This is a genomic window from Streptomyces sp. NPDC005761 (genome assembly GCF_040630635.1).
Classification (GTDB): domain Bacteria; phylum Actinomycetota; class Actinomycetes; order Streptomycetales; family Streptomycetaceae; genus Streptomyces.
This window is the reverse complement of sequence record NZ_JBEXXX010000007.1, coordinates 112,139-168,549: the sequence shown is the minus strand read 5'-3', so window position 1 is coordinate 168,549 and position 56,411 is coordinate 112,139. Positions and strand designations below refer to the sequence as shown.

Here is a 56,411-nt window from a genome sequence, read left to right as displayed (position 1 = left end):
GATGCTCGCCTACCGCGGCGAGGTGTCGTTCACGCCGAACATCCAGGGCGGCCAGGGCGGCGTGATGTCGATGATCGGCCGCCGGATGGCGAACGAGGCGACCCCGCTGATGACGGTCGAGGGGAGCGGCACGGTGATGTTCGGCCACGGCGGTCACCACATCCAGGTGATCAACCTGACCGGGGACACCCTGTACGTGGAGGCCGACCGGCTGCTCGCCTTCGACGGGACCCTCCAGCAGGGCACCATGTTCATGGGCTCGCAGGGCGGCGTGATGGGCATGGTGCGGGGCCAGGTGAGCGGGCAGGGCCTCTTCACCACCACGCTCAAGGGCCATGGCGCGGTGGCGGTGATGGCGCACGGCGGGGTCGTCGAGCTGCCGATCACCCCGGGCCGCGCGGTGCACGTGGACCCGCAGGCGTACGTCGCGCACCACGGCGACGTGACCAACAAGCTCTCCACCGCGCTCGGCTGGCGGGAGATGGTGGGGCGCGGTTCCGGCGAGGGGTTCCAGCTGGAGCTCAGCGGCAGTGGTGCGGTGTACGTCCAGGCGTCGGAGGAGAAGCTTTGAGCGGGCCCGTGGTCTTCGATCCGATGACGCTGCCGTCGGACGACAACGTCAACGCGTACACCTTCTGCGTGGAGCTCAAGGGGAGCCAGTGGTTCCTGCAGAAGGGCAAGATGATCGCCTACTACGGGCGGATCGACTTCAACGGCATCGGGCACGGCCGCTTCCAGGGCCTGATCCGTACGAGCTTCCACTCGCCGCTGCACGCGGCCGACTGGGTGGTGGCCGAGGGCAGCGGCAAGATGCTGCTCGCGGACCGGGCCTTCGACGTGAACTCGTACGACCTGGACGACGGCAACCTGACGATCCGGTCCGGCAACCTCCTCGCCTACCAGCCGACGCTGGCGCTGAAGCAGTCGATCGTGCCGGGGTTCCTGACGCTGATCGGCACGGGGAAGTTCGTCGCCGCGTCCAACGGTCCGGTGGTCTTCATGGAGCCGCCGCTGCGGGTCGACCCCCAGGCGCTGGTCGGCTGGGCGGACTGCCCCTCACCGTGCCACCACTACGACCACGGCTACATGGCGGGTGTGCTGGGCGGGCTGCGGGCGTTCACCGGGATCGGGGGAGCCTCGGGCGAGGAGCACCAGTTCGAGTTCGTGGGCGCCGGTACGGTGCTGCTCCAGTCCACCGAGGTACTCATGGCCGAGCGGCCGATGGGGGCCGTGGCGCAGTAGGAGGGGAGCCGGGGGTCAACCTGCGTCCGCACCCCGGATGCCAGGTCGGGCGGGGGACCTCCGGCCTCGCTCCGGTTGGTGAGCGGTAGTCTGCGGAGTGTGACGTCGAACGTCTGCGCCCAGTCTGCGAGCGCGTGCCGGGCGTCACACTCCCTCACTTCGTCCGGCTTTCAACTTCTTAGGTAGAATCCATATATGGAGACCGAGACGGCCACCCGCTGGCTGAGCGACGCGGAGCAGTGCGCCTGGCGCACCCACCTGGACGTCGGCAGGCTGCTGACGCACCAACTGGAGAAGGACCTCCAGCCGTTCGGCCTGACCATGAACGACTACGAGATCCTCGTCAATCTGTCGGAGTCGGACGACCAGCGCATGCGGATGAGCGACCTCGCCGGTGCCACGCTGCAGTCCAAGAGCAGGCTCTCGCACCAGATCACCCGCATGGAGACCGCGGGCCTGGTCCGCCGGGAGAACTGCGAGTCCGACCGCCGAGGACTGTACGCGGTCCTCACCGAGACCGGCGCCGAGACGATGCGCAAGGTCGCGCCGCACCACGTGGCATCGGTCCGCAAGCACTTCATGGACCTGCTGCCGCCGGAGGCCCTGGAGCAGCTGCACGCGGCCCTGACCCCGGTCGCCGACCACCTGCGCGGGCGGCGCGGCAAACTCTGAACCCCAGGGCCTGTCGTCACCCTGCCGGCGTCGCCCGAAGGGCGGCCGCGGCGGACGGCAATGTGCCGACAGGCCCTGGAGTTCAGCGGGCGTCCGGCAGCCACAGCGCGAACCGGGCGCCGCGCTCCCCCGCGTCCGCCACGGTCAGCCGGCCCCCGTGCCGCACGGCCACATCGCGGGCGATGGCCAGGCCCAGGCCCGCCCCGCCCTCGTCGCGGCCGCGGGCGTCGTCGAGGCGGACGAACCGTTCGAAGATCCGCTCGCGCTCCGCACCGGGCACCCCGTCCCCGTCGTCGGTGACCTCGATGGCCACGCCGCCGGACTCGGCACGTACGACGACCGTCACCGCAGCCCGCGCGTGCCGCTCCGCGTTGTCCAGCAGATTGCCGATCACCCGGGCCAGCTGCGCACGCGAACCGGTCACCTCGAAGCCACCGCCCCCTTCCGGCACGGACACCGTCACGGGGATCCGGTCACCTGTGCGCTGCGAGACCTCCTCACGGACGAGCGCGCCGGGATCCAGCACGGCCCCGCCGGGCCGCTCCCCCGCGTCCAGCCGGGCCAGCAGCAGCAGATCGGCGGTCAGCGCCTGGAGCCGTACGGTGTCGGCGACCGCCCCCGTCACGTCCAGCAGCTCCGGGTGTGCGGCGCCCACCTCCAGCTGGGTGCGCAACGAGGCGATCGGGCTGCGCAGTTCGTGCGAGGCGTCCGCGACGAAGCGCCGCTGCCGCTCGACGGAGGCCTCCAGCGCGGTGAGCGTCTCGTTGGTCGTACGGGCCAGGCGGGCGATCTCGTCGCGCGAACCGGGCTCCGGCACCCGTCGGCTCAGATCCTCGGACGCGGTGATCGCGGCCATCTCGCGCCGGATGCCCTCGACCGGCCGCAGCGCCCGCCGGGTCACCAGCCAGGTCACTCCGGCGACGACGAGGAGCACGACGGGCAGCCCGGTCAGCATCGCGCCGCGCACACTGCCGACAGCCCGCTGTTCCGCGGCGAGCGCCGCGCCCGCGTGCACGGTCAGGGTCAGGCCCGCCGGGGTCGTGGCCTCGACGGAGGCGAACCGGTAGTCGGCGCGGTCGCCGTCGACCGTGGCGGTGCCGTTGGTGAATTCCGGGTCGTCGGTGGAGACCTCACCGCGGGCGGGGCCGGCGGTCGCATCGTCGTCGTCGCGCTCCTCGTCGTCGTCGCCCGTGGCAGCGGGCGCGGGCAGGCGCTGCGGTGCGACCCGGTCCGTACCGGTGCCGGAGATCGCCTCCAGGTCCTTCGAGACGGCGGCCACCCGGCCGTCCTCGTCGGTCACCTGGACGGGGTGGTCCTCCTCGTCGCCCGTCTTCAACTCGTCGTACGCGACGCCCAGGGCCAGTTGCCCGGCCACCTCCCGGGCCGCGACCTCCGCCTGGAGACCGGCCTGGTCGGTGAGGTTGGCCCGCAGGACGAGGAGGACGGCGAGCCCGGCGACGGCGAGTGCGAGCGCGACGACGACGGTGGCACCGAGGGCCGCCCTGGCCCGTACGGACCTCACCGCGCCTCCAGGCGGTAGCCGGCCCCGCGCACCGTACGGATGGACGCCGCGCCGAGCTTGCGGCGCAGGGAGCTGACGTACACCTCGACGATGTTCGGGTCGCCGTCGTAGGCGAAGTCCCAGACGTGCTCCAGGATGTCCGCCTTGCTCACCACCTGCCCGGCCCGCAGCACCAGCTGTTCCAGGACGGCGAACTCCTTGGTGGTGAGGCGGATCTCGTTCTCGCCGAGGTGGACCCTGCGGGCCGCGGTGTCCATGCGCAGGGAGCCGACCGTGACCAACGGGGAGGCGGCCCCCGCCCGGCGGCGCAGCAGCGCCCGGACCCGGGCGACCAGCACCACGTAACTGAACGGTTTGGTCAGGTAGTCGTCGGCCCCGGTGTCGAGCCCCTCGGCCTCGTCGTACTCCCCGTCCTTCGCGGTCAGCATGAGGATGGGCACCTCGTGTCCGGCGGCCCGCAGGGCGGCACAGACCCGGTAGCCGTTCATCCCCGGCAGCATGATGTCCAGGACGACGAGGTCGTAGGCGCCTTCGCAGGCGCGGTGCAGCCCTTCGAGTCCGTCATGGACCACGTCGACGGCGAACCCCTCGGCGGTGAGCCCCCGGGCCAGGGAGATCGCCAGCCGCTTCTCGTCCTCCACGATCAACAGGCGCATGTGCACAGCGTCGCAAACCGGAGCTGAAGAAGGCTTCAGGTGGCTTCAGGCTGCCTTCAGCATCGCCCCGGCAGTGTGGACCGCATCGCAACGGACCGTCCGACCGGGGAGGAACCCCTCATGAAGCGAAAGATCGTCATCGCCGCCGTCACCGCGGCCGTACTCGTCGGTGGCGGGGCCGCGACGGCCGTGGCCTTCGCGGACGGCGACGGCCGTGAAGCGAGCGGTGGTACCGCCCGTGTCTCCGCCCAGGACGCGGCCTCGTCCGCCGTCCGGGCCGTCCCGGGCACGGTGACCGAGGCGGAGCTCGACGACGAGGACGGCGCCCTCGTCTGGGAGCTGGACGTGTACGGCTCCGACAAGGTCTGGCACGACGTGACGGTGGACGCGGCCGACGGCGAGGTGCTCGGGAAGCGCGCGTCCGACGACAACGACGACCGCGACCGCCACGCCCCGCGGCCGGCCGCCGTCACGCTCGACGCGGCGGTCGCCGCGGCGGTGGAGGCGTCCCCGGGCACGGTGACCGCGGTCGAGCTGGACGGCCACCAGGGCAAGGCGGTGCGCTGGGAGGTCGACGTCCGGGGCAAGGACGGCAGGGCGCACGAGCTGAACGTGGACGCGAAGTCGGCCGCGGTCACGGTGGACCACTCGGACGACGGGCGCGATTCCGACGACGACTGAGGCCGTGCCCCGTCCCCGGTGCGGCCGCACGCCGCGCCGGGAACGGGGTCGGTCAGGCCTCTCCCGTGAGCCCCGCCACCAGTTCGTCCGCCGCCGCGTACGGGTCGAGGCGGCCGGTCACGATGCGCTCGGCGAGGGCGTCCAGACGGCGGTCGCCGTGCAGGTCCCCGATGCGTTCGCGGAGGCGGGTGACGGCGATCGTCTCGACCTCGCGGGCGGCGCGGGCCGTGCGCCGCTCGGCCAGGACACCGTGCTCCTCCATCCACGCCCGGTGCTTCTCCAGGGCCTCGACGACCTCGTCGATGCCCTCGCCCCGGGCGGCGACCGTCTTCACGATCGGCGGCCGCCAGTCGCCGGGCCCTCGGGACTCCCCGAGGCCCAGCATGTGGTTGAGCTCGCGGGCCGTGGCGTCGGCGCCGTCCCGGTCGGCCTTGTTCACGACGTACACATCGCCGATCTCCAGGATTCCGGCCTTCGCCGCCTGGATGCCGTCGCCCATGCCCGGGGCGAGCAGGACGACGGAGGTGTCGGCCTGGGAGGCGATCTCCACCTCCGACTGGCCGACGCCGACCGTCTCCACCAGGATCACGTCGAAGCCCGCCGCGTCCAGCACCCGGATCGCCTGCGGCGCCGACCAGGCGAGACCTCCCAGATGGCCGCGGGTGGCCATGGAACGGATGTAGACGCCCGGGTCGGAGGCATGGTCCGACATCCGGACCCGGTCCCCGAGGAGCGCGCCGCCGGAGAACGGCGACGACGGGTCGACGGCGAGCACGGCGACCCGCTTGCCCTGCCGCCGGTAGGCGGAGACGAGCGCCGATGTCGATGTCGACTTGCCGACACCGGGCGATCCGGTCAGGCCGACGACGCAGGCGTTGCCCGCCAGGGGTGCCAGCGCCGCCATCACCTCGCGCAGTTGCGGCGACGCCCCCTCCACCAGGGAGATGAGCCGGGCCACGGCCCGCGGCCTGCCCTCGCGGGCCTGCTCCACCAGGGTGGGGACGTCCACCTTCACGCTCGGCCTCCTTGCTCGCTCGTACCGACTACTTGCCCGGTACGCGGATGATCAACGCGTCGCCCTGACCGCCGCCGCCGCACAGCGCCGCCGCACCGGTGCCGCCGCCGCGCCGCTTGAGCTCCAGCGCCAGGTGCAGCACCACGCGCGCGCCGGACATCCCGATGGGGTGGCCGAGCGCGATGGCACCGCCGTTGACGTTGACCTTGTCCGAGGTGACGCCGAGGTCCTTCATGGACTGGACGGCGACGGCGGCGAACGCCTCGTTGATCTCGATCAGGTCGAGGTCCTCGACGCCGATGCCCTCCTTCTTGAGGGCGTGCCGGATGGCGCTCGACGGCTGCGACTGGAGCGAGTTGTCCGGACCGGCCACGTTGCCGTGCGCGCCGATCTCGGCGATCCAGTCCAGGCCCAGCGATTCGGCCTTGGCCTTGCTCATGACGACGACGGCGGCCGCGCCGTCGGAGATCTGCGAGGAGGTGCCGGCCGTGATCGTGCCGTCCTTGGCGAAGGCGGGGCGCAGCTTGCCGAGCGACTCGACGGTCGTCTCGGCGCGGATGCCCTCGTCCTTGGAGAAGAGGACCGGGTCGCCCTTGCGCTGCGGGATCTCGACCGGGGTGATCTCGGCCTCGAAGAGACCGTTCTTCTGCGCCGCGGCGGCGCGCTGGTGGGAGAGGGCACCGATCTCGTCCTGGGCCGCACGCGCCAGGCCGAGACGGGTGTTGTGCTTCTCCGTGGACTCACCCATCGGGATGTTCTCGTAGGCGTCGGTCAGACCGTCGTACGCCATCGAGTCGAGCATCTCGATGGCACCGTACTTGTGGCCCTCGCGGGACTTCGGGAGCAGGTGCGGGGCGTTCGTCATGGACTCCTGGCCACCGGCCACGACCACGTCGAACTCGCCGGCGCGGATCAGCTGGTCGGCCAGGGCGATGGCGTCGAGCCCGGAGAGGCACACCTTGTTGACGGTGAGCGCCGGGACGCTCAGGGGGATGCCGGCCTTGACCGCTGCCTGGCGTGCCGGGATCTGCCCTGCCCCGGCCTGGAGCACCTGGCCCATGATCACGTACTCGACCTGGTCGCCGCCGATGCCGGCCCGGTCCAGCGCCGCCTTGATGGCGAAGCCGCCGAGGTCGGCTCCGGAGAAGCTCTTCAGGGAGCCGAGGAGGCGGCCCATGGGCGTACGGGCGCCCGCGACGATCACCGAAGTGGTACCGGTCGTTCCTGACATGAGGCACAGCCCCTTGGAATAGGAGTGAACGAGGGTTTACATGAATGTACTGAGCGGTACCTCGCTCGTCATCCGGCAACGGGTGTGATCGCGCGCACGTTGCGTAACCATCCGCCGAGCGCTGCACTGGTCCCATGCTGACGCGAATCGACCACATCGGGATCGCCTGTTTCGACCTCGACAAGACCGTCGAGTTCTACCGCTCGACCTACGGGTTCGAGGTGTTCCACTCCGAGATCAACGAGGAGCAGGGCGTGAGGGAGGCCATGCTCAAGATCAACGAGACGTCCGACGGCGGCGCCTCGTACCTCCAGTTGCTCGAACCGACCCGCGAGGACTCCGCCGTGGGCAAATGGCTGGCCAAGAATGGTGAGGGCGTTCACCACATCGCCTTCGGTACGGCGGACGTGGACGCGGACGCCGCGGACATCCGCGAGAAGGGCGTCAGGGTGCTGTACGACGAGCCCAGGACCGGTTCGATGGGGTCCCGGATCACGTTCCTCCACCCCAAGGACTGCCACGGTGTGCTGACCGAACTGGTCACGTCCCGGGCGGAGCACTGACCGGCTGAGCCGTGGTCCGGTCCAGCGGGAGCCGGACAACAGCTTCTCAGGGATACCCGGCCCGGTAGAGTGGGCGGTTCCGGGCCGGGGCCGGGTCGGGGCCGCGCCGCGTCCTCAGCCGTTGATCTGTCACCATTCCCCGGGGGGCCGTTCGCCGGCGAACGGTACTCGCTTGGAGTTTGCGACCAGGGTTGGGGTCTCCCCTGCTCAGTGGGGCATCCCCTGCTCGAACGAAGTCGAGAGCTTGGGGAAGACGTTGAGAGCTCGGGGAAGGATGGGACCGCGCAGTGCGGGGCTACGAACGCCAGGAGAGCCACCGAGCTGAAGTCGACCATCTCTCACGGTTCGAAGCCGAGATGGACCGGCTGAAGACCGACCGGGAGAAGGCCGTCCAGCACGCCGAGGACCTCGGTTACCAGGTCGAGGTCTTGCGCGCCAAGCTGCACGAGGCCCGGCGCAGTCTGGCGACCCGTCCCGCGTACGACAGCGCGGACATCGGTTACCAGGCGGAGCAGCTGCTCCGTAACGCCCAGATCCAGGCCGACCAGCTGCGCAACGACGCCGAGCGCGAGCTGCGCGACGCCCGTGCGCAGACGCAGCGGATCCTTCAGGAGCACGCCGAGCACCAGGCGCGACTCCAGGCCGAACTGCACAACGAGGCCGTGCAGCGCCGCCAGCAGCTCGACCAGGAGCTGGCGGAGCGCCGCCAGACCGTCGAGTCCCACGTCAACGAGAACGTGGCGTGGGCCGAGCAGCTGCGTGCCCGTACCGAGTCCCAGGCCCGCCGGCTGCTGGAGGAGTCGCGGTCCGAGGCCGAGCAGGCCCTGGCCGCCGCCCGTGCCGAGGCCTCCCGGCTGGCCGACGAGACGCGTCAGCGCCTGGGCTCCGAGGCCGAGTCCGCCCGCTCCGAGGCCGAGTCGATCCTGCTACGTGCCCGCAAGGACGCCGAGCGCCTGCTCAACGCAGCCTCCAGCCAGGCGCAGGAGGCCACCACCCACGCCGAGCAGCTGCGTTCGTCGACGACGGCGGAGACCGAGCAGACGCGGCAGCAGACCACCGAGCTGAACCGGGCCGCCGAGCAGCGCATGCAGGAGGCCGAGACTCAGCTGCGCGAGGCGCGCCTCGAGGCCGAGAAGGTGCTGTCGGAGGCGAAGGAGGCCGCGGTCAAGCGGCTGGCCGGCGCCGAGTCGCAGAACGAGCAGCGCACCCGTACCGCCAAGTCGGAGATCGCCCGGCTGGTCGGCGAGGCCACCAAGGACGCCGAGTCCCTCAAGGCGGAGGCCGAGCAGGCGCTCGCCGATGCCCGGGCCGAGGCGGACCGGCTCCGTTCCGAGGCGGCCGACACCGCGCGCACCGCCGCGGCGGAGGACGCCGCGGCCCAGCTCGCCAAGGCGGCCCGTGCCGCCGAGGAGGTACTGACCAAGGCGTCCGACGACGCGAGGTCGACCACCAGGGCGGCGAGCGAGGAGGCCGACCGGATCCGCCGTGAGGCGGAGGCCGAGGCGGACCGGCTGCGCGGCGAGGCCGCCGAGCAGGCCGATCAGCTCAAGGGTGCGGCCAAGGACGACACGAAGGAGTACCGGGCCAAGACGGTCGAGCTCCAGGAGGAGGCGCGCCGGCTGCGCGGCGAGGCCGAGCAGCTGCGTTCCGAAGCGGTCGCCGAGGGCGAGCGGATCCGCGGCGAGGCCCGCCGCGAGGCCCTCCAGCAGATCGAGGAGGGCGCGAGGACCGCCGAGGAGCTGCTGGCCAAGGCGAAGGCGGACGCGGAGGAGCTGCGCGGCGCCGCGGGCGCCGAGAGCGAGCGGGTCCGCACCGAGGCGGGCGAGCGGGCGGCCGCGCTGCGCAAGCAGGCGGAGGAGGCCCTGGAGCGGGCCCGGGCCGAGGCAGAGCAGCTGCGCACCGAGGCCGAGGAGCAGGCGGAGTCGGCGACGGCCGCGGCCGAGCAGGCGGCGGCGGAGCTGCGCGAGGAGACCGAGCGCGCGGTCGCGGCCCGGCAGGCGGAGGCGGCCGACGAGCTGACCCGGCTGCACACCGAGGCCGAGACCAGGCTCACCACGGCCGAGCAGACGCTGGGCGAGGCGCGTTCCGACGCGGAGCGCATCCGGCGCGAGACGAACGAGGAGTCCGATCGGCTTCGCGCGGAGGCCGCCGAGCGGCTGCGCACGCTCCAGGAGCAGTCGGAGGCCGAGGCCCAGCGGCTGCGCGACGAGGCCGCGGCCGATGCCGCGCAGTCCCGCGCGGAGGGCGAGACCGTCGCCGTACGGCTGCGCAGCGAGGCGGCGGCCGAGGCCGAGCGGCTGAGGACCGAGGCGCAGGAGAGCGCCGACCGGGTGCGGTCGGAGGCCGCGGCCGCCGCCGAGCGCGTGGGGGCGGAGGCCGCCGAGGCGCTCGCCGCCGCCCAGGAGGAGGCGAACCGGCGCCGCCGCGAGGCCGAGGAGACCCTCGACGCGGCACGCGCCGAGGCCAACCAGGAACGCGAGCGGGCCCGCGAGCAGAGCGAGGAGCTCCTGGCTTCCGCCCGCAAGCGGGTCGAGGAGGCGCAGGCCGAGGCCCAGCGCCTGGTCGAGGAGGCGGACGCGCGGGCGACCGAGATGGTCACCGCGGCCGAGCAGACCGCACAGCAGGTACGGGATTCGGTCAACGGGCTCCAGGAGCAGGCCGAGGCGGAGATCGCCGGGCTGCGCTCCACCGCCGAGCATGTCGCGGAGCGGACGAAGTCCGAGGCGCAGGAGGAGGCGGACCGGGTCCGCTCCGACGCCTACGCGGAGCGGGAGCGGGCCGGCGAGGACGCGGCCCGGGTCCGCCGGGTGGCGCAGGAGGAGACCGACGCCGCGAAGGCGATGGCCGAGCGGACCGTGTCCGAGGCGATCACGGAGTCGGAGCGGCTGCGCGCCGACACCGCGGAGTACAGCCAGCGGATGCGGACCGAGGCGTCCGACGCCCTGGCTTCGGCCGAGCAGGACGCCGCCCGCAGCCGGGCCGAGGCCCGCGAGGACGCCAACCGGATGCGGTCCCAGGCGGCGGAGCAGGCCGACAGCCTGATGTCCGAGGCCACGGCCGAGGCGGAGCGGATCCGCAACGAGGCGACACAGCAGGCGGCCCGGCTCGGTGACGAGGCTGCCGGTGAGGCGGAGCGGCTCCGGGCGGAGGCGGCGGCGACCGTCGGTTCGGCGCAGGAGCACGCGGTCCGGACCCGCGAGGAGGCGGAGCGGCTGCGGGCCGATGCCGAGGCGGCGGCCGAGCAGATGCGTGCCGAGGCGCGCCAGGAGGCGGACCGGCTGCTGGACGAGGCGCGCGAATCGGCCTCGAAGCGCCGTGCCGATGCCGCCGAGCAGGCGGACCAGCTCATCAACAAGGCCCAGGAGGAGGCGCTGCGCGCTGCCACCGAGGCCGAGGAGCAGGCCGACACGATGGTCGGGGCCGCCCGCAAGGAGGCCGTGCGGATCACCTCCGAGGCGACGGTGGAGGGCAACTCCCTGGTGGAGCGGGCCCGGGCGGACGCGGACGAGCTGCTGGTCGGCGCGCGGCGGGACGCCACGCAGATCCGGGAGCGGTCCGAGGAGCTCAGGACCCGGGCGGAGGCCGAGGTCCAGGAGCTGCACGACCGTGCCCGGCGGGAGACGGCCGAGCAGGTCAAGACGGTCGGCGAGCGCGTCGACAACCTGATGAAGGCGGCGACCGAGCAGCGCGAGGAGGCCGCCGCGAAGGCCAAGGAGCTGCTCGCGGACGCCAACTCGGAGGCGAGCAAGGTGCGGATCGCCGCCGTGAAGCGGGCCGAGTCGCTGCTCAAGGAGGCCGAGCAGAAGAAGGCCAGTCTGGTGCGCGAGGCCGAGAAGCTGCGGAGCGATGCCGAGGCCGAGGCCAAGCAGACGGTGGACGAGGGCCGGCGCGAGCTCGATGTCCTGGTGCGCCGGCGCGCGGACATCAACACGGAGATCTCCCGTGTCCAGGACGTCCTGGAGGCGTTGGAGTCTTTCGAGACCCCCGGGGCGGGCGGTAAGGGCGCGGGTGCCGGTCCGCCCGGCGTCAAGGCCACGGCAGCGGCGGGCACTCGTGCGGGTGGCAAGCAGTCGGATGGGTAGTCACCCGGTGCTTTTCCACGGCCCGGCAGGGATGTTCGACCCCTCGGGTGGCAAGGGTTACGGGGGTCAGCCACTCAAAAGGGGTGTCATTCTCCAGATCAAACGGGCATCTGCTCGATGACACGCCGTTCTGGCGCCTAGGATTCCCTCTATCACCTCACCGGTCTCACTTCGACAGGAACCCCATGAGTGACCCTTCCTCCCCCTTCGGCTTCGAGCTCGTGCGGCGTGGTTACGACCGCGGTCAGGTGGATGACCGCATTACCAAGATCGTCGCCGACCGTGATAGTGCTCTCTCCCGCATCACATCTCTGGAAAAGCGCATCGAGGAGCTCCACCTCGAAACGCAGAACGCCCAGGCACAGGTGAGCGACGCCGAGCCGTCGTACGCCGGTCTCGGCGCGCGTGTGGAGAAGATTCTCCGCCTTGCCGAGGAGGAGGCCAAGGACCTGCGTGAGGAGGCCCGTCGCGCCGCCGAGCAGCACCGCGAGCTCGCCGAGTCCGCCGCCCAGCAGGTGCGCAACGACGCCGAGACCTTCGCCGCCGAACGCAAGGCCAAGGCCGAGGACGACGGTGTCCGCATCGTCGAGAAGGCCCAGGGTGAGGCCACCACCCTGCGCTCGGACGCACAGAAGGACGCGGCCCAGAAGCGCGAGGAGGCCGACGCCCTCTTCGAGGAGACCCGCGCCAAGGCCGCCCAGGCCGCCGCGGACTTCGAGACCAACCTGGCCAAGCGCCGCGACCAGTCGGAGCGCGACCTCGCGTCCCGTCAGGCCAAGGCCGAGAAGCGTCTGGCCGAGATCGAGCACCGCGCCGAGCAGCTCCGCCTGGAGGCCGAGAAGCTCCGCACCGACGCCGAACGCCGCGCCCGTCAGACGGTGGAGACCGCTCAGCGCCAGGCCGAGGACATCGTGGCCGACGCCAACGCGAAGGCCGACCGGATCCGCAGCGAATCGGAGCGCGAGCTGGCGGCGCTCACCAACCGCCGCGACTCGATCAACGCGCAGCTGACCAACGTCCGCGAGATGCTGGCGACGCTGACGGGTGCCGCGGTGGCCGCCGCCGGCTCCCCCGCCGACGAGGAGCCCGCCTCCCGCGGCGTCCCGGCGCAGCAGACCCGCTGAATCACTCGAACGGTCCAACCCCCGTGCGCCCGGTTCCGCCCTTGTGGTGGCGCCGGGCGCGCGGCCGTTCTAGCGTGAACGCATGATCGAGCTTGATGGCCTCACCAAGCGCTTCGGCAACAAGGTTGCCGTCGACCAGTTGTCGTGCCGGATCAGACCGGGGATGGTGACGGGTTTTCTGGGACCCAACGGGGCGGGCAAGTCCACCACCATGCGGATGATGCTCGATCTCGACAACCCGACCAGCGGATCGGTGCGCATCGACGGGAAGCACTACCGCGAGCTGTCCGAGCCCCTGAAGTACATCGGTGCGCTCCTGGACGCCAAGTCGATGCACGGCGGCCGCAGCGCGTACAACAACCTCCTCTGCCTCGCCCAGAGCAATCGGATCCCGGAGAGCCGGGTGGCGGAGGTTCTCGACACCGTCGGCCTGACCGCGGTGGCCAAGAAGAAGTCCAAGGGGTTCTCCCTCGGTATGGGGCAGCGGCTGGGAATCGCGTCGGCTCTGCTCGGTGATCCCGAGATTCTGATGTTCGACGAACCCGTCAATGGTCTGGACCCCGAGGGAATTCACTGGATCCGCAATCTGATGAAGGCACTTGCCGCGGAAGGGCGGACGATCTTCGTTTCTTCTCACCTGATGAGCGAAATGGCGCTGACCGCGGACCATTTGATCGTCATCGGACAGGGCCGGCTGCTCGCCGACACTTCGATGGCCGACTTCATCCACCAGAACTCCCGCAGTTATGTGCGGCTGCGCTCCCCGCAGCAGGAGCGGCTGAGGGACGTCCTGCACGCGGAGGGCCTCGTGGCGGTCGAGTCGGGCAACGGCACGCTGGAGGTCGACGGTGCCACCACCGAGGCCCTGGGTGAGCTCGCTGCCCGGCACACGATCGTGCTGCACGAGCTGAGCTCCCAGCGGGCCTCTCTGGAGGAGGCGTTCATGCAGATGACGGCGGACTCGGTGGAGTACCACGCGCACTCGGAGCGGGGGGCCGCACCGCCGCCGGTGGGGCCGCACTGGGGCGACCGGTGGGACGGGCCGCCCGGCGGCAGCCCGGGGGCTCCCGGCGGTTCCGGCACCGGAACGGGGGTGTGACGGCGATGGCATCGGTACCCGCGGTCCTGACCTCCGAATGGACCAAGATCCGTACGGTCTCCTCGACGACCTGGACGCTGATCTGTGCGTTCGCCGTCACCGTCGCGATGAGCGCGGCGCTCTGCGCGGTGATGAACTCCCAGTTCGACGACCTCTCCGATGCGGAGCGGGCCACCTTCGACCCCACCTACATCAGCTTCTCCGGAATGATCCTCGGCCAGCTGGCCATGGTCGTCTTCGGTGTGCTGGTGGTCGGTACGGAGTACAGCTCCGGCATGATCCGCACCTCGCTGGCGGCGGTACCGCAACGCGCCACCTTCCTGTTCTCCAAGATGCTGGTCGCCGGCGTGCTGGCCCTGGTGGTCGGGCTGGTCACCAGCTTCGTGTCGTTCTTCCTCGGCCAGGCCCTGCTCGGTGACCACAGCATCGGCATCGGCGAGGACAACGTGCTGCGGGCGGTCTTCGGCGCCGGTCTCTACATGGGGCTGATCGCGCTCTTCTCCATGGGAGTGGCGGCGATGCTGCGCAGCTCCATGCTGTCGCTCGGCATCCTGATGCCGTTCTTCTTCCTGGTCTCGCAGATCCTGTCGGCCGTCCCGGGGGCCAAGAGCGTCGCCCGGTACTTCCCCGACCAGGCCGGTTCCAAGATCATGCAGGTGGTCCCGGACGCGATGGACAGCGATCCGGCCCCGTACGGGCCGTGGGCCGGGCTGCTGATCATGGTGGCCTGGGTGGCGGCCGCGGTGATCGGCGGTTTCCTCGTACTCAAGAAGCGCGACGCCTGACCGGGTGCCGTGGATCCCGGTCCACGGCGCCACAGGCGACTCGAACCTGAAGCGACTCGCCCCGGTATCGACTTGGCCGGAACCGTCAGCGCCTGGATATCCTCCTCACTCATACGGGGGGCGTACGGCCGACGTGCCTGTGCCCCGACGACAGATAAGTCGATGGGCTGGAGCATGATCGAGGCAGTCGGCCTGACCAAGCGCTATGGCGCGAAGACAGCCGTGTACAACCTTTCCTTCCAGGTGCGGCCCGGTGCCGTCACCGGGTTCCTCGGCCCCAACGGGTCGGGGAAGTCGACCACGATGCGGATGATCCTCGGCCTGGACCAGCCGACGGAGGGCCGGGCGACCATCGGCGGCCATGAGTTCCGCGATCTGCCGAACGCACCGCGCCAGGTGGGCGCCCTGCTCGACGCCAAGGCCGTACACGGCGGGCGCAGCGCCCGTAATCACCTGCTCTCGCTCGCCCAGCTCGCCGGCATCCCGGCTGCCCGGGTCGACGAGGTGCTCGGCGTCGTCGGGCTGCAGCAGGTGGCGACGAAGCGGTCCAAGGGCTTCTCCCTGGGCATGGGGCAGCGCCTGGGCATCGCGGCCGCGCTGCTGGGCGACCCGCAGGTGCTGCTCTTCGACGAACCGGTCAACGGGCTCGACCCGGAGGGCATCCTCTGGGTCCGGAACCTGATGAAGATGCTGGCGTCCGAGGGCCGCACGGTCTTCGTTTCCAGCCATCTGATGAGCGAGATGGCACTCACCGCCGACCATCTGATCGTGATCGGCCGCGGTCAGCTCATGGCCGACATGAGCATCACGGACTTCATCTCGGCCAACTCCGCCGATTTCGCCAGGGTGCGGGTCCCGGACGACGGGCCCGAGCAGCGCGAGAAGCTCACCGCCACGCTCACCGAGGCAGGCGGCCAGGTCATGTCGGAGCCTGACGGCGCCCTGCGGATCACCGGGCTCCGGCTGCCGCGGATCAGCGATCTGGCCCATGAGGCGGACGTCCGGCTGTGGGAGCTCTCGCCGCACCAGGCCTCGCTGGAGGAGGCGTACATGCGGATGACACAGGGCGCCGTGGACTACCGCTCGACGGCCGACCACGTGGCCCATCTGCAGGCGCCGCCCGCCGGATACGGACCGCAGCAGGCGTACGCCCCGCCGCAGCCGAGCGCCCCCGAGGTGCCGCAGCAGGGCTGGTACGCCCCGCCGCCGCCCGGACAGAACCCGTACGCGGGCCCCCAGGCCCCCGCGGCCCCGGCCACCCCCGCCACCGTCGCAGCTCCTCCCGCTCCCGCACCGGCAGCGCCCGCGGGACCCTCCGCAGATCTGACCAAGAGCGACATCAGCGAGGACTCCCGATGACAACGCCGTCCACGCCGCCGCCGCAGGCGCCGTACCAGCAGCAGGCGTACCAGCAGCCCTTCGCCCCCCAGCACGGGCAGGGTGTGCAGGCCGGCTACTACACCTCCCCCATCCCGGTGCGCCCTGCCACCCTCAGCGACGCGATCGCCTCGGAATGGACCAAGATCCGTTCCGTGCGCTCCACGATGTGGACGCTCGGCGTCATGATCGTGCTGCTGCTCGGCATCGGTGTGCTCTCTGCGATCGCGGTCAGCTTCTCCGACTCCGACTCCGACATGGGCACCACCCCGGTGCTCAGCCTCGGCTTCTTCGGCGTGCTGCTGGGCTCGATCTGTGTGATCACGCTCGGCGTGATGACCATCGCCTCGGAGTACGGCACCGGCATGATCCGTACGACACTGACGGCCTGCCCCAGCCGGGCCAGGGTGCTCACCGCCAAGTCCGTCGTGTTCTTCCTGCTCACCTTCACGCTGACGACCGTGATGACCACGATCGTCGCCCTGGTCCAGACATCCATGTTGGACGCCCAGGCGCCCACCGGGAAGGAGTGGCTGAGCGGCACCGTCGGAGTCGGTCTCTACATGGCGACGCTGGGGCTGCTCTCGCTGGCGGTCGGCGCGCTGATCCGGCACTCGGCCGGGGCGATCACCATCATGATCGGCGTGGTGCTGCTGCCGCTCGTGCTGGCCATCTTCATGCTCGCCGATTCCCTGACGTCCATCCGTCAGTGGCTCCTGAAGTACTCGATCCCCAACCAGCTCAGCGTCTTCTACGACAACTCGGTCTCGGGGTCCGACGGGCTGTCCGGCTGGGACCCGCTGTGGCTCATGCTCTGCGTGACCGCCGTGGCCCTGGGCGGCGCCTACCTGGCGATGAACAACCGCGACGTCTGACGCCGCCGGCCGGACGCCGGCACCGCGGCTCGTTCCCGCCGCAGTATGTGTTCCGGTCTCAGTACCGAGGCGCGTTCCTGGACCGCTGCACCCGCGTGGTGCGGCGGTCCTTCGCGTTCCAGCACGCCTTGTGCCAGTGCCTGCGGTCGTCGATCCCGCCGTACTCGGACCAGGCCACCAGATGCGGGTGGCCCGACGGGATCTCCTGGTCGCAGCCGGGGCACCGGTAGCGCTTGCCCGCCGCGCTCGCGCCGCTCACCGGGCGGACCGACCACTCCTCGCCCTGCCACTCCTCCGAGCGCCCTCCGCCCCCGTACCGGTCCCCCGCCGCGCTCGCGCTGCCGGTGGGACTCTCGCCGCCTCGGGGGCGGTTGCGGCGCGGGGACACGTGACACCTCACAGGGCGGGCCGGACGGTTCCCGTCAAGCGTAGGGCCATTCGGCGGGGGCATACGTCCCGCACCGCCCGGGACGGGACGGGTTACCGGAAAATCGCAACAACTTCCCGTCGGACCGTGCCTTTGGCACGTGTCAGACGTTGTTGCCAGTAGGGGAGAGCCGCGTCGGCCGCAAGGAGGTATCTGGCGATGCGTGTGGGAACGTTCGTACTGGCAGCCCAGTTTCCGGGGCAGGGGCCGGGAGAGGCGCTGCATCGCGCGATCCGGTCCGCCGAGGTCGCGGAGGAGTCCGGCCTCGACTCGGTCTGGCTGGCCGAACATCATTTCGTGCCGTACGGGGTCTGCCCGTCCGCCGTGACCCTGGCCGCGCTGCTGCTCGGCCGCACGCGCAGAATCCGCGTCGGCACGGCGGTGAGCGTGCTGCCGACCCAGCATCCGGTCGCGCTCGGCGAGCAGGCGGCGCTGCTGCACCTCACCAGCGGCGGCCGGTTCACACTCGGCGTGGGCCGGGGCGGGCCCTGGATCGACCTGGAGGTGTTCGGCGGCGGCCTGGAGGCGTACGAGAACGGCTTCCCGGAGTCCCTGGGGCTGCTGCTCGACTGGCTCCGCGAAGCGCGGGTGGCGGGCCGCGGGGAGCGCTACGGCTTCCGCGAGGTGGCGGTTGTCCCCCGGGCCGACGAGCTGCTTGACGAGGAGAGCGGGGAGAGCCCCGGGGGCCCCGAGGTGATCGTCGCGTGCACGTCGCCGAAGAGCGTGAAACTCGCCGCCGAGAACGGCTTGCCGATGCTGCTCGGAATGCACTGCGGTGATGAGGAGAAGGCCGAGATGGTCGCCCTCTGGCGCTCCTGCGCGCTCGCCGCGGGACGTTCTCCGGAGAGCGTGCGGCAGGCGGGGCACGTGTCCGCGGGGGTTGCCCAGATCGCGGACCGCACCGATGACGCCCGGGAGACGCTCGTGAAGGCGATGCCGGGCTGGCTGCGACAGGGACTGGAGGCCCATGTGACGGTGGACGGCCGGCACCGGGTGATGCGCGACCCGGTCGGCTACACGGAGCTGCTGTGCGGGCTTCATCCGGTGGGCCCGCCCCGGCTCGCGGCCGACCGCCTCGCGGCCACGGCGGAGCGCACGGGCATCACCCGCTTCGCGCTCCTGGTGGAGGGTTCCGGAGATCTCGTGGCCACGGAGGAGAACGTAGCGCGGCTGGGCACCGAGGTGCTGCCACTCCTCGAATGACCCACACACATGGGTTTCACGGCGTACGTACGGGAGCTGCCGCCCCGGACCAGTTGCACCTCCCGCGGCCAGGGGCGGCAGCAGAAGCGTTCAGCAGTCCCGTAGTTCGGGCGACTGGTTGAGCAACTGGCCCCTCACCGAGGTGAATCGGGCGAGCCGGTCGTCGACCGAGGCGTCCAGCGGGAACACCGCGACGCGGTGGCAGTTCTGGAATGCCAGGCGCACTCCGAAGTGCCGCTGCAGCGCACCGCGTATCGCATCACTCGCGAGCGCACGCAGCAGCTGACCACGTGCCTGCTCGTCGGGCGGCGGCGTCTGGTTGTCGGCGAACTGCCCGCCGTCGACCTTCAGCTGAGCCACCAACGAGCTGATCATCTCCCATGCGTAGGGCAGGGAGGTCCGGACGCAGTCGACGAAGTCGGCTTCGTCGACCTCGCCTCGCTCGGCCTGTTCCAACAGCGCCGGTGAGACGTCGAGCGACATGGGTTCTCCTCTCGCGACCCCGACGGAGAGCCGGGGCCTTACGGGCAGGGAAGTAGGACGGCGACGCAGCGTGCACGCACGGCGACCTCCTGCATCCACGGTAAGGGCGCAGTCCGGGCCGCACCAGGAGATTGGGAACACAACCGGCCAATAACGAAGGGGTTCAAAGAGGGGCAAGCCAGAAAGCGTCACTCCGGGGCGGGTATGGAGTGACGGGTGGGTGAATCGCGTCGAGCACCTGTCGTCGAGTAGCGTTGCCGACCATGCGTCTCGTCATCGCCCGCTGCTCCGTGGACTACGCCGGCCGGCTCACGGCCCACCTGCCCTCCGCTCCCCGTCTGATCCTGGTGAAGGCGGACGGGAGCGTGTCGATTCACGCCGACGACAGGGCGTACAAACCGCTCAACTGGATGTCGCCGCCCTGCACTCTGAAGGAGGGCGCCGACGACACCGCGGGCGTCTGGACCGTGGTGAACAAGGCGGGCGAAAAACTGATCATCACGATGGAGGAAATCCTCCACGACTCGTCCCACGAGCTGGGTGTGGACCCCGGCCTGATCAAGGACGGCGTGGAAGCGCACCTCCAGGAACTGCTCGCCGACCGCATCGAGACGCTCGGCGAGGGCTACACCCTCATCCGCCGCGAGTACTTCACCGCCATCGGCCCCGTCGACATCCTGTGCCGTGACGCCGACGGACAGACCGTGGCGGTCGAGCTGAAGCGGCGCGGCGACATCGACGGCGTGGAGCAGCTGACCCGCTACCTGGAGCTCCTCAACCGCGACCCCCACCTGGCACCGGTGAAGGGCATCTTCGCGGCGCAGGAGATCAAGCCCCAGGCCCGCGTCCTGGCGACCGACCGCGGCATCGGCTGTGTGGTCCTCGACTACAACGCGATGCGCGGCATCGAGGACGACAAGCTCAGGCTCTTCTGACCTTCTCGGTACCCGAGCCCGTCCGGCGTTCGAGGACGGGCCCTCCGCGCGGAGACCGGGTATCTCGCCGGACGGGCACGCGCGGACATCGGACCCGTCCGGAGCTCGCTGACACGGCGCGTCCAGGGGACGCCCCGGCTCAGGTCACCGACGGGCTCGCGCTCGCCCCCGTGGGCCCACTCGCCGAGTCGGACGAATCAGGCACGCCCGGCTCCGGCTCCGTCGTCTCGGTGTCCGTCGGTGTCGGGTCCGTGGGCGGCGTCTCCGTCGGCGGCTCGCTGGTCTCCGACTCGGCCGGCGAGGCACTGCTCGCCGTCGGCTTCGGCTTCGTACGCGTGGGCGACGGCTCGACGGACGACGATTCGCCCGGCGACGACGGGGTCGTCGCCGAAGCCGTGCCCCCCGGGGAAGTCGCCCCGCCCCCGCCCGCCGGCGCGGACCCGCTCCCCGACGGCCCCGGCGTCGCCGACGAGGACGACGACGAAGCGGAACCGGACGACTTGGCGGACGGGGTCGTGCCGTCCGTGGACTCCTCGGCCGGCAGCTCCTCCTCCTGGCCGCCGCCGTCGGTCACCGACTGCTCGGCCGAGCCCCCTGGATCACCCTGCGGCTCGGTGTTCGAGGTGAGCCCGAGGGTCACCACCGTGCCGAGTACCCCGGCAAGCAGCACCCCCGCACCGGCCGCGACCAGATTGCGCCGGGCCCCGCCCAGCATCGCGAAGGGGCCGCCCCCCTGCTTCTCGGCCGCCTGCGGAGCGCTCTGCCGGGCAACGACGACGGTCTCGGCCGGGGACGTACGCGGCATCGAGAGGGGGATGACGGCCGGCAGACCGCGGGGCGGGGACGCCAGAAGGGGGTTCGACGGTATCTCGCCGCTCGTCCTGACCAGACCCGCGGCCGATCCGCCCGAACGGTCCTCGACCAGGGCGAGGGCCCGCCGCCCGGCCACCGCGCCGGACTTGTCGGCGAGCGCACCGCGCATGCTGATGGACGTCTCCAGCTCGGCCCGGGCCCGGTCGAGGTTGCCGGTGCACAGGGCGAGCACACCCAACTCATGGTGGAAGTACGCCTCTTCGGCGACCTCGCCGGCGATCCGGCCGGCCTCCTGGCCGATCCGCAGGGACCTCTCCCAGGCGCTCCAGTGCAGCCCGGCGGCGAAGGCGGGCGAGGCGCTGCGGGCCAGCAGCACGGCGACGCTGGTCTGCCCGGCCCCGTCCCCCGGCACCAGCTGGGCCATCGCCGCGACGATCGCGTCGGCCTCGGCCACCACACGTGCGGGGGTGACGGAGGGGTGACCGGCCCACCAGGCGTAGTGCTGGGCCACCGTGCGGGCCCGGTCCGTGGCGTCGTCGCCGTATCCGGCGGCCTCCAGCTGGGCGAGGACGCCGGCGGCCAGGCGGTAGCGGGGGCCGGCCGGGGACAGGAGCCCGCAGCCGGCCAGCTCACTGAGCGCCGCGTCGGCGTGGGTGTCCCCCACGAGGGCCGGCAGATGGGCCTGGTGCGGCACCTCGCCGCCGAGTGCGACCGCGAAGCGAAGGGTGTCGCGCGCTGCCGCGCTCAGCCGTGAGGCGAGCAGCGCGGCGGGGGCGGCGCCCTCGCCGAGGCTGGGCAGCGGGGCCGCGGCGGTCTCCTCGGCCACCAACGGCTCCTCGGCCGGCCGGTTCTCCAGGTAGCCGTACTCGTCGTACGCGGTCGGGTCGGTGCCCAGCAGGTCGTGCCGGCGCAGCAGGGCGCCCGCCTGGACGAAGCGCAGCGGAAGGCCCTCGGACTCGAACCAGAGGTCGCCCGCCCAGTTGGCCTCCTCCTCGGTGAGCCTGCGCTCGACCACCCGTTCCATCAGGTCGATCGAGGCGCCGCGGTCGAGGCCCGCGAGGAAGACCTCTTCGAGGTGGGAGTCGGGGCCGGGCGCGGCGACGTCGGGCGTCGCAGCCAGCAGGAAGGCGCACTCCGGTGTCGCGCCGAGCAGTTCGTCCAGCGGGGCGCCACCGAACTCCAGGTCGTCGAGGACGACGACGGCCCCGGTGGTGCGCAGCTTCTCGAGGAGCAGGTCCCGGTCCGGGCGGTGCAGCGGCGCGTCGTGAACGGCCTCGAAGAGTCCGTGGAGGAGGTCGGCGACGGTGCGCTTGTGACCGTTGAGCCGGACGACCCCGTCCGGTGCGAGGTCCGCGCAGTCGGCGGCCACGGCGTCCAGCAGCGCGGTACGGCCGGAACCGGCCGGTCCGGTGAGCCGTACGGAGCGGCCGCGGGCCAGCAGGCGCATCAGGCGTTCGCGTTCGTCCTCGCGCTGCAGCAGGGGCAGCCGCAGGACGGGCGGCCCGGGCGGGACGGGGGGCGCGGCGGCCCGCTCGTGGTCGGCCCGCTCCGCGGCGGTGCGCCGGGCGGGTGCGGCGGGCTGTTCCCCGGGCGGGCACGGTTCGACCTCGCTGCCGTCGACGGGGTTGACGGTGAGCAGGAGGTCGCCGGATATGAGCGGGACGATGCGCGCCTGTTGCGGTGTTTGCTGACTGAAATCTGGCGTCAGCGGATCGCGGGAAGGGCGGCGCCTGCCGGCTTCCTCGGCGAAGCCGTCGCTGTCGTGGCCGTATTCTCCCGGCCCCCGGTGTGTCGGGTCCATCGCCAAAGCCCCCAAGACGCGTCGAGCACGGTTGTCCCTTCCCGGCCTCGCACGCCCAGCTGTCGCTTCCGGTCCGGTGTCCGCCAGGTGGGTCCGTCAATCGGCAGACGGCCGAACCCTAAACCTTCGCACAGTATCTACGAACATCCGGGGTGCCGCGCCGCCCCACAGATCACGGTCTCGTGAGGATTGTGTGGCTTCGCACCGGAAGCCGGGACGGCTTCCCGGGCCGGGCGCCCTCAGACGCGCGGCAGGGATTCCGCGGCGATCCCACCCTCGATGGCCAGGATGCGGTGCAGTCTGGTGGCCACGAGGAGGCGTTGCATCTGCGGCGGTACGCCGCGGAGCACCAGCCGTCGTCCGGCGCGGCCGGCCCGGCGGTGCGCCCCCATGATGACGCCGAGTCCGGTGGCGTCCCACGAATCCAGCTCGGTCAGGTCGAGCACCAGATCGCCGACTCCGTCGTCGAGCGCCGAGTGCAGGACCGTACGGGCGTCCGCCGCGCTTCGGACGTCGAGGCGGCCCCCGACGACCAGCTCGGCGTGGTCGCCCCTGATGTGCATATGCGCTCCCCTGGAAGGCTCCGTGGCATGGCCGGTCTGTCTGAAACTGTCTCTGCCCCAACTGACTGCGGCAACGACAGGGAAGTTGCCGTCTGTAAGCGAACCGATACCGAATTCACTCCGTGGAGTGACCGAGGGCCGCCGTGGGTCCCTTGCGGATCCCTTGGCTCCGGACAGCGGCCCCAGGAACCCCGGGCCTGATTGACGGCAGATCAGGCAGCCGGGGACCGAGAACGATCAGTAGGTGTAGAAGCCCTGCCCGCTCTTGCGGCCGATGTCACCTGCATCGACCATCCGGCGCATCAGCTCCGGGGCGGCGAACTTCTCGTCCTGGGATTCGGTGTAGATGTTGCCGGTGGCGTGCAGCAGGATGTCGACGCCGGTCAGGTCCGCGGTCGCGAGGGGCCCCATGGCGTGGCCGAAGCCGAGCTTGCAGGCGGTGTCGATGTCCTCGGCGGAGGCGACACCCGACTCGTACAGCTTGGCGGCCTCGACGACGAGGGCGGAGATCAGCCGGGTGGTGACGAAGCCGGCCACGTCACGGTTGACCACGATGCAGGTCTTGCCGACCGACTCGGCGAACTCCCTCGCGGCGGCGAGGGTTTCGTCGCTGGTCTTGTAGCCGCGGACGAGCTCGCAGAGCTGCATCATCGGGACCGGCGAGAAGAAGTGCACACCTACCACGCGCTCCGGGCGCTCCGTCACGGCCGCGATCTTGGTGATCGGGATGGCGGAGGTGTTGGAGGCGAGCACGGCGTCGTCCCGGACGATCTTGTCGAGGGTCCGGAAGATCTCGTGCTTCACCTCCAGCTTCTCGAAGACGGCCTCGACGACGACGTCCGCGTCGGCGACCGCGTCGAGATCGGTGGTCGTGGTGATGCGGGCGAGCGCGGCCTCGGCGTCGGATTCCGCGAGCTTGCCCTTGGAGACGAACTTGTCGTAGGAGGCCTTGATGCCGTCACGGCCACGGGCCAGGGCCGCGTCGGTGACATCGCGCAGCACGACGTCCCAGCCCGCCTGGGCGGAGACCTGCGCGATACCGGACCCCATGAGTCCGGCGCCGATGACGGCGAGCTTCCTGGCCACGTTGGCACCCCTATGTCTTCTCAGCGGTTCTTGTTCCGTGCTCTCCGGCGGAGGTTAGTACCCGTGAGGGGCGCTGGGGCGGTGAAGAGATGCGCGTCACGTCTCAAATGACGGACATCACACCGGGACACGTCATTCGGCGGCGCGCCGGGCGTAGTTGAGCACCCTCTCACCCAACAGGTCCTCGATGTCGTCGAGCAGGACGAGGGCGTCGCGGGACACATCGGCCGCCTCGCGGCCCGCCACCATCTCGCCACCGATGTACGCCATGAGGCTCGCGTGCACCCAGGAGAGCTGGCCGGCCACCAGGCTCGCGGTCCGGTCCCCTGCCCCGCACTCCTCCTGCAGGGTCGCCTCCAGATGCTGCAGGGCCTCCTGCTGGATGTGCCAGAGGCGGGCCTTGAGGCTGTCCGCGCCCTCGATGACCCGCATGAACCGCTCGTAGCCCTCCATCAGCCCGACGGTGGGTGACACGCCCTCCACCTGGATGCGCAGTTCGCGCAGGACGGCTTCGGCGGCGGACTCCCCCCTGTCCCGGCCGCGGACATACCGCGAGAGGCGGTCGACGACGCCCCGGCTGCGGTCGAGGAAGAGGTCCTCCTTGGCGGGGAAGTAGTTGTAGACCGTGTTCACCGAGACGTCGGCGGCCCGGGCGATCTCGGCGATCGTGACCGCGTCGAATCCCCGCTCCAGGAAGAAGCCGGTGGCCACGTCCGAGATGTACTGCCTGGTCTGGCGCTTCTTGCGCTCCCTGAGTCCCTCAGCCATGGCCTCATCGTAGGACGCTCTGGGGTCCATGAATATTTGGAGTCATTGCAATTTTTAAGTGACTCTGTTTTTGTGGTCGCTATGCCAATCATCAGCACGTCCGGGCTCGCCCGGACCTTCGTCTCCAAGAGCGGTCCCGTGAAGGCCGTCCGTTCCCTCGACATGACGGTCGCGACCGGCGAGATCGTCGCCCTTCTCGGGCCCAACGGAGCGGGCAAGACCACCACCCTGCGCATGCTCACCACACTGCTCGCCCCCACCGGCGGCGCGGCGTCCGTCGCGGGCCGGGACCTGGTCGAGGACCCGGCCGGCGTACGGGAGAAGTGCGGGTACGTGGCCCAGTCGGGCGGGGTCGATCCCCACATCAGCGTCCGGGAGGAGCTGGTCACCCAGGGCCGGCTGTACCGGCTGGGCAAGGCGGCGGCCGCGGCCCGGGCCTCCGAACTCGCCGCCGAGCTGGGCCTGGGCGAGCTGCTCGACCGCAGGACGCTCACGCTCTCCGGCGGGCAGCGGCGGCGGCTCGACCTCGCGATGGGGCTCACCCACCGGCCGGCCGTGCTCTTCCTCGACGAGCCGACCACGGGGCTGGACCCGGGCAGCCGCACCGATCTGTGGGAGCTGGTGCGCCGGCTGCGCGACACGTACGGAACGACCGTCGTGCTCACCACCCACTACCTCGACGAGGCCGACGCGCTCGCCGACCGGCTCGTCGTCGTCGACGGCGGCCTGGTCGTGGCCGAGGGCACGCCCGCCGCCCTGAAGTCCCGCCACGCGGGTTCGCCCACCGCCTCGCTCCAGGACGCGTTCCTCGCGATCACCGGCCGCGCCCGCGCCGCCGACACCGCTCCCGTCGCCGTATAGCCCGACCGCTCAGAGGACTCCGATGCTTCTCCACGACACCGCGCTCGTCTTCGGGCGGTACGCCCGGCAGACCCTGCGCTCCAAGTTCCAGATCCTCTTCGGCATCCTCATGCCGCTGCTGTACCTGCTCTTCTTCGGCCCGCTGCTCACCGGCCTGCCGCTCGGCCGGGGCGGTGACTCCTGGCAGGTGCTGGTGCCCGGGCTGCTGCTCCAGCTCGGGCTGTTCGGTGCCTCGTTCACCGGCTTCGCCATCATCATCGACAAGTCGACAGGAGTGATGGAGCGGATGCGAGTCACCCCGGTCAGCCGGATGGCGCTGCTCCTGGGGCGGGTCCTGCGCGACGCGCTGCTGTTCATGTTCCAGGCGGTGCTGCTGGTGGTCGTCGCCTACCTCATGGGGCTGCGCGCGCCGCTGCCCGGCGTGCTGATCGGCTTCGCCTTCGTCGGCCTGCTGACGGTCTCCCTGGCCTCGCTGTCGTACGCGCTGGCCATGAAGGTCGGTACGCCGCAGGAGTTCGGACCGGTGATCAACTCGCTCACCATGCCGGCCATGCTGCTCTCCGGACTGATGCTGCCGATGACGCTGGGGCCGCGGTGGCTGGACGTACTGTCGCACTTCACGCCGCTGCGCTACCTCGTGGACGCGGTACGGGACGCGTACGTCGGGTCGTACGCGAGCACGCACATGCTCTACGGGGTACTCGTCTCGCTGGGCTTCGCGACGATCGCCGTGACAGTGGGCACACGCGTCTTCCGCAGGGCGGGAGCTTAACTAGGCTGACCGCATGGTCAATCTGACACGCATCTACACCCGCACCGGCGACCAGGGCACCACCGCCCTCGGGGACATGAGCCGGACCGCCAAGACCGATCTGAGGATCTCCGCGTACGCCGACACCAACGAGGCCAACGCGGTCATCGGTACGGCGATCGCGCTCGGGCAGCTGGGCGAGGACGTCGTCAAGGTCCTCGTCCGGGTGCAGAACGACCTGTTCGACGTGGGCGCGGACCTGTCGACGCCTGTCGTCGAGGAGCCGGAGTACCCGCCGCTGAGGGTCGAGCAGTTCTACGTCGACAAGCTGGAGGCGGACTGCGACCACTTTCTGGAGCAGGTGGAGAAGCTCCGCAGCTTCATCCTGCCGGGCGGCACCCCGGGCGCCGCGCTGCTGCACCAGGCCTGCACGGTGGTCCGGCGCGCGGAGCGTTCCACCTGGTCGGCGTTCGAGGTGCACGGCGAGGTCATGAATCCCCTGACGGCGACCTACCTCAACCGGCTCTCCGACCTGCTCTTCATCCTCGCGCGGGTGGCGAACAAGGAGGTCGGCGACGTCCTGTGGGTCCCGGGCGGCGAACGCTGAGGCGGGCCCGCCCGGCGACCGAGGACCACGCCTCAGCCGGGCGGGCCCGGAACCCGCTTGGGGAACAGCGTGTAGCTCGCGGCGATCACGAGGTTGATCCCGATCACGAAGAGCATCGTCTGCTGCCAGGACCGCAGCGACGCCGTGTCCCCGTCTCCCCCCACGTACCAGACCGCCGCCTGCAGCAGTGCGAGCGCCACCGCCGCGGCCACCGTCCACCGCCCGGCCACGCGCCACTCGTGGGCGGCCCGCGCCATCCCGTACTTCGGCGGCCTGACCGGCGGCGGGCCGCCCGCGAAACGGTGCGCGACCCGGGCGTCGATCCACTTGATGGTGGAGTGCCCGAGGCCGAGCGTGAAGCCGATGTACACCGCCGCCAGCCCGTGCCGCCAGCCCGGCTCGGCCCCGTTCTTCAGGTCGATGGCCGTCACCACCAGCAGGACCACCTCCAGCAGCGGCTCGCACAGCAGAACCGCGGCGCCCAGCCGCGGCTTCCTGGCCACGTAGCGCAGCGCGAGCCCCGCGGCCAGCAGAACCCAGAACGCGACCTCGCAGAGCACGATCAGTAGGACGATCACGGTCCTCTTCCTTTCCCTCCCTCCCAGCCTCGCGGCGCGGCCGGCCCGGGTCATCGCCCGCGATGACGAAAGCCCACTGCATCCTTCGATGTAGTGGCGGCTCGCTCCCGGTAAGGACGTGCGCCGCGGACGCGACGTGTTGGATGGGAGGGTGTTCTCTCCGGCCCGCCCCCGACTTCCGGCATGCGTCCGCCGTCCGGCCCCTCCCCACCGCAGCGACATCCTCATCGCGGTGATCGGACTGCTCGGCGGTACGGTCCTGTCGCTGCTCGGCCTGCACATGCAGAACGGCCGCCTCCTCGACGCCCCCTGGCTCGCGCTCGTCCCGCTCGTCGTGATGTCGGGGCTGGAACTGCTGCGCAGGAGCGCGCCGCAGACGGCACTGGTCATCGGCACGCTCGCGCTGATCGCGGACCAGTTCACGCGCGGGAACCTGGCGACCGTGCTGATGTTCACCGACCTCATGTACGCGGCCGTGCTGTACGGGACCCCGGCTGCCGCGCGCCGGATCCCGGTGACGACGTTCCTGATCACGGTCGGGGTCACGGTCGGCTTCCTGACCTGGTTCCGGAATGCCGAGGCACTGCTCATCGGCATCGTCACCGGGCTGGTCTCGTTCGTGCCCGCACTCACCGGGGTCAGCGTCCGCAACCACCGCGACGCCGCGGAGACCGCCCGGCTGCGGGCCGATCAGACCGCCCTGCTGGCCGAGATGGACCGCGCGCAGGCCGTGACCGCCGAACGCGCCCGGATGGCCCGCGAACTGCACGACATGGTCGCCAACCATCTCTCCGCGATCGCCATCCACTCCACCGCCGCGCTCTCCATCGACGACCCGGAGACCTCCCGCGACGCCCTCGGCGTCATCCGCGAGAACAGCGTCGACGGTCTGGCCGAAATGCGCCGTCTGATCGGGCTGTTGCGCACCGGTGCCGCCGATCTGGAGCCGAGCAGTTCGCCGACCCTCGGCTCGCTGGACGCGCTCATCGAGCAGCACCGCACGAACGCCGCCTCCAGCGGACTGACCTGCACCCTGGACGACACCCGCACCGATCCCGGCCGGCTGCCCGCACCGGTCGAGCTCGCCGCGTACCGCATCGTCCAGGAATCCCTCACCAACGCGCTCAAGCATGCCGCGCCGGGCCCGGTCACGGTGCGGCTCGGCCAGACCGGAGGGCAGCTGACCGTGGAGGTCGGCAGCGTCCTCGGGGACCGGCCAGGACCGCGCGCCCCGGGGTCGGGGGCCGGTCTGATCGGGATGCGGGAGCGGGTGGCGCTGCTCGGTGGGGAGTTCGAGGCGGGGCCCGTCTCCGGGGACGGGCCGGGAGTCTGGCAGGTACGGGCGCAACTGCCCGTGGAGGAAGGAAGAGTGAAGGAATGACGATCCGGGTTCTGGTCGCCGAGGACCAGTCGGCCGTTCGTGCGGGGCTGGTCCTCATCCTGGGCAGCGCACCGGACATCGAGGTCGTCGGCGAGGCGGGTGACGGCGAGGAGGCCGTCCGGCTGACCCGCGAACTGCGCCCCGATCTGGTGCTGATGGACATCCAGATGCCCCGGCTGGACGGGGTGTCCGCGACGAAGCAGGTGGTCGCGGAGCGGCTGGCGGACGTGCTGGTGCTCACGACGTTCGACCTGGACGAATACGTGTTCGGCGCACTGCGGGCCGGGGCGTCGGGCTTTCTGCTGAAGGACACCGAGGCGCGCGACCTGCTCGACGCGGTCCGTACGGTGGCGCGGGGCGAGGGGTCGATCGCCCCGTCGGTGACGCGCAGGCTGATCGCGGAGTTCGCCGGGACGACGCCGGCCCAGCCGCCGCAGGGCCCCGACCGGGCGGTCCTGGACGCACTCACCCGGCGCGAGCGCGAGGTGCTCAGCTGTCTCGGCGAGGGGATGTCGAACGCGGAGATCGCGGTGCGGTTGTCGATGGCCGAGGCGACGGTGAAGACGCACGTCAGCCGGTTGCTGGGAAAGCTGGAGCTGCGCAGCAGGGTCCAGGCGGCCGTGCTGGCACAGGAGTTGGGCGTCTGAGGTTTATCCACGCACAGCTGCGAACTTTGGTCTGGACCTCTTGACGATTGGTCCAGACCTTCCTAATGTCACCGAGCACACTGCGGTGAGCCCGCCATGACAAGGCGGGCTCAGGGCGGCGCAGGGTTTGCAGTCACCGAACCACCCCCGTTCGGCCGGACCCCACCCGAGGAGCACCGTTGAGCACTGAGACCCCCCGCCGGACCCGATTCAGACTCGGGGCCGGAAAAGCCACCAGATCCCGAGCAGTCGCGGGCCTCACCGCACTGCTCCTTCCGCTCGCCGCGATGGTCGGGCTCGCCTCCCCCGCCGAGGCCGCCACCTCCGCCACCGCCACATACGTCAAGAAGTCCGACTGGGGCACCGGCTTCGAGGGCCAGTGGACGGTGAAGAACACCGGGACCACCTCCCTGTCCTCCTGGACCATCGAGTGGGACTTCCCCTCCGGCACCGCGGTCGGCTCCGCCTGGGACGCCACCGTCACCAGCTCCGGAACCCACTGGACCGCCAAGAACCTCGGCTGGAACGGTACGGTCGCCCCCGGAGCCAGCATCAGCTTCGGCTTCAACGGCACCGGCTCCGGCGCCCCCGCCGGCTGCAAGCTGAACGGCGCCTCCTGTGACGGCGGCAGCGTCCCCGGCGACAACGCCCCCTCGGCGCCGGGCACTCCCACCGCGAGCGCCGTCACCGACACCTCGGCGAAGCTCAGCTGGAGCGCCGCCACCGACGACAAGGGCATCAAGAACTACGACGTCCTGCGGGACGGCGCGGTCATCGCCACGGTCACCGGCACCACGTACACGAACACCGGCCTCACCGCGGGTACCGACTACTCGTACTCCGTGAAGGCCCGCGACACCGCCGACCAGACCGGTCCGGCCAGCGGCGCGGTCAAGGTGCACACCACCGGCGGCGGTGGCACCGACCCCGGCACCGGCTCCAAGGTCAACCTCGGCTACTTCGCCGAGTGGGGCGTCTACGGCCGCAACTACCACGTCAAGAACCTGGACACCTCCGGTTCGGCCGCGAAGATCACGCACATCAACTACGCCTTCGGCAACGTCCAGGGCGGCAAGTGCACCATCGGTGACTCCTACGCCGACTACGACAAGGCCTACACCGCCGACCAGTCCGTCGACGGCGTCGCCGACACCTGGGACCAGCCCCTGCGCGGCAGCTTCAACCAGCTGCGCAAGCTCAAGGCGAAGTACCCGCACATCAAGGTCCTGTGGTCCTTCGGCGGCTGGACCTGGTCCGGCGGCTTCGGCCAGGCCGCACAGAACCCGGCCGCTTTCGCCCAGTCCTGCTACGACCTGGTGGAGGACCCGCGCTGGGCCGACGTCTTCGACGGCATCGACATCGACTGGGAGTACCCCAACGCCTGCGGTCTGACCTGTGACACCAGTGGCCCGGCGTCGCTCAAGGCCCTCACCTCCGCGCTGCGCACCAAGTTCGGCAGCAGCAACCTGGTGACCGCCGCGATCACGGCTGACGGTTCCGCGGGCGGCAAGATCGACCTGGCCGACTACGCGGGCGCCGCGCAGTCGCTGAACTGGTACAACGTGATGACGTATGACTTCTTCGGCGCCTGGGACGCGAAGGGCCCGACGGCCCCGCACTCCCCGCTCACGTCGTACAGCGGCATCCCGAAGGCCGGCTTCACCGCCACCGAGGCCATCGCCAAGCTGAAGGCGCAGGGTGTTCCCGCATCGAAGCTGCTGCTCGGCATCGGCTTCTACGGCCGCGGCTGGACCGGTGTCACCCAGGACGCACCCGGCGGCACCGCGACCGGCGCGGCCCCCGGCACGTACGAGGCGGGCATCGAGGACTACAAGGTCCTCAAGAACAGCTGCCCCGCGACCGGCACCATCGCCGGCACCGCGTACGCGCACTGCGGCACCAACTGGTGGAGCTACGACACCCCGGCCACCATCTCGTCCAAGATGACCTGGGCGAAGAACCAGGGCCTGGGAGGCGCGTTCTTCTGGGAGTTCAGCGGGGACACCAGCAACGGTGAGCTCGTGAGCGCGATGAACAGCGGACTCAAGTAGTCCCCAGCGCGCGGCTCGTCGCGTAGCCCCCCGAAAAACGCCGGGGAGACAGGTCCGCCCCCTGTCTCCCCGGTTTTCGTATGCCGTACTCGTGGCCTCAGGCCACGTTCACCCTCTGGCCGGGCGGTGCCGCCTCCAGCCAGGCGAGGAATCCGGTGAGTGCGTCCTCGCTCATCGCCAGCTCCAGGCGGGTCTCCCGGTGGAGACAGCCGAGCACGACGGCGTCGGAGAGCAGTGCGAGCTCCTCCTCGCCCTCGGGCAGCCGACGGGCGACCACCTCGATCGAGGAGCGCTCCAGCACCCGGCGCGGGCGCGGGGAGTAGCTGAAGACCCGGAACCAGTTCACCTTGTCGCCGCTGTACCGGGCGACTCCGTACACCCAGCCCTTGCCCGAGAGATCGGGCTCCGCCGGCACATCCCAGCGCAGGCTGCAGTCGAAGGTCCCGCCGGAGCGCTGAATCAGCCGCCGGCGCAGACCGAAGACGAAGAGCCCCATCAGGACCAGTGCGATGACGAGCCCGCCCACCCACAGCGCGAGGAACATCTCCACCGACCTCCTCGCGTCATCGAGTAAACGGATACCGCCCGGACTTCACCTGCACCTGCATCGCCTCAGCCGCGACACGGTCTGGAGGGGTCTCCAGCTCGGGCCGCGGCTGAGGGTAAAGCCGTTTCGCGGGGTGACTAGTGCACCGCCACCGCACGCAGTCGCACATCGGCGCGGCGCTCAGCAGCGCTGTCCGTGTCCGACTTCGCACGCTCGAACGCACGCTCAGCGCGCTCGACATCGATCTCGTCCGCCAGCTCGGCAATCTCCGCCAGCAGCGAGAGCTTGTCGTCGGCGAAGGAGATGAATCCACCGTGCACCGCGGCGACGACAGTGCCGCCGTCGCTCGTACGGATCGTCACCGGGCCCGATTCCAGCACACCCAGGAGCGGCTGGTGACCGGGCATGACGCCGATGTCGCCGGACGTGGTACGTGCGACAACGAGGGTGGCCTCGCCGGACCAGACACTGCGGTCCGCGGCGACCAGCTCGACATGCAGCTCAGCAGCCAAGGGTGGCTCCTCGGGTCACCACCCGGCGGTCGTGCCGGGTGTTGGGTCAATTCTACGGGGCGTGGTGAGGGGGGCGGGACACACCCACCCCCCTCGGTGAGCCGGAGGCTCAGGAGACGCCGAGCTCCTTGGCGTTGGCCTTCAGGTCCTCGATGCCACCGCACATGAAGAACGCCTGCTCGGGGAAGTGGTCGTACTCCCCGTCACAGATCGCGTTGAACGCGGCGATCGACTCGTCGAGCGGAACGTCCGAACCGTCCAGGCCGGTGAACTGCTTGGCGGCGTGGGTGTTCTGCGACAGGAAGCGCTCGACGCGACGGGCACGGTGGACAACGAGCTTGTCCTCCTCGCCCAGCTCGTCGATACCGAGGATCGCGATGATGTCCTGGAGGTCCTTGTACTTCTGCAGGATCCCCTTGACGCGGCTGGCCGTGTCGTAGTGGTCCTGCGCGATGTAACGCGGGTCCAGGATGCGGGACGTGGAGTCCAGCGGGTCCACGGCCGGGTAGATGCCCTTCTCGGAGATCGGACGGGAAAGAACCGTCGTCGCGTCGAGGTGGGCGAACGTGGTGGCCGGGGCCGGGTCGGTCAGGTCGTCCGCGGGGACGTAGATCGCCTGCATCGAGGTGATCGAGTGACCACGCGTCGAGGTGATGCGCTCCTGGAGCACACCCATCTCGTCGGCCAGGGTCGGCTGGTAACCCACCGCGGACGGCATGCGGCCGAGCAGCGTGGAGACCTCGGAACCGGCCTGCGTGAAGCGGAAGATGTTGTCGATGAAGAGCAGCACGTCCTGCTTCTGCACATCGCGGAAGTACTCCGCCATGGTCAGGGCGGACAGCGCCACGCGAAGACGCGTGCCCGGCGGCTCGTCCATCTGGCCGAAGACCAGCGCGGTCTTCTCCAGAACGCCCGAGTCCGTCATCTCGTCGATGAGGTCGTTGCCCTCACGGGTGCGCTCACCGACGCCGGCGAACACCGACACACCGTCGTGCAGCTTCGCCACACGCATGATCATTTCCTGGATGAGGACCGTCTTGCCGACGCCCGCACCACCGAACAGACCGATCTTGCCGCCCTTGACGTACGGGGTCAGCAGGTCGACGACCTTCAGGCCGGTCTCGAACATCTCGGTCTTGGACTCGAGCTGGTCGAAGGCCGGGGCCTTGCGGTGGATCGGCCAGCGCTCGGTGATCTGAGCCTCGGCCTCCGGCTCGTTCAGGATCTGGCCGAGGGTGTTGAACACCTTGCCCTTGGTGATGTCACCGACGGGGACGGTGATGCCCGCACCCGTGTCGGTCACCGGGGCCTGGCGGACCAGACCGTCGGTGGGCTGCATCGAGATCGCGCGGACCACGCCGTCACCCAGGTGCTGGGCGACTTCGAGGGTCAGCGTCTTACGAGCGCCGGCCTCGGCCGGGTCGTCGACCTCGACGTGCAGGGCGTTGTAGATCTCCGGCATCGCGTCGACGGGGAACTCCACGTCGACGACCGGGCCGATGACCCGGGCGACGCGGCCCGTGGCAGCGGCCGTCTCAACTGTCGTCGTCATTACTTGTCACTCCCCGCGGACGCGTCGGCCAGCGCACCTGCACCGCCGACGATCTCGCTGATTTCCTGGGTGATTTCGGCCTGGCGGGCCGCGTTGGCAAGCCGGGAGAGGCTCTTGATCAGATCCCCGGCATTGTCGGTCGCCGACTTCATCGCGCGGCGGCGGGCGGCGTGCTCGGAAGCGGCAGCCTGCAGCAGTGCGTTGTAGATGCGGCTCTCGACGTAGCGCGGCAGAAGGGCGTCGAGGACGTCCTCCGCCGACGGCTCGAAGTCGAACAGGGGAAGGATCTCGTCCTTCTCCACGCTCTCCTTCGCGACCTCGTCGATCGAGAGGGGCAGCATCCGGCCGTCGACCGCGTTCTGCGTCATCATCGACACGAACTCGGTGAAGACGATGTGCAGCTCGTCGACGCCGCCCTCGGCCGTGTCCTTCTGGATGGACTCGATCAGGGGCGCGGCGATCTTCTTGGCGTCCGCGTACTCCGGGCTGTCGGTGAAGCCGGTCCACGACTCCGCGACCTTGCGCTCACGGAACCCGTAGTAGGCGACACCCTTGCGGCCGACGATGTACGTGTCGACCTCCTTGCCCTCGGCCGCCAGCCGCTCCCGCAGCCTCTCCGCGGCCTTGATGGCGTTGGAGGAGTAGCCGCCGGCCAGACCGCGGTCGCTCGTGAGGAGCAGGACCGCGGCCCGGACCGGGGACTCGGCCTCGGTGGTGAGCGGGTGCTTGGTGTTGGAGCCGGTCGCCACCGCGGTCACCGCACGGGTGAGCTCGGTCGCGTACGGCATCGACGCCGTCACCTTGCGCTGCGCCTTGACGATGCGCGAGGCGGCGATCATCTCCATCGCCTTGGTGATCTTCTTGGTCGCGGTGACGGCTTGGATGCGGCGCTTGTAAACGCGAAGCTGAGCGCCCATCGATCAGCCCTCGCCCAGGAGCTTGCCGTCCGAGGTCTCGAACTGCTGCTTGAAGGCGGCGATCGCGTCGGCGACCGACTGCAGCGTGTCGTCGGACATCTTGCCGCCCTCGGCGATGCTGGTCAGGAGGTCCTTGCGCTCACGGCGCAGGTACTCCAGCAGCTCGCTCTCGAAGCGGCGGATGTCCTCGACCGGGACGTCGTCCATCTTGCCGGTGGTGCCGGCCCAGACGGAGACGACCTGCTCCTCCATCGGGAACGGGGCGTACTGCGGCTGCTTCAGCAGCTCGACCATGCGCTTGCCGCGCTCCAGCGACGCCTTGGAGGCCGCGTCCAGGTCGGAACCGAAGGCGGCGAACGCCTCCAGCTCACGGAACTGGGCGAGGTCCACGCGAAGACGGCCGGAGACCTGCTTCATGGCCTTGTGCTGGGCGGAGCCACCGACTCGGGAGACCGAGATACCGACGTTGAGCGCCGGACGCTGACCCGCGTTGAACAGGTCGGACTCCAGGAAGCACTGGCCGTCGGTGATGGAGATGACGTTGGTCGGGATGAACGCCGACACGTCGTTCGCCTTGGTCTCGACGATCGGGAGGCCCGTCATCGAACCGGCGCCCATGTCGTCGGAGAGCTTGGCGCAGCGCTCCAGCAGACGCGAGTGCAGGTAGAAGACGTCGCCCGGGTAGGCCTCACGGCCCGGCGGACGGCGCAGCAGAAGCGACACGGCGCGGTAGGCGTCGGCCTGCTTCGACAGGTCGTCGAAGATGATCAGAACGTGCTTGCCGTCGTACATCCAGTGCTGGCCGATGGCCGAGCCGGTGTACGGCGCCAGGTACTTGAAGCCGGCCGGGTCGGACGCCGGGGCGGCGACGATGGTCGTGTACTCGAGCGCGCCGGCCTCTTCCAGGGCACCTCGCACGGAGGCGATGGTGGAGCCCTTCTGACCGATGGCGACGTAGATGCAGCGCACCTGCTTGTTCACGTCGCCCGAGCGCCAGTTGTCGCGCTGGTTGATGATCGTGTCGACGGCCAGAGCGGTCTTACCCGTCTGACGGTCGCCGATGATCAGCTGACGCTGGCCGCGGCCGATCGGCACCATGGCGTCGACGGCCTTGTAGCCGGTCTGCATCGGCTCGTGCACCGACTTACGGACCATGACGCCAGGGGCCTGCAGCTCGAGGGCGCGGCGGCCTTCGGTCGCGATCTCGCCGAGGCCGTCGATCGGGTTGCCGAGCGGGTCGACGACGCGGCCGAGGTAGCCCTCGCCGACGCCGACGGAGAGCACCTCACCGGTGCGCTGCACCGGCTGGCCCTCCTCGATTCCGCTGAACTCGCCGAGGACGATCGCACCGATCTCGCGCTCTTCGAGGTTGAGGGCGAGACCGAGGGTTCCGTCCTCGAACTTCAGCAGTTCGTTCGCCATGGCGGAGGGCAGGCCCTCCACCTTTGCGATGCCGTCGCCGGCAACGCTGACCGTTCCGACCTCCTCGCGCGAGGCCGCGTCCGGCTGGTACGACTGGACAAAGTTATCCAGTGCGTCCCGGATCTCCTCCGGCCGGATCGTGAGCTCCGCCATCTGGGTTCCCTGCTCTCCTTGTTGGGCCCGAAGTTTCTTAAGGGGGTCTGGGGGCCGACCCCCAGGAATCTTCTGCAATTTCTGCACGGCCCAACCGGGCCGCTGGTCTTGCTCTGTTCTGTTTGGTACGCCGCGCCGGGTCAGCCGGCCATGCGACGGGTCGCCTCGTCGAGGCGCTCCGCGATGCTGCCGTTGATGACCTCGTCGCCGACCCGCACCACGATCCCGCCGAGGACCTCGGGGTCCACGTCGAGGCTCAGGTGCATCTGCCGGCCGTAGATCTTCGCCAGGGCGGCGCTGAGACGCTGCTTCTGCCGGTCGCTGAGCGGCACGGCCGAGGTGACGACCGCGACGACACGGTCCCGGCGCTCCGCGGCGAGCTTGGAGAGGGACTCGAGTCCCGCTTCCAGGCTACGTCCCCGGGGCTGGGTGACAAGCCGCACGACGAGGCGCTCGGTGGTGGGCCGCGCCTTTCCGCCGAGCAGGCTGCGCAGCAGCTCGCCCTTGGCGGCGGGGGTCGCGGTCCGGCTGGTGAGCGCGGAGCGCAGCTCGGTGTCCGAGGCCACGATCCGGCCGAACCGGAACAGCTCGTCCTCGACGTCGTCGAGGTCTCCGCTGCGCTGGGCGGCGGTGAGGTCTGCGATGTTCGCCAGTTCCTCGACCGAGTCGACCAGGTCACGCGACTGCGACCAGCGCGAGCGGACCATGCCGGAGACCAGGTCGAGGGCTTCGCCGCCCACCTGGCCGCCGAGCAGCCGCCCGGCCAGCTCGGCCCTGGCCTCGCCGGCCTGCGCCGGGTCGGTCAGGACCCGGCGCAGCGACACCTCGCGGTGCAGCAGCGACGTGACGCCGGCCAGGTCCTCGGCGAGCTTCGCCGCGTCGACCGACGTGTTGTCGGTCAGTGCGTCGAGGCGCTCGCGTGCGGCAGCCAGTGCCTCGCGGCTCGCGCTGTTCATCGGACTGCCTCGGCCTTCGCCTCGAGCTCGTCGAGGAACCGGTCGACGGTGCCGCTCTGCCGGGCGTGGTCCTCGAGGGACTCACCGACGAGCTTGCCGGCCAGGGTGGTGGCGAGCTTGCCCACGTCCTGACGCAGCGCCGAAGCTGCGGCCTTGCGGTCGGCCTCGATCTGGGCGTGGCCGGCAGCGACGATCTCCTCGCGCTGCCGCTGGCCTTCCGCCCTCATTTCCTGCAGGATCACGGCGCCCTGCTCCTGCGCCTCCTGGCGCAGACGAGCGGCTTCGTGGCGGGCCTCGGCGAGCTGAGCCTTGTACTGCTCAAGAACGCTCTGGGCCTCGGTCTGGGCCGCATCGGCCTTTTCGATACCGCCTTCGATGGCCTCGCGGCGCTCTTCCAGAACCTTGTTGATGTTCGGGAGGAGCTTCTTGGCGAGGAAGCCGAAGACGATGACGAAAGCGATGAGGCCAATGACGAGCTCAGGGATCGGCGGGATGAGCGGGTTTTCCGCTTCCTCCGCCGCGAGCTGAACCAGGGGGTTCACGTCAGTGCCTTCCGTCGAATGGGCTGTTCGCGACCGGTCAGGAGGTCGGGTAGACGAACGGCATGACCAGACCGATCAGGGCGAGCGCCTCACAGAAGGCGAAGCCGAGAATCTGGTTGGCGCGGATGAGACCGGCAGCCTCGGGCTGACGGGCCAGCGCCTGGGTGCCGTTACCGAAGATGATGCCGATGCCGACGCCGGGGCCGATCGCGGCGAGGCCGTAACCGATCGAGCCGAGGTTGCCCTTGATTTCGACGCCGGCGGCGAGGGTCTGGAGAGCGGACATGCCGGTTCTTCCTTCTCTTTCAATGTCCGGTGGGGGTTGGCCACCGGGTGCTTCAGGAGGTGGGTGCTCAGTGGCCCTTGGCGAGAGCGCCCTGGACGTAGCTGCAGGCCAGCAGCACGAACACATAGGCCTGGACAGCCTGGATGAAGAGTTCGAAGGCGGTCATCACGATGACCATCACGAACGACACGCCTGCGTAGGCGAAGCCGATGCCGTTGAGCAGGTACCAGCTGGCGATCGTGAAGAGCAGCAGGAGCGTGTGCCCCGCGAACATGTTCGCGAACAGTCGGACCGCGTGCGTGAACGGCCGGACCAGCAGGTTCGAGAAGAACTCGATGGTCATCGAGAGCGGCAGGACCCCGCCGAGGCTCTTGTCGTAGCCCGTGAAGTTCTTGAACGCTCCGACGAAACCGTGCTTCTTGAAGGTCAGGACGACCCACAGGATGTAGACGATCCCGGCGAGCGCCGCCGGATACGAAATGATCGCCGTCACGGGGAACTGGGCAACCGGAATGATGGACCAGAGGTTCATCATCCAGATGACGAAGAACAGGGAGACCATCAGCGGGACGTACTTCTCGCCGTCCTTCTTGCCGATCGTCTCGTAGACGATGCCGCGGCGGACGAAGTCGTATCCGGCCTCGGCCACCATCTGAAGCTTGCCGGGCACCAACTTCGGCTTACGGAAGGCGGCCCAGAAGAAGCCAACGATGATGACCGAGCCGAGCAGGGCCAGCAGCATCGTCTTGTTGAAGTACAAGTTGCTGTCCGCATCGCCCCAGAGGGGCTCGAACAGGAACGAGTGCAGGCCGGGTGCCGGGAAACCACAACCGTCGAAGATGTGGCAATCGGTCTCGAAGGCGAGCACCTGTGTCGGGTCAGCACTCACCGCGGGCTCCTTCAGCGTGGCGCATAGGTACGGCAACCTCGTTGTGTCGGCGCGGCGCGCAGCCGCGGTTCGGCACTGGACTGGTGTTTCGGATGTGTGAGCGGCGGTCAGGCATTTGAGCCTCGCGATCGAGCAGGCGTCAGCTCACATGCCCGCGCCCGCAGTGCCGCAGTTGGAACCGGACGATAGCAGGGTCTCGAACCTGCACTTATCCCGCCCCTACCCTTCACGCTGCGGACCCCGGCTTCTTGGGCTTTTCGTCCTTGTCGGACTCGGGTTCCACGTAAAGGATCTTGGCCTTCATGTGCGCACGCGCCTGTGCGCCGATCCACACGAGTGTCGTCACGACCAGAGTGATCGCGAAGGCCTTCGGGTTGAACAGCGAGGTGTTCTTGAATACGGCGACGAAGATGAACAGCAGCAGGAGTTGCGCCGTGTACAGCGCGAGCCCCATCGCCTGGAAGAGGTGAGGCATGGACCGGGCGGTCCGTTGCAGGACCACCAGTCCGATCCCCATGAAGAGGATGACCACGATCGTCGCAACGATCGCGCCCAGGGCTCCCTTGCCACCGGCGACGCCAGCACTGATCGCGGCGGCGACTGCGCCGGCGACAGCGGTGGGTACGGCGGTCTGGAGGAGAGTCCGGACGTCGTTGGACGGCATGGCGGCAGCTCCGCTTGCTGGGGGTGGGCAGTGTGTCGTCATGGACGAGCGTAGGCCCGGTCCGAGTCGATGCCTCGGGCCAATGGACCGTGCTACTCAGGTCCTTCGGCTCTGTCACCGGGCTTCGTGAACGGTATCACAAACTATTTGATGAGGTCTTTACCTAGAAAGTGTGCTTGCTGTCACACGTGAGAGCTAATCAGCCCGTGTGAGCAGGACAACGCAACGACTTGTCTGGTATTGCCCCTTGGTGCCCGAATCATCGACGCGTCGAGTCGGCCTTGCGCCGGTCCGCGAAGCGCGAACGGTGGCCGATCGCGGTCGCTCCGTTGACGCCGGACACCCCTGCGGCGATCGGGGCCTGCGGCGCGGGCTCGCGCCCGTCCTGCCCCATCTGATCATCCTGGGCCCCCTGTTGGCTCTCCAGGGGCTGTGACGGCTGCACCCCGGCTTCCGCCTCCCGCCGCCGTCGGCGGCGGTACCTCGGCGGCACGAAGCGCTCCGCCCATCGCGGGGCCCGCGGGGTGAACCGGGGCATCAGCAGCAGGATCAGGCCGAGCGCGCTCAGCCCCACGATCAGGAGCACGATCCACATCGACGTCGAGTGCACCGAGTAGCCGACCGCCCCGAAGGCGATCAGGGCCGACCAGAAGTACATGATCAGCACCGACCGGCTGTGCGAATGGCCGATCTCCAGGAGCCGGTGGTGCAGGTGGCCGCGGTCCGCGGCGAACGGCGACTGGCCGTTCCACGTGCGCCGCACGATGGCGAGCACCAGGTCCGCCGCCGGGATGGCGATGATCGTCAGCGGCAGGAGCAGCGGGATGAAGACCGGCAGCATCGCGTGGGTCGCCTGCCGTTCGCTTCCCGCGAAGAGCTTCATCGCGTCCGGGTCGACCTGTCCCGTGACGGAGATCGCGCCGGCGGCGAGGACCAGGCCGATCAGCATCGACCCGGAGTCCCCCATGAAGATCCGCGCGGGATGCATGTTGTGCGGCAGGAAGCCGAGGCACATGCCCATCAGGATCGCCGTGAAGAGCGTCGCGGGAGCCGCGGCCTCGATCCCGTACCCGTACCAGAGCCGGTAGGTGTAGAGGAAGAGCGCGGCCGAGGCGATGCACACCATGCCGGCCGCCAGCCCGTCCAGGCCGTCGACGAAGTTGACCGCGTTGATGGTGATGACGACGAGCGCCACCGTCAGCAGCGTGCCCTGCCACTGGGTGAGCGGGACCGTGCCGACGCCCGGGATCGGCAGCCACAGGATGGTGAGGCCCTGGAGCACCATGACGGCCGCGGCGATCATCTGCCCGCCCAGCTTGATCAGCGCGTCGATCTCGAACTTGTCGTCCAGGACGCCGATCAGCCAGATCAGGGCCGCTCCGGAGAGCAGCGCCCGCGGTTCGTTGGAGAGCTCGAAGACGCCGTCGAGGTTGGCCAGGTGATCGGCAACGATCAACCCGGCGCACAGCCCGCCGAACATGGCGATGCCGCCGAGCCTCGGTGTCGGTTCGCGGTGGACGTCGCGCGCACGGATCGCGGGCATCGCCCCGACCGCGATGGCGAACTTACGCACCGGGCCGGTGAGCAGATACGTCACCGCGGCCGTGACACAGAGCGTCAGCAAGTAATCACGCACGGGCTGCCCCATAAATGTCGCCGGCCATCTCAGCCCACACCTTAACTAGGCCGGGCTCATGGTTGAGGACACAGAGGTCCCCGCGATGGTTGCACAGGCAGTCACCATTGCGGACATGTGGTTCATTTCACCTCCGGGTAGGGAGGATGTTGCGCCGCCATCTCCCGCACCTCCGCGAGGACGTCCCCCTCCTCGCGGACCGCGGACCCCATCAGCACCGCGAGGCGCGCCATGTCGGTGTCGTCCATGCCCTGGGTGGTCACGGCCGCGGTGCCGAGCCGGATGCCCCGCGCGTCCCCGTACGGGAGCGCGCACGTGTCCAGCACCAGGCCGGCGGCGGCCAGCCGGGCCCGGGCGGTGGGGCCGTCGGCGCCCAGCGGGGCCGGGTCGGCGACGATCAGGTGGGTGTCCGTCCCCCCGGTGGTGACGTCGAAGCCCTCGGCCTCCAGCCCGGCCGCCAGGACCCGGGCGTGGTTCACCACGTGGTGGGCGTACGCGGCGAAGGCGGGCGCGGCCGCCTCCCCGAACGCGACGGCCTTCGCCGCCACCGTGTGCATCTGGGCCCCGCCCTGCGTGAAGGGGAAGACGGCCCGGTCGATCCGCTCCGCCAGCTCCGCCCCGCACAGGATCATGCCGCCGCGCGGCCCGCGCAGCACCTTGTGCGTGGTGGCGCAGACCACGTCCGCGTACGGCACGGGGTTCGGCGCCGCTCCCCCGGCGATCAGGCCCATCGGGTGCGCGGCGTCGGCGATGAGGTACGCGCCCACCTCGTCGCAGATCTCCCGGAACACCTCGTGGTCGGGATGGCGGGGATAGGAGATCGAGCCGCTGACGATCGCCTTGGGCCGGTGAGTGCGGGCCAGGGAACGGACCTGGTCGTAGTCGATCAGCCCGCTCTCGGAGTCCACCCCGTAGCCGATGAACTCGAACCAGCGGCCGGAGAAGTTGGCGGGCGAGCCGTGCGTGAGGTGACCGCCGTACGGGAGCCCCATCGCGAGCACCGTGTCGCCGGGCCGCAGCAGCGCCGCGTACGCCGCGAGGACGGCCGAGGATCCGGAGTGCGGCTGCACATTGGCGTGCTCCGCGCCGAAGAGCGAGGTGGCGCGGCGGATCGCGATGCGTTCGGCGGCGTCCGCCTGCTCGCAGCCGCCGTGGTGACGGGCGCCGGGGTACCCCTCGGCGTACTTGTTCGCGAGCGGGGAGCCAAGGGCCGCCAGGACTGCGGGCGAGGTGAAGTTCTCCGCCGCGGTCAGCTGCAGGGTGCCGGACTGGCGGTGGAGCTCACCCACCAGGACATCGGCGATCTCCGGATCCTCCCGGAGCAGGGCGTCGAAGTCCTGCGGCAGGGCGGCGACGGCGGAGGGTGCGGAAGCGGTGGTGACCGGCATCGGGGGCTCCGGGCCTGGGGAGGGGTGACGTCCGGGGAGGGGTGACGCCAGCTCCAATGTAGGCCCGGGGCAGGTCCGCTGCCCGCTGTCGTGGGCCGTGGCGCACCGCCCGGGCCCCTCGGGTGGCCCCGGTGGCCGTACGGCCCTCAGAGCGGCGTGGGGGGATCTCCCGGGCGTCGGTTCAGCGTGGCGCCGAGACGCCGGTCAGCGCGGTGACGACCGGGTCGAGGGCCTGGTTGATCTCGTCCCCGATGGACCGGAAGAACGTGATGGGGGCGCCGTACGGGTCGTAGACCTCGTCTGCCTCGGCGGTCGGGGCCAGCAGCCAGCCGCGGAGCGCGGCGGCGGCGCGGACCAGGGCGCGGGCACGCTCGACGACGCCCTCGTCGCTCGCGTCGGGCAGCGTCGCGGGGTCTATCGCCCGGACCAGCCGGGTGAATTCCTTGAGCGTGAAGGTCCGCAGTCCGGCCGAGTGACCCATCGAGATCACCTGGGCCCGGTGGTCCCGGGTGGCGGTGAGCACCAGGTCGGCCCGGATCACGTGTTCGTCGAGCAGTTCGCGGCCGACGAATCCGGTGGCGTCGGCGCCGAAGTCGGCGAGGACCACCTCCGCGTTGGCCTCCATCGGGGCGCCCTCGTGCCCCCAGGTGCCCGCGCTCTCCACGATCAGCCCGCCCTGGAGCGGGTCGCCCAGGCGGTCCACGAGGGCATGGCGGGTCAGCCGCTCGGTGATCGGTGAGCGGCAGACGTTGCCGGTGCTGACGTGGAGGATGCGGAAGGTGTCGGTCTGCCCCGCTATGCCACGCCCCTCAGGGGCGGTCAATTGGCCACCTCGAGGTCGGGTACCACCTTGCGCAGCTCCTCCGCGGAGAGCGCACCGGCGCGCAGCAGGACCGGCACCTTGCCGGTGACGTCGACGATCGAGGACGGAACGATGCCCGGGGTGGGGCCGCCGTCGAGGTACACGGACACGGAGTCGCCGAGCATCTCCTGGGCGGCGTCGCAGTCCTCGGGTGAGGGGTGTCCGGTGAGGTTGGCGCTGGAGACGGCCATCGGGCCGACCTCCGTGAGCAGTTCGATGGCGACCGGGTGCAGCGGCATCCTGATGGCGACGGTGCCGCGGGTGTCACCGAGGTCCCACTGGAGCGACGGCTGGTGCTTGGCGACGAGCGTGAGCGCGCCCGGCCAGAACGCGTCCACCAGTTCCCAGGCCTGCTCGGAGAAGTCGGTGACCAGGCCGTGCAGGGTGTTCGGAGAGCCGATGAGGACGGGCGAGGGCATGTTGCGGCCGCGCCCCTTGGCCTCCAGGAGGTCGCCGACGGCCTCCGAGGCGAAGGCGTCCGCACCGATCCCGTACACGGTGTCGGTGGGCAGCACGACCAGTTCGCCGCGGCGGACGGCGGACGCGGCCTCGCGCAGACCCGTCGTACGGTCCGTGGCATCGTTGCAGTCGTATCGCCGTGCCATCAGCCGGCCTCCTCAAGCATGTACGGGTAGGGCTGGTACGGGTCGTGCGGGTGGTTGCCGTCGGTCACGGCATGGCCTTGCGGGCCGTGGCGAACCGGGGACGCCTGTTCAGGTCGGGGTGGTCGGCCGCATCGGCCCAGCCCCGTTCCTCGGTGAAGATCCACGGCACCTGGCCGCCCTGGGTGTCGGCGTGCTCGATGACGACGAGGCCGCCGGGGCGCAGCAGACGGTGGGCGGTGCGCTCGATGCCGCGGATGGTGTCGAGGCCGTCCTCGCCGGAGAAGAGGGCCATCTCCGGATCGTGGTCACGGGCCTCGGGGGCCACGTACTCCCATTCGGTGAGCGGGATGTACGGCGGGTTGGAGATGACCAGGTCGACCTGACCGTCGAGCTCGGGAAGGGCCGTCAGGGCGTCTCCGCGGTGCACGGTGACCCTGGACCCCTCGGCGTTCTTCCTGGTCCATTTGAGGGCGTCCTCGGACAGCTCGACGGCGTGCACGCGCGAGCGCGGCACCTCCTGAGCCATGGCGAGGGCGATGGCGCCCGATCCGGTGCACAGATCGACGATCAGCGGCTCGACCACGTCCATCGCGCGGACGGCGTCTATCGCCCAGCCGACGACCGACTCGGTCTCCGGCCGGGGCACGAAGACGCCGGGTCCGACCTGGAGCTCCAGATAGCGGAAGAAGGCGCGTCCGGTGATGTGCTGGAGCGGTTCGCGGGCCTCGCGCCGGGCGACGGTCTCCCAGTAGCGGGCGTCGAAGTCGGTGTCCGGCACGTTGTGCAGCTCGCCCCGCTTGACGCCGTGCACGAACGCGGCGAGTTCCTCCGCGTCGAATCGCGGTGAAGGGACACCGGCGTCGGCCAGCCGCTGGGTGGCCTGGGCCACCTCGGCGAGCAGCAGGTTCATCGCGGTTCTCCGTACGGGTTACGAGCGGTGCGGGGCGGTGGTGCTCAGTTACGCGGCGGCGAGCTTGGCTGCGGAGTCGGCGTCGACACACGCCTGGATCACAGCGTCCAGGTCGCCGTCGAGCACCTGGTCCAAGTTGTACGCCTTGAAGCCGACGCGGTGGTCCGAGATCCGGTTTTCCGGGAAGTTGTAGGTACGGATCTTCTCGGACCGGTCGACCGTCCGCACCTGGCTGCGGCGGACGTCGGACGCTTCCTGTTCGGCGGCCTCCTGGGCGGCGGCGAGGAGCCGTGAGCGCAGGATACGCATGGCCTGCTCCTTGTTCTGGAGCTGGCTCTTCTCGTTCTGGCAGGAGGCGACGACGCCGGTGGGCAGGTGCGTGATGCGGACCGCGGAGTCGGTGGTGTTGACGGACTGGCCGCCGGGACCGGAGGAGCGGTACACGTCGATCCGGAGATCGTTGGCGTGGATCTCGACCTCGACCTCCTCGGCCTCGGGCGTGACGAGCACACCGGCGGCGGAGGTGTGGATGCGGCCCTGGGACTCGGTGGAGGGCACGCGCTGCACGCGGTGCACGCCGCCCTCGTACTTCATCCGGGCCCAGACGCCCTGGCCGGGTTCGGTGGCCCCGTTGCCGCCCTTGGTCTTCACGGCGACCTGGACGTCCTTGTAGCCGCCGAGCTCGGACTCGGTGGAGTCGATGATCTCGGTCTTCCAGCCGACGCGCTCGGCGTAGCGCAGGTACATACGCAGCAGATCACCGGCGAACAGGGCGGACTCGTCGCCACCCGCGCCCGCCTTGATCTCCAGGAGCACGTCCTTGTCGTCGCTGGGGTCACGAGGTACGAGCAGGAGGCGGAGCTTCTCGGTGAGCTCCTCGCGCTCCTTCTCCAGGTCCTTGACCTCGGCGGCGAAGTCGGGGTCGTCGGCGGCGAACTCGCGGGCGGTCTCGATGTCGTCGCCGGTCTGCTTCCAGGAGCGGTACGTGGCGACGATCGGGGTCAGCTCGGCGTAGCGCTTGTTGAGCTTGCGCGCGTTGGCCTGGTCGGCGTGGACCGACGGGTCTGCGAGCTTCTTCTCGAGATCGGCCTGTTCGCCGATCAGTTCCTCGACCGCCTCGAACATCTTCGGGCTCCTGGTTCCTTCGCTCATCGTGCCTGCCGGCCGGCGGGTGCCTGCCGGGCGGGATACGGGGTTGCCGTGGTCCCGGCCGGAAAAAAACGCCGGTCCCGGCGCCCCCGGGAAGAGGGCGCCAAGGACCGGCGCAGTGGCTCGCTACTTGCTGGCGGTGCCGGCGGCCTTGCCGAAGCGGGCCTCGAAGCGGGCCACGCGGCCACCGGTGTCGAGGATCTTCTGCTTGCCCGTGTAGAACGGGTGGCACTCGGAGCAGACGTCGGCACGGATGGCGCCGCTGTCCAGGGTGGACCGAGTGGTGAACGACGCGCCACAGGTGCAGCTGACCTGCGTCTCGACGTACTGGGGGTGAATGTCGCGCTTCAAGGGTTTCTCCTAGGTTCGGGAGGGCGCCGGGTCGTACGCGCGGATTGCGCGTCCGTGAACCGGGGCCGACGTACCAGTCTGCCAGGACCGGCCGTATCTCCCAAAACGGGGGTCGGCCGCCCGCTATTCCCGGGGGAGGCCGTCACTGCACGATCTGCCCTGCGTCGCCCTTGTCGCCCGCCGACTTCTCGGTGGCGGAGGCGGGGATCGGCCGGTCGTCGAGGAGCGCCTTCCACACCTGTTGGCCGGCCTTCTCCTGCGGGATGACGCGGTTCGGGTCGGCCGGGTCGTACTCGACGGGAAGGGTCACCATGTGGACGTCGTCGGAGCCGAGCCCCTTGAGGCCGCTCGCGAAGGACGCGAGCTCCTTGACCGAGCCCAGGTCGGAGTCGGTGGTGATGGCCTTGGTGGCGGTGTCCGCGATGCCGTACAGCTTGGTGCCGTTGAGGATGCCGACACTCTTGGCCTGCTCCATCAGCGCCTTGATGAAGGCCTGCTGGAGCTGGATGCGGCCGAGGTCGCTGCCGTCGCCGACACTCTTGCGGGTGCGGACGAGGCCGAGCGACTCCTCGCCGTTCAATGTGTGCGTGCCGGGTCCGAGGTGCAGATGGCTCTTGGAGTCGTTGATCGCCTGCTTGGTGGTGATCTCGACGCCACCGAGCTTGTCGACCAGCTTCTTGAAGCCGGTGAAGTCCACCTCGATGTAGTGGTCCATGCGGATCCCGGACATCGCTTCGACGGTCTTGACCGCGCAGGCCGGCCCCCCGACCTCGTACGCCGTGTTGAACATCGCGCGCTGCTGCCCGGCGACGGGCTGTCCGCTCTCGTCGCCGGTGCACTCGGGCCGGGTGACGAGGGTGTCGCGCGGGACGGAGACGACGCTCGCCGTCCTGTGACCCTTGTTGACGTGCACCACCATCGCGGTGTCCGAGCGCGCGCCGCCCTGGTCCTCGCCGTACTGCGCGTTGGCGCCGGAGCGGGAGTCCGAGCCGAGCACGAGGATGTCCTCGGAGCCGTTGTCGACGTTGTCGGGGCGGTCCTTGCCGAGGGCGTTGTTGATGTCGACGGCCTTGAGGTTGCCGTTGAGGTGGAAGTACGCGTAACCGAGTCCCGATCCGCCGACGACGACCAGGCCGGCCAGACTCCACACGGCCACGGCGGTCGCCCTGCGGCGGCGGGACGGCTTCCTCCGGCGCTTGCCGGTGGCCCGTATTCGGCTGCTGCTCCCGCTCTGCTCGCTCATCCGTCTCCTCGTTCCTCGGCTGCTCCCGGCTACCCCCTGCAGTGGTGTGCGGGCCTGTATGCCGTTCTGTCGCTCCTGATGTCGCTCTTGGTCACGACGCGGCGGCGACAAGAAGGGTTGCACAGGGACCTGTCGTCCCCGTGTGAGCCCGGACGGTGTCCACGGGGGTGCGGGAACAGCTGGTGACCCGGCGCTCACCTGCGGTTTCTTGCCTCCTACAGACAACGGGAGGCCGCTGCGCGGCCCACCGGCCGTGTGGCGAAGGTCTCGGGCCGGCAACGGCACAGGGCCGCCCCCGCACCGGAGTGCGGGGGCGGCCCTGTGTACGGCCGACGGACTCGGACTAGTCGTTGTTGCCCGGGGCCGGCGTCGTCTTCTGGATCTGGAGCAGGAACTCCGCGTTGGACTGGGTCTTCTTCATCCGGTCCAGGAGGAGCTCGATCGCCTGCTGCTGGTCCAGCGCGTGGAGCACCCGGCGCAGCTTCCAGGTAATCGCCAACTCGTCGCTGCCGAGCAGGATTTCCTCCTTACGGGTGCTGGACGCGTCGACGTCCACCGCGGGGAAGATGCGCTTGTCGGAGAGCTTGCGGTCGAGCTTGAGCTCCATGTTGCCGGTGCCCTTGAACTCCTCGAAGATCACCTCGTCCATGCGCGAGCCGGTCTCGACGAGCGCGGTGGCCAGGATGGTCAGCGAACCGCCGTCCTCGATGTTGCGCGCCGCACCGAAGAAGCGCTTCGGCGGGTAGAGCGCGGTCGAGTCGACACCACCGGACAGGATGCGTCCGGAGGCGGGGGCCGCGAGGTTGTACGCGCGTCCCAGGCGGGTGATCGAGTCCAGCAGGACGACCACGTCGTGACCCAGCTCGACGAGGCGCTTGGCGCGCTCGATGGCCAGCTCGGCAACGGTGGTGTGGTCCTCGGCGGGACGGTCGAAGGTCGAGGAGATGACCTCGCCCTTCACCGACCGCTGCATGTCGGTGACCTCTTCCGGACGCTCGTCGACCAGGACGACCATCAGGTGGCACTCGGGGCTGTTGACCGTGATCGCGTTGGCGATCGCCTGCAGGATCATGGTCTTACCGGTCTTCGGCGGGGCCACGATCAGGCCTCGCTGGCCCTTGCCGATGGGGGCGACCAGGTCGATGATCCGCGTCGTCAGGACGTTGGAGTCGGTCTCCAGGCGGAGCCGGTCCTGCGGGTAGAGCGGCGTCAGCTTCTGGAACTCCGGACGGCCGCGGCCGGTCTCCGGCGCCATGCCGTTGACCGAGTCGAGGCGGACCAGCGCGTTGAACTTCTCGCGGCGCTCGCCGTCCTTGGGCTGGCGCACGGCACCGGTGACGTGGTCACCCTTGCGCAGGCCGTTCTTGCGGACCTGGGCCAGCGAGACGTACACGTCGTTCGGGCCCGGCAGGTAGCCGGAGGTCCGGATGAACGCGTAGTTGTCGAGGATGTCCAGGATGCCCGCGACCGGGATCAGGACGTCGTCGTCGGTGACCGGCGGCGCGTCGCTCGCGAAGTCGTCGCGGCCACGACGACCGCGGCGGTCGCGGTAGCGGCCACGGCGGCCGCGCCGGCCGCCCTCGTCGTCGAAACCGTCGTCCTGCGGTCCGCCCTGCTGGCCCTGGCTCTGTCCCTGGCCGCCCTGGCCGCCGCCCTGGCCGCCCTGACCACCCTGACGCCGGCCCTGGCCGCCGCCCTGGCTGCCGCTCTGCTCGTCGCCCTTGCCGCGACGGTCGCGCTGACGCTCACGGCGCTCACCGCGCTCGCCCCGCTCACCGCGCTGGCCGCGGTCCTGACGGTCGCCACGACGGCCCTCGGCGTTGTCCGCGGCGGCTTCGGCCTTGGACTCGGAACGGTCCTCGGCAGGAGCCTCGTGCTTGGGCTCGTCCTGCGTGCGGTCCTTGGCCTGCGCCTTGGTGTCCGGCTTGGTGTCCGGGCTGCCCGCCTGCGCGGTCGCACGCCGCCGACGACGCTCGCCCGCGGGCTGGTCGTCGCTGGCCGGCTGGCCGGGGATGTCGATCTGCTGCTGGGCCGTGGCCTTCTCGGCGGGTGCGGCGGCCGGGGTCTCGTCCCCGGCGCCGGTGCGCGCCTTGGAGGTGGCCCGGCGCTTCGGCTTGGTCTCCGCCTCTTCGGCGGGGGCCGACGCGGCCTTGGCCTTGGGCGCGGAGCCGCCGGCCTGGGTCTCCTTGATGACCTCGATCAGCTGGCTCTTGCGCATCCGCGCAGTGCCCTTGATCCCGAGGCCGGACGCGACCTGCTGCAGCTCGGCCAGGACCATGCCGTCAAGGCCGGTGCCGGAGCGGCGGCGCCGTGCGGTGGTGCCAGTGGCAGCACCTTCGGCGGGCGCGGCGCTGTCGACGCTCTTGTCGGCAGTCACGCCCATCAGATCGGTGGTGTCGCTCACGAAGGGTCCTTCCCTGGAGCGGACGTCGGCCTTCTGGCTCGGCGACCGGTTGTGCTGTCCGACTGCGGTCTTCGGTGTGGACCGTGCCGGGGCGGTGGTCCGCCGGATAGGTACGGCGGAGAGATGAACGTGTGCATGGGCCCGGCGCGAGCATCCCCCTGCTCGGCCCACTCCTGGACGAGCGAGGGGTGTCGTGCCGGTTCCGGAGCGTGCTCAAAACTGCTCAGGCAGGCTGCTCAGGCAGTTGGGGAGGCTCCCGGAAGAAAAGGTGGTCCCGGAAAGGGACACGAAGCAACGCGCCACATAGACGTCGATTGCAGACTTGAGGTTAACACTACCGGCTCCAACAAACATTCCCCCTCTCACTCACCGGCAATCACTTCCCGCTAAGGCGCGAGCGGCAGCACGCACGCGCCCTGGGCATCGAGAGCGAGCCGGTTGGCCGCCCATCCCTCGCCCGCCAGGCGTGCGACCTTGTCGGCAGCACCGTCCTCGGCAAGCGCCAGCACGGTCGGCCCGGCGCCGGAGATCACCGCGGGCACCCCGTCGGCGCGCAGCCGGTTCACGAGTTCCACGCTCTGCGGCATCGCCGGTGCGCGGTACTCCTGGTGGAGCCGGTCCTCGGTGGCCGTGAGCAGCAGCTCGGGGCGCCTGGTCAGAGCCTCGACGAGGAGCGCGGCGCGGCCGGCGTTGAAGGCGGCGTCGACGTGCGGGACGGTGCGCGGCAGCAGTCCTCGGGCGGTCTCGGTGAGCACCGGCTTGCCGGGGACGAAAACCACCGGAACGATGGAATCAGCGGGATCCATCCTGATGGCGCGGGCCGATCCGCCGTCCATCCACGCCAGTGTGAAGCCGCCCAGCAGGCAGGCGGCGACGTTGTCCGGGTGGCCCTCGATCTCGGTGGCGAGCTCCAGCAGGGCCTCGTCGTCGAGCCGGGCGTCACCGCCGGTCGTCACGGCACGGGCGGCGACGATGCCGGCGCAGATGGCGGCGGAGGAGGACCCGAGGCCGCGGCCGTGCGGAATGCGGTTGGCGCAGACGATCTCCAGCCCGCGAGGCTGTCCGCCGAGCAGGTCGAAGGCCGTACGCATGGACCGTACGAGCAGGTGCTTCTCGTCGCGGGGCAGCGTGTCCGCGCCCTCGCCGGCGATATCGATGTGCAGCCCGGAGTCGGCGACTCGGACGACCACGTCGTCGTACAGGCCCAGCGACAGGCCGAGGGCGTCGAAACCCGGGCCCAGGTTGGCGCTGGTTGCGGGGACGCGCACCCGGACGGCGGCGGCTCGGAAGGCGGGACCGGCCATCGCTCTGACGACTCTCCTTGTGAGGCGGCGGGGAATTCGAGGAGCCGCGGGGTCTTTCGGGGCTTCGCGGCTCTTCGGGTTCTGCTTCTGTGCGGCTCTTCGGGATTCTGCTGGGGCTCAGGGATTTCGGGGGTCTGCGGGTGTGTGGGGATTCTTCGGGGCGTGTGCGGCGGCGGGTACGGCCTGACCCCTGCAATGAACCGACGGCCGCAACGGCCCGAGCACCCCGGCATATGCGGCGGGGCGGGTTGGGTACAGCTTATCGAAGGAAGGTTCTGTCGCGACATAGGGCGCACAGGAGGCGCACGATGCGTGTCGCACCCGTTCGATGCGCTCTCTGCCCCGAAAACGGGCGTTTGAGCTGCCTTTCCGATGAACCGTCGCGGCGGCCGCACCCGGGGCCCGTCGTACGGACCGGGGGTGCGGCCGCCCTGTGGCGGTGTACGGCTACACGAGGCCCAGCTTCTCGGCGGCGGTGACCGCGTCGACCGGCACGGTGACCGGCTGGGGGGCGCCGGCGACGGCCCAGTCCGGGTCCTTGAGCCCGTTGCCGGTGACCGTGCAGACGATCTTCTGACCGGGGTCGACCTTGCCCTCTTCGGCGGCCTTGAGCAGGCCGGCGACGGACGCGGCCGACGCGGGCTCCACGAAGACGCCCTCCTGCGAGGCCAACAGGCGGTAAGCAGCGAGGATCTGGCGGTCCGTCACCTCGTCGATGAAGCCGCCCGACTCGTCCCGCGCGGCGAGCGCGTACTGCCAGGAGGCCGGGTTGCCGATCCGGATCGCGGTGGCGATGGTCGACGGGTCCTTGACGATCTCGCCCCGCACGATGGGCGCGGAACCGGAGGCCTGGAAGCCCCACATCCGCGGCCTGTGCGTGGACAGCCCGTCCTTGGCGTACTCCGTGTACCCCTTCCAGTACGCGGTGATGTTGCCCGCGTTACCGACCGGGAGGACATGGATGTCCGGAGCGTCGCCGAGCGCGTCGACGATCTCGAAGGCGGCGGTCTTCTGACCCTCGATGCGCACCGGGTTGACCGAATTGACCAGCGCCACGGGGTAGTTGTCCGAGAGCGAGCGGGCCAGCGTCAGGCAGTCGTCGAAGTTGCCGTCGACCTGGAGGATCTTGGCGCCGTGGACGAGCGCCTGGCCCATCTTGCCGAGTGCGATCTTGCCCTGCGGCACGAGGACGGCGCAGACCATTCCGGCCCGCACCGCGTACGCGGCGGCGGAGGCGGAGGTGTTGCCGGTGGAGGCGCAGATGACGGCCTGCGCGCCCTCCTCCTTGGCCCGGGTGATGGCCATCGTCATGCCGCGGTCCTTGAAGGACCCGGTGGGGTTGGCGCCCTCGACCTTGAGGTGCACCTCGCAGCCCGTGCGCTCGGAGAGGACCTGAGCGGGAACGAGCGGCGTGCCGCCTTCACGGAGCGTGACGACGGGCGTCGTGCTCGTGACCGGAAGACGGTCCCGGTACTCCTCGATGATGCCGCGCCACTGGTGGGTGCCCTTGGTGGTCATGGGTCCTTACTCCCCTTCAACACGCATGATGCTGGCGACACCGCGCACGGTGTCGAGCTTGCGCAGCGCCTCGACGGTCCCGGAAAGGGCGGCGTCGGGCGCGCGGTGGGTGACGACGACGAGGGAGGCCTCGCCGCTGCCGTCCTGTCGGACTTGCTGGCGGACCGTATCGATCGATACGCCCGCTTCGGCGAAGACCGTCGCGACCTGGGCGAGTACGCCAGGCTTGTCGGCCACGTCGAGACTGATGTGGTACCGCGTGACGACGTCGCCCATGGGGCTCACCGGAAGACGCGTGTACGCGGACTCACCGGGCCCGGGGGCCTCGTTGAGTTTGTTGCGGCAGACCGCGACGAGGTCGCCGAGGACCGCGGAGGCGGTCGGCGCGCCACCGGCGCCGGGGCCGTAGAACATCAGCTGCCCGGCGGCCTCGGCCTCGACGAACACCGCGTTGTACGCCTCGCGGACGGAGGCCAGCGGGTGGCTGAGCGGAATCATCGCGGGGTGCACGCGGGCGGTGACGGACTGTCCGTCGGCCGCCCGCTCGCAGATGGCGAGGAGCTTGACGGTGCAGCCCATGCGGCGGGCGGAGGCGATGTCCGCGGCGGTGACCTCGGTGATGCCCTCGCGGTGCACGTCGCCGATCCTCACCCGGGTGTGGAAGGCGATTCCGGCGAGGATCGCGGCCTTGGCGGCGGCGTCGAAGCCCTCGACGTCGGCGGTCGGGTCCGCCTCCGCGTACCCGAGGGCGGTGGCCTCGTCGAGCGCCTCGGAGTAGCCGGCGCCGCTCGTGTCCATCTTGTCGAGGATGAAGTTGGTGGTGCCGTTGACGATGCCGAGGACCCGGTTGACCTTGTCGCCGGCGAGGGACTCGCGCAGCGGACGGACGAGCGGGATGGCACCGGCCACGGCGGCCTCGTAGTAGAGGTCCCGGCCGTGCTGCTCGGCGGCGGCGTGCAGAGCGGCACCGTCCTCGGCGAGCAGCGCCTTGTTGGCGGAGACGACGCTCGCGCCGTGCTCGAAGGCGGTGGTGATGAGGGTGCGGGCGGGCTCGATGCCCCCGATGACCTCGATGACGACGTCGATGTCGCCCCGTTTGACCAGGGCGGTCGCATCGGTGGTGATCAGTGCGGGGTCGATTCCCTCGCGCACCTTGGAGGGCCGGCGCACGGCGACGCCGGCGAGCTCCACCGGTGCGCCGATGCGCGCGGCGAGGTCGTCGGCGTGCGTCGTCATGATGCGGGCCACCTCTGAGCCGACCACTCCACAGCCCAGCAGCGCCACCTTCAGCGGACGCGTACGCATCATCCGACCTCGTTTCCTTTACATCTGATGTGTGAACCAGTCTCACTCACCGGACGGGGGTTTCCGCCACCCGTCCGGATCCTGAGATGTTTGGCAGGCCCCGGGGTCTCCCCCGGGAATAAAGCGTCAGCCGACGTCGAGACGCAGAAGATCTTCCTCCGTTTCGCGCCGGACGATGACCCGGGCCTGTCCGTCGCGCACGGCCACGACGGGCGGACGCAGGGCGTGGTTGTAGTTGCTCGCCATGGAGCGGCAGTACGCGCCGGTGGCGGGCACGGCGATCAGGTCGCCGGGGGCCAGGTCGGACGGCAGGAACGCGTCCTTGACCACGATGTCACCGCTCTCGCAGTGCTTGCCGACGACCCGGACGAGCATCGGCTCGGCGTCCGAGGTGCGCGAGACGAGCGCGACGCTGTACTCGGCGTCGTACAGCGCGGTGCGGATGTTGTCCGACATGCCGCCGTCGACACTGACGTACGTACGCAGCCCTTCCAGGGGCTTGATGGTCCCGACCTCGTACAGCGTGAAGGCGGTGGGCCCGACGATGGCGCGGCCGGGCTCGACGGAGATCCGGGGGGTGGCGAGTCCGTTCGCCTCGCACTCGCGGGTCACGATGTCACCGAGCGCCTTGGCGATCTCGTGCGGTTCGCGCGGGTCGTCCTCGGAGGTGTACGCGATGCCGAGGCCGCCGCCGAGGTCGATCTCGGGCAGTTCGATGCCGTGCTCGTCCCGCACCTCGGCCAGCAGCTGCACCACGCGCCGGGCGGAGACCTCGAAACCGGCCATGTCGAAGATCTGCGAGCCGATGTGCGAGTGGATGCCGATGAGTTCGAGCCCGTCGAGCGTGAGGGCCCTGCGGACGGCCTCGGCGGCCTGCCCGTCGGCCAGCGCGATGCCGAACTTCTGGTCCTCGTGCGCGGTGGCGATGAACTCGTGGGTGTGCGCCTCGACGCCGACGGTGACCCGGATCTGTACGCGCTGGCGCCTGCCGAGCCGCTGCGCGATGTGGGCGACGCGGACGATCTCCTGGAAGGAGTCGAGCACGATCCGGCCGACGCCGGCCGCGACGGCCCGCTCGATCTCGTCGACCGTCTTGTTGTTTCCGTGGAAGGCGATGCGCTCGGCGGGCATCCCGGCATCGAGCGCGCAGGTCAGCTCGCCGCCGGAGCAGACGTCGAGGTTGAGGCCCTCCTCCTGGAGCCAGCGCACGACCGCCCGGGACAGGAAGGCCTTGCCGGCGTAGAAGACGTCGGCGCCGGGTCCGAACGCGTCGGACCATGCGCGGCAGCGGGCCCGGAAGTCGGACTCGTCGAGGAAGTAGGCCGGCGTGCCGAACTCCTCGGCCAGCCGGGCGACTTCGATCCCGCCGACGGTCAGGCCACCGTGCTCGTCCCGGGTGACGGTGCGGGCCCAGACC

At 70.3% G+C, this 56,411-nt stretch carries 52 protein-coding genes and 1 pseudogene (2 of these 53 running past the window's edge); 19 read left to right on the top strand and 34 right to left on the bottom strand.

Annotated elements, in window-relative coordinates; translation table 11 throughout:
- The 3 genes and pseudogenes from ABZ434_RS09770 to ABZ434_RS09760 all read left to right on the top strand — a co-directional run.
- Positions 1 to 571 carry the 3' portion of an AIM24 family protein gene (locus tag ABZ434_RS09770; RefSeq protein WP_359133550.1) on the top strand. 80 nt of this gene lie to the left of the window's left edge, so only the last 571 of its 651 coding nucleotides appear in the window; the start codon falls outside the window, past its left edge; the stop codon is at positions 569 to 571.
- Positions 568 to 1,324 (top strand): annotated as a pseudogene (locus tag ABZ434_RS09765) (AIM24 family protein). The gene ABZ434_RS09770 and the pseudogene ABZ434_RS09765 overlap by 4 nt, the downstream one beginning before the upstream one ends.
- Before the next feature lie 113 nt (positions 1,325 to 1,437).
- A complete protein-coding gene (locus tag ABZ434_RS09760; protein ID WP_359133547.1) occupies positions 1,438 to 1,914 on the top strand; it encodes a MarR family transcriptional regulator in 477 nt (158 codons plus the stop codon).
- An 82-nt stretch (positions 1,915 to 1,996) separates the two neighbouring features.
- Here ABZ434_RS09760 and ABZ434_RS09755 read toward each other — a convergent pair whose 3' ends face one another.
- Together ABZ434_RS09755 and ABZ434_RS09750 are read right to left on the bottom strand one after the other, a co-directional pair.
- Complete coding sequence (locus ABZ434_RS09755) at positions 1,997 to 3,436, bottom strand: HAMP domain-containing sensor histidine kinase (RefSeq protein WP_359133544.1); 1,440 nt, start codon at positions 3,434 to 3,436, stop codon at positions 1,997 to 1,999.
- On the bottom strand, positions 3,433 to 4,092 hold the full coding sequence (locus tag ABZ434_RS09750; RefSeq protein WP_359133542.1) for a response regulator transcription factor: 660 nt from the start codon (positions 4,090 to 4,092) through the stop codon (positions 3,433 to 3,435). Before ABZ434_RS09750 ends, ABZ434_RS09755 begins: the two co-directional genes overlap by 4 nt.
- Before the next feature lie 120 nt (positions 4,093 to 4,212).
- Here ABZ434_RS09750 and ABZ434_RS09745 point away from each other — a divergent pair, with 120 nt between their 5' ends.
- Complete coding sequence (locus ABZ434_RS09745) at positions 4,213 to 4,773, top strand: PepSY domain-containing protein (protein WP_359133538.1); 561 nt, start codon at positions 4,213 to 4,215, stop codon at positions 4,771 to 4,773.
- Between the two features lie 52 nt (positions 4,774 to 4,825).
- On the opposite strand, the gene meaB is transcribed toward ABZ434_RS09745, so the two are convergent.
- Both meaB and ABZ434_RS09735 read right to left on the bottom strand, forming a co-directional pair.
- Positions 4,826 to 5,788: a methylmalonyl Co-A mutase-associated GTPase MeaB gene (gene meaB, locus ABZ434_RS09740; RefSeq protein ID WP_359133536.1), complete on the bottom strand. Its 963-nt coding sequence runs from the start codon at positions 5,786 to 5,788 to the stop codon at positions 4,826 to 4,828.
- 28 nt (positions 5,789 to 5,816) lie between these two features.
- Positions 5,817 to 7,019 (bottom strand): acetyl-CoA C-acetyltransferase, encoded by a 1,203-nt coding sequence (locus ABZ434_RS09735; protein WP_359133535.1) that lies wholly within the window; start codon positions 7,017 to 7,019, stop codon positions 5,817 to 5,819.
- Positions 7,020 to 7,153: 134 nt separating this feature from the next.
- Between ABZ434_RS09735 and mce the strand changes: the two genes are divergently transcribed.
- The 7 genes from mce (at position 7,154) to ABZ434_RS09700 (ending at position 16,924) form a co-directional block, all read left to right on the top strand.
- Entirely contained in the window at positions 7,154 to 7,582 is a 429-nt protein-coding gene (gene mce, locus ABZ434_RS09730; protein WP_359133532.1) for a methylmalonyl-CoA epimerase, read from the top strand.
- Positions 7,583 to 7,869: 287 nt separating this feature from the next.
- Positions 7,870 to 11,664: a polarized growth protein Scy gene (gene scy, locus ABZ434_RS09725; RefSeq protein WP_359133529.1), complete on the top strand. Its 3,795-nt coding sequence runs from the start codon at positions 7,870 to 7,872 to the stop codon at positions 11,662 to 11,664.
- A gap of 185 nt (positions 11,665 to 11,849) precedes the next feature.
- Positions 11,850 to 12,788: a cellulose-binding protein gene (locus ABZ434_RS09720; RefSeq protein WP_359133526.1), complete on the top strand. Its 939-nt coding sequence runs from the start codon at positions 11,850 to 11,852 to the stop codon at positions 12,786 to 12,788.
- Between the two features lie 82 nt (positions 12,789 to 12,870).
- Entirely contained in the window at positions 12,871 to 13,887 is a 1,017-nt protein-coding gene (locus ABZ434_RS09715; protein ID WP_359133524.1) for an ATP-binding cassette domain-containing protein, read from the top strand.
- A 5-nt stretch (positions 13,888 to 13,892) separates the two neighbouring features.
- The gene (locus tag ABZ434_RS09710; protein ID WP_359133522.1) at positions 13,893 to 14,672 is read left to right on the top strand and encodes an ABC transporter permease subunit; all 780 of its coding nucleotides are present in this window, start codon (positions 13,893 to 13,895) and stop codon (positions 14,670 to 14,672) included.
- 174 nt (positions 14,673 to 14,846) lie between these two features.
- Positions 14,847 to 16,031, top strand: coding sequence for an ABC transporter ATP-binding protein (locus ABZ434_RS09705; protein ID WP_359133520.1), 1,185 nt, complete (start codon positions 14,847 to 14,849; stop codon positions 16,029 to 16,031).
- Positions 16,028 to 16,924, top strand: a complete 897-nt coding sequence (locus ABZ434_RS09700) for an ABC transporter permease subunit (protein ID WP_359133519.1) — start codon at positions 16,028 to 16,030, stop codon at positions 16,922 to 16,924. Before ABZ434_RS09705 ends, ABZ434_RS09700 begins: the two co-directional genes overlap by 4 nt.
- 58 nt (positions 16,925 to 16,982) lie before the next feature.
- Here the strand turns inward: ABZ434_RS09700 and ABZ434_RS09695 are convergent, their stop codons facing one another.
- A complete protein-coding gene (locus tag ABZ434_RS09695; RefSeq protein ID WP_359133517.1) occupies positions 16,983 to 17,312 on the bottom strand; it encodes an ATP/GTP-binding protein in 330 nt (109 codons plus the stop codon).
- A gap of 198 nt (positions 17,313 to 17,510) precedes the next feature.
- On the opposite strand from ABZ434_RS09695, the gene ABZ434_RS09690 reads away from it, so the two are divergent.
- Complete coding sequence (locus tag ABZ434_RS09690) at positions 17,511 to 18,554, top strand: LLM class flavin-dependent oxidoreductase (RefSeq protein WP_359133515.1); 1,044 nt, start codon at positions 17,511 to 17,513, stop codon at positions 18,552 to 18,554.
- A 90-nt stretch (positions 18,555 to 18,644) separates the two neighbouring features.
- Here the strand turns inward: ABZ434_RS09690 and ABZ434_RS09685 are convergent, their stop codons facing one another.
- Complete coding sequence (locus ABZ434_RS09685; protein ID WP_359133512.1) at positions 18,645 to 19,037, bottom strand: SCO5389 family protein; 393 nt, start codon at positions 19,035 to 19,037, stop codon at positions 18,645 to 18,647.
- Positions 19,038 to 19,300: 263 nt separating this feature from the next.
- Here ABZ434_RS09685 and nucS point away from each other — a divergent pair, with 263 nt between their 5' ends.
- Positions 19,301 to 19,972, top strand: a complete 672-nt coding sequence (gene nucS, locus ABZ434_RS09680) for an endonuclease NucS (RefSeq protein WP_219574249.1) — start codon at positions 19,301 to 19,303, stop codon at positions 19,970 to 19,972.
- Positions 19,973 to 20,111: 139 nt separating this feature from the next.
- On the opposite strand, the gene ABZ434_RS09675 is transcribed toward nucS, so the two are convergent.
- The 4 genes from ABZ434_RS09675 to ABZ434_RS09660 all read right to left on the bottom strand — a co-directional run bounded on the left by ABZ434_RS09675 (position 20,112) and on the right by ABZ434_RS09660 (position 25,003).
- Positions 20,112 to 22,586 (bottom strand): ATP-binding protein, encoded by a 2,475-nt coding sequence (locus ABZ434_RS09675; RefSeq protein ID WP_359133509.1) that lies wholly within the window; start codon positions 22,584 to 22,586, stop codon positions 20,112 to 20,114.
- A gap of 239 nt (positions 22,587 to 22,825) precedes the next feature.
- Positions 22,826 to 23,149 (bottom strand): STAS domain-containing protein, encoded by a 324-nt coding sequence (locus ABZ434_RS09670; protein WP_018102617.1) that lies wholly within the window; start codon positions 23,147 to 23,149, stop codon positions 22,826 to 22,828.
- 237 nt (positions 23,150 to 23,386) lie between these two features.
- On the bottom strand, positions 23,387 to 24,235 hold the full coding sequence (locus ABZ434_RS09665; RefSeq protein ID WP_359133506.1) for a 3-hydroxyacyl-CoA dehydrogenase family protein: 849 nt from the start codon (positions 24,233 to 24,235) through the stop codon (positions 23,387 to 23,389).
- 132 nt (positions 24,236 to 24,367) lie between these two features.
- Positions 24,368 to 25,003, bottom strand: coding sequence for a TetR/AcrR family transcriptional regulator (locus ABZ434_RS09660; RefSeq protein WP_359133503.1), 636 nt, complete (start codon positions 25,001 to 25,003; stop codon positions 24,368 to 24,370).
- A gap of 81 nt (positions 25,004 to 25,084) precedes the next feature.
- Here ABZ434_RS09660 and ABZ434_RS09655 point away from each other — a divergent pair, with 81 nt between their 5' ends.
- The 3 genes from ABZ434_RS09655 to ABZ434_RS09645 are packed head-to-tail and all read left to right on the top strand — an operon-like array spanning position 25,085 to position 27,222.
- Positions 25,085 to 25,864 (top strand): ATP-binding cassette domain-containing protein, encoded by a 780-nt coding sequence (locus ABZ434_RS09655; RefSeq protein ID WP_359133500.1) that lies wholly within the window; start codon positions 25,085 to 25,087, stop codon positions 25,862 to 25,864.
- 22 nt (positions 25,865 to 25,886) lie between these two features.
- Positions 25,887 to 26,636 carry an ABC transporter permease gene (locus tag ABZ434_RS09650; RefSeq protein WP_359133497.1) on the top strand — a complete coding sequence of 250 codons (750 nt, stop codon included), beginning with the start codon at positions 25,887 to 25,889 and terminating at the stop codon, positions 26,634 to 26,636.
- A gap of 13 nt (positions 26,637 to 26,649) precedes the next feature.
- The gene (locus ABZ434_RS09645) at positions 26,650 to 27,222 is read left to right on the top strand and encodes a cob(I)yrinic acid a,c-diamide adenosyltransferase (protein ID WP_359133494.1); all 573 of its coding nucleotides are present in this window, start codon (positions 26,650 to 26,652) and stop codon (positions 27,220 to 27,222) included.
- Positions 27,223 to 27,254: 32 nt separating this feature from the next.
- Here ABZ434_RS09645 and ABZ434_RS09640 read toward each other — a convergent pair whose 3' ends face one another.
- Positions 27,255 to 27,800, bottom strand: coding sequence for a hypothetical protein (locus ABZ434_RS09640; protein WP_359133491.1), 546 nt, complete (start codon positions 27,798 to 27,800; stop codon positions 27,255 to 27,257).
- A 220-nt stretch (positions 27,801 to 28,020) separates the two neighbouring features.
- Between ABZ434_RS09640 and ABZ434_RS09635 the strand changes: the two genes are divergently transcribed.
- From ABZ434_RS09635 to ABZ434_RS09625, 3 genes are all read left to right on the top strand, one after another.
- Complete coding sequence (locus tag ABZ434_RS09635) at positions 28,021 to 29,181, top strand: histidine kinase (RefSeq protein WP_359133713.1); 1,161 nt, start codon at positions 28,021 to 28,023, stop codon at positions 29,179 to 29,181.
- Positions 29,178 to 29,828: a response regulator transcription factor gene (locus tag ABZ434_RS09630; protein ID WP_359133488.1), complete on the top strand. Its 651-nt coding sequence runs from the start codon at positions 29,178 to 29,180 to the stop codon at positions 29,826 to 29,828. Before ABZ434_RS09635 ends, ABZ434_RS09630 begins: the two co-directional genes overlap by 4 nt.
- A gap of 179 nt (positions 29,829 to 30,007) precedes the next feature.
- The gene (locus tag ABZ434_RS09625) at positions 30,008 to 31,879 is read left to right on the top strand and encodes a glycoside hydrolase family 18 chitinase (RefSeq protein WP_359133485.1); all 1,872 of its coding nucleotides are present in this window, start codon (positions 30,008 to 30,010) and stop codon (positions 31,877 to 31,879) included.
- Positions 31,880 to 31,976: 97 nt separating this feature from the next.
- Here the strand turns inward: ABZ434_RS09625 and ABZ434_RS09620 are convergent, their stop codons facing one another.
- From ABZ434_RS09620 to lysA, 23 genes are all read right to left on the bottom strand, one after another.
- Entirely contained in the window at positions 31,977 to 32,423 is a 447-nt protein-coding gene (locus tag ABZ434_RS09620) for a DUF2550 domain-containing protein (RefSeq protein ID WP_359133710.1), read from the bottom strand.
- A 140-nt stretch (positions 32,424 to 32,563) separates the two neighbouring features.
- On the bottom strand, positions 32,564 to 32,938 hold the full coding sequence (locus ABZ434_RS09615) for a F0F1 ATP synthase subunit epsilon (protein ID WP_359133483.1): 375 nt from the start codon (positions 32,936 to 32,938) through the stop codon (positions 32,564 to 32,566).
- A gap of 109 nt (positions 32,939 to 33,047) precedes the next feature.
- Positions 33,048 to 34,490 carry a F0F1 ATP synthase subunit beta gene (gene atpD, locus ABZ434_RS09610; RefSeq protein ID WP_136328753.1) on the bottom strand — a complete coding sequence of 481 codons (1,443 nt, stop codon included), beginning with the start codon at positions 34,488 to 34,490 and terminating at the stop codon, positions 33,048 to 33,050.
- The gene (locus ABZ434_RS09605) at positions 34,490 to 35,407 is read right to left on the bottom strand and encodes a F0F1 ATP synthase subunit gamma (protein WP_359133480.1); all 918 of its coding nucleotides are present in this window, start codon (positions 35,405 to 35,407) and stop codon (positions 34,490 to 34,492) included. The genes atpD and ABZ434_RS09605 overlap by 1 nt, the downstream gene beginning before the upstream one ends.
- Positions 35,408 to 35,410: 3 nt before the next feature.
- Complete coding sequence (gene atpA, locus ABZ434_RS09600) at positions 35,411 to 36,982, bottom strand: F0F1 ATP synthase subunit alpha (protein WP_359133477.1); 1,572 nt, start codon at positions 36,980 to 36,982, stop codon at positions 35,411 to 35,413.
- A gap of 140 nt (positions 36,983 to 37,122) precedes the next feature.
- The gene (locus ABZ434_RS09595) at positions 37,123 to 37,938 is read right to left on the bottom strand and encodes a F0F1 ATP synthase subunit delta (RefSeq protein WP_359133475.1); all 816 of its coding nucleotides are present in this window, start codon (positions 37,936 to 37,938) and stop codon (positions 37,123 to 37,125) included.
- Positions 37,935 to 38,480 (bottom strand): F0F1 ATP synthase subunit B, encoded by a 546-nt coding sequence (locus ABZ434_RS09590; protein WP_359133473.1) that lies wholly within the window; start codon positions 38,478 to 38,480, stop codon positions 37,935 to 37,937. Before ABZ434_RS09590 ends, ABZ434_RS09595 begins: the two co-directional genes overlap by 4 nt.
- 37 nt (positions 38,481 to 38,517) lie before the next feature.
- Positions 38,518 to 38,766, bottom strand: coding sequence for an ATP synthase F0 subunit C (atpE, locus tag ABZ434_RS09585; RefSeq protein WP_018102636.1), 249 nt, complete (start codon positions 38,764 to 38,766; stop codon positions 38,518 to 38,520).
- Between the two features lie 67 nt (positions 38,767 to 38,833).
- Complete coding sequence (gene atpB / locus ABZ434_RS09580) at positions 38,834 to 39,655, bottom strand: F0F1 ATP synthase subunit A (protein WP_148020738.1); 822 nt, start codon at positions 39,653 to 39,655, stop codon at positions 38,834 to 38,836.
- A gap of 226 nt (positions 39,656 to 39,881) precedes the next feature.
- Positions 39,882 to 40,319, bottom strand: a complete 438-nt coding sequence (locus ABZ434_RS09575) for a hypothetical protein (RefSeq protein ID WP_327708806.1) — start codon at positions 40,317 to 40,319, stop codon at positions 39,882 to 39,884.
- Positions 40,320 to 40,578: 259 nt separating this feature from the next.
- Positions 40,579 to 41,967, bottom strand: coding sequence for an MraY family glycosyltransferase (locus ABZ434_RS09570; protein ID WP_359133470.1), 1,389 nt, complete (start codon positions 41,965 to 41,967; stop codon positions 40,579 to 40,581).
- A gap of 110 nt (positions 41,968 to 42,077) precedes the next feature.
- A complete protein-coding gene (locus ABZ434_RS09565) occupies positions 42,078 to 43,343 on the bottom strand; it encodes a serine hydroxymethyltransferase (protein ID WP_359133468.1) in 1,266 nt (421 codons plus the stop codon).
- A 181-nt stretch (positions 43,344 to 43,524) separates the two neighbouring features.
- A complete protein-coding gene (locus tag ABZ434_RS09560; protein ID WP_306083207.1) occupies positions 43,525 to 44,166 on the bottom strand; it encodes a protein-tyrosine-phosphatase in 642 nt (213 codons plus the stop codon).
- Complete coding sequence (locus tag ABZ434_RS09555) at positions 44,163 to 44,810, bottom strand: L-threonylcarbamoyladenylate synthase (RefSeq protein ID WP_328896367.1); 648 nt, start codon at positions 44,808 to 44,810, stop codon at positions 44,163 to 44,165. The genes ABZ434_RS09560 and ABZ434_RS09555 overlap by 4 nt, the downstream gene beginning before the upstream one ends.
- 64 nt (positions 44,811 to 44,874) lie before the next feature.
- Positions 44,875 to 45,720 carry a peptide chain release factor N(5)-glutamine methyltransferase gene (gene prmC / locus ABZ434_RS09550; RefSeq protein ID WP_359133465.1) on the bottom strand — a complete coding sequence of 282 codons (846 nt, stop codon included), beginning with the start codon at positions 45,718 to 45,720 and terminating at the stop codon, positions 44,875 to 44,877.
- Positions 45,721 to 45,768: 48 nt separating this feature from the next.
- Entirely contained in the window at positions 45,769 to 46,845 is a 1,077-nt protein-coding gene (prfA, locus tag ABZ434_RS09545; protein WP_359133707.1) for a peptide chain release factor 1, read from the bottom strand.
- A 150-nt stretch (positions 46,846 to 46,995) separates the two neighbouring features.
- Positions 46,996 to 47,220, bottom strand: coding sequence for a 50S ribosomal protein L31 (gene rpmE / locus ABZ434_RS09540; RefSeq protein ID WP_359133463.1), 225 nt, complete (start codon positions 47,218 to 47,220; stop codon positions 46,996 to 46,998).
- Positions 47,221 to 47,362: 142 nt separating this feature from the next.
- Positions 47,363 to 48,463, bottom strand: a complete 1,101-nt coding sequence (locus ABZ434_RS09535; protein ID WP_359133461.1) for an LCP family protein — start codon at positions 48,461 to 48,463, stop codon at positions 47,363 to 47,365.
- A 343-nt stretch (positions 48,464 to 48,806) separates the two neighbouring features.
- On the bottom strand, positions 48,807 to 50,867 hold the full coding sequence (gene rho, locus ABZ434_RS09530; RefSeq protein ID WP_359133459.1) for a transcription termination factor Rho: 2,061 nt from the start codon (positions 50,865 to 50,867) through the stop codon (positions 48,807 to 48,809).
- Positions 50,868 to 51,253: 386 nt separating this feature from the next.
- Positions 51,254 to 52,171, bottom strand: coding sequence for a homoserine kinase (gene thrB / locus ABZ434_RS09525; protein WP_359133457.1), 918 nt, complete (start codon positions 52,169 to 52,171; stop codon positions 51,254 to 51,256).
- 447 nt (positions 52,172 to 52,618) lie between these two features.
- Positions 52,619 to 53,689, bottom strand: a complete 1,071-nt coding sequence (thrC, locus tag ABZ434_RS09520) for a threonine synthase (RefSeq protein WP_359133455.1) — start codon at positions 53,687 to 53,689, stop codon at positions 52,619 to 52,621.
- A gap of 6 nt (positions 53,690 to 53,695) precedes the next feature.
- Positions 53,696 to 54,997, bottom strand: a complete 1,302-nt coding sequence (locus ABZ434_RS09515) for a homoserine dehydrogenase (protein WP_359133453.1) — start codon at positions 54,995 to 54,997, stop codon at positions 53,696 to 53,698.
- A 123-nt stretch (positions 54,998 to 55,120) separates the two neighbouring features.
- Positions 55,121 to 56,411, bottom strand: partial view of a diaminopimelate decarboxylase gene (gene lysA, locus ABZ434_RS09510; RefSeq protein ID WP_359133451.1) — the 3' portion only. It continues 101 nt past the right edge of the window; only the last 1,291 of its 1,392 coding nucleotides appear in the window; the start codon falls outside the window, past its right edge; its stop codon occupies positions 55,121 to 55,123.

Excerpts from the sequence above, each read along its gene's own strand:
- ABZ434_RS09620 (WP_359133710.1), bottom strand. The coding sequence starts at position 32,423 with ATGTTCCTCGCGCTGTGGGTGGGCGGGCTCGTCATCGCACTGGTCCTG.
- thrB (WP_359133457.1), bottom strand. The coding sequence starts at position 52,171 with ATGGCCGGTCCCGCCTTCCGAGCCGCCGCCGTCCGGGTGCGCGTCCCC.
- ABZ434_RS09735 (WP_359133535.1), bottom strand. The coding sequence starts at position 7,019 with ATGTCAGGAACGACCGGTACCACTTCGGTGATCGTCGCGGGCGCCCGT.
- ABZ434_RS09655 (WP_359133500.1), top strand. The coding sequence starts at position 25,085 with ATGCCAATCATCAGCACGTCCGGGCTCGCCCGGACCTTCGTCTCCAAG.
- ABZ434_RS09710 (WP_359133522.1), top strand. The coding sequence starts at position 13,893 with ATGGCATCGGTACCCGCGGTCCTGACCTCCGAATGGACCAAGATCCGT.
- ABZ434_RS09670 (WP_018102617.1), bottom strand. The coding sequence starts at position 23,149 with ATGCACATCAGGGGCGACCACGCCGAGCTGGTCGTCGGGGGCCGCCTC.
- ABZ434_RS09660 (WP_359133503.1), bottom strand. The coding sequence starts at position 25,003 with ATGGCTGAGGGACTCAGGGAGCGCAAGAAGCGCCAGACCAGGCAGTAC.
- mce (WP_359133532.1), top strand. The coding sequence starts at position 7,154 with ATGCTGACGCGAATCGACCACATCGGGATCGCCTGTTTCGACCTCGAC.
- ABZ434_RS09605 (WP_359133480.1), bottom strand. The coding sequence starts at position 35,407 with ATGGGCGCTCAGCTTCGCGTTTACAAGCGCCGCATCCAAGCCGTCACC.
- ABZ434_RS09595 (WP_359133475.1), bottom strand. The coding sequence starts at position 37,938 with ATGAACAGCGCGAGCCGCGAGGCACTGGCTGCCGCACGCGAGCGCCTC.
- ABZ434_RS09535 (WP_359133461.1), bottom strand. The coding sequence starts at position 48,463 with ATGAGCGAGCAGAGCGGGAGCAGCAGCCGAATACGGGCCACCGGCAAG.
- prfA (WP_359133707.1), bottom strand. The coding sequence starts at position 46,845 with ATGTTCGAGGCGGTCGAGGAACTGATCGGCGAACAGGCCGATCTCGAG.
- ABZ434_RS09570 (WP_359133470.1), bottom strand. The coding sequence starts at position 41,967 with ATGGGGCAGCCCGTGCGTGATTACTTGCTGACGCTCTGTGTCACGGCC.
- ABZ434_RS09565 (WP_359133468.1), bottom strand. The coding sequence starts at position 43,343 with ATGCCGGTCACCACCGCTTCCGCACCCTCCGCCGTCGCCGCCCTGCCG.
- prmC (WP_359133465.1), bottom strand. The coding sequence starts at position 45,720 with ATGAACCTGCTGCTCGCCGAGGTGGCCCAGGCCACCCAGCGGCTGGCC.
- atpD (WP_136328753.1), bottom strand. The coding sequence starts at position 34,490 with ATGACGACGACAGTTGAGACGGCCGCTGCCACGGGCCGCGTCGCCCGG.
- ABZ434_RS09705 (WP_359133520.1), top strand. The coding sequence starts at position 14,847 with ATGATCGAGGCAGTCGGCCTGACCAAGCGCTATGGCGCGAAGACAGCC.
- ABZ434_RS09575 (WP_327708806.1), bottom strand. The coding sequence starts at position 40,319 with ATGCCGTCCAACGACGTCCGGACTCTCCTCCAGACCGCCGTACCCACC.
- ABZ434_RS09690 (WP_359133515.1), top strand. The coding sequence starts at position 17,511 with ATGCGTGTGGGAACGTTCGTACTGGCAGCCCAGTTTCCGGGGCAGGGG.
- ABZ434_RS09715 (WP_359133524.1), top strand. The coding sequence starts at position 12,871 with ATGATCGAGCTTGATGGCCTCACCAAGCGCTTCGGCAACAAGGTTGCC.
- ABZ434_RS09685 (WP_359133512.1), bottom strand. The coding sequence starts at position 19,037 with ATGTCGCTCGACGTCTCACCGGCGCTGTTGGAACAGGCCGAGCGAGGC.
- ABZ434_RS09515 (WP_359133453.1), bottom strand. The coding sequence starts at position 54,997 with ATGATGCGTACGCGTCCGCTGAAGGTGGCGCTGCTGGGCTGTGGAGTG.
- ABZ434_RS09645 (WP_359133494.1), top strand. The coding sequence starts at position 26,650 with ATGGTCAATCTGACACGCATCTACACCCGCACCGGCGACCAGGGCACC.
- ABZ434_RS09675 (WP_359133509.1), bottom strand. The coding sequence starts at position 22,586 with ATGGACCCGACACACCGGGGGCCGGGAGAATACGGCCACGACAGCGAC.
- ABZ434_RS09555 (WP_328896367.1), bottom strand. The coding sequence starts at position 44,810 with ATGGCACGGCGATACGACTGCAACGATGCCACGGACCGTACGACGGGT.
- ABZ434_RS09650 (WP_359133497.1), top strand. The coding sequence starts at position 25,887 with ATGCTTCTCCACGACACCGCGCTCGTCTTCGGGCGGTACGCCCGGCAG.
- nucS (WP_219574249.1), top strand. The coding sequence starts at position 19,301 with ATGCGTCTCGTCATCGCCCGCTGCTCCGTGGACTACGCCGGCCGGCTC.
- ABZ434_RS09760 (WP_359133547.1), top strand. The coding sequence starts at position 1,438 with ATGGAGACCGAGACGGCCACCCGCTGGCTGAGCGACGCGGAGCAGTGC.
- atpE (WP_018102636.1), bottom strand. The coding sequence starts at position 38,766 with ATGTCCGCTCTCCAGACCCTCGCCGCCGGCGTCGAAATCAAGGGCAAC.
- atpA (WP_359133477.1), bottom strand. The coding sequence starts at position 36,982 with ATGGCGGAGCTCACGATCCGGCCGGAGGAGATCCGGGACGCACTGGAT.
- ABZ434_RS09720 (WP_359133526.1), top strand. The coding sequence starts at position 11,850 with ATGAGTGACCCTTCCTCCCCCTTCGGCTTCGAGCTCGTGCGGCGTGGT.
- ABZ434_RS09700 (WP_359133519.1), top strand. The coding sequence starts at position 16,028 with ATGACAACGCCGTCCACGCCGCCGCCGCAGGCGCCGTACCAGCAGCAG.
- ABZ434_RS09630 (WP_359133488.1), top strand. The coding sequence starts at position 29,178 with ATGACGATCCGGGTTCTGGTCGCCGAGGACCAGTCGGCCGTTCGTGCG.
- thrC (WP_359133455.1), bottom strand. The coding sequence starts at position 53,689 with ATGACCACCAAGGGCACCCACCAGTGGCGCGGCATCATCGAGGAGTAC.
- ABZ434_RS09745 (WP_359133538.1), top strand. The coding sequence starts at position 4,213 with ATGAAGCGAAAGATCGTCATCGCCGCCGTCACCGCGGCCGTACTCGTC.
- ABZ434_RS09750 (WP_359133542.1), bottom strand. The coding sequence starts at position 4,092 with ATGCGCCTGTTGATCGTGGAGGACGAGAAGCGGCTGGCGATCTCCCTG.